We start from the raw sequence: 57,671 nt of genomic DNA on the forward strand, positions 1-57,671 counted from the left end.
ACGGGGCACACCCCTTACCATTCCGAACAGGGAAGTTAAGCCCGTCTGCGCCGATGGTACTGCTACACCAAGTGGGAGAGTAGGTAGCCGCCTTCTTCGAAAGTCCCTTACAGCAATGTAAGGGACTTTTTTTATGGCATAAAGTCTAGAGAATATGTAGCCTCTATTCGATAGTAATAGTTTCAGTATAGGTTTGTACAATGGCAAAATAGCCCAAAGGAAATGCTTCAGGCCTTGCTACATTGTCAACCACATCTATATTATCAAGGCCTGTAATATCAAAAACATTGCCACGAGCAGTGGCAACAGGTGTCTCGAAAACTCCTAGATTGTTTTCCGTTTGTTCGATAAGCAAATTCATATAGTTGTAAAAACCTCGATCTGCTCCTAAAATACTAATATCAATTACCTGACCTGGTTGCAAATCCTTATTATAGAAATAAGAAAATTCAAAAGATTTCCCTTGATAGAAAGCATCCTCAGTTACCAGAAACTCGCCAAAATCAAAATCAAAAACATAAAAATCATCGCGATCACCATTATCCGTGAAGGAAACAATCAGTTCTTTATCCTCTTCGTCAAAGAGAGTTTCGGTACCTTGTTTAACTTCATCGATGGGTACTACTGGTGCGTATCTTGCGGTCGCCGCATATTTACGACCCTTGTGTTCAAGTATCAACACGAAACGAACATTTTCTTCTTGAAGAACACTGGTTGCAATACGTTGCTCGGTCGAGAAATTTGGGTTAGGCACATAAATTCCTGAGCCTTCATCTAAATCAATTAGACTTGAGAACCCGGTACGTTCGATAATGGTGCCATCTTCATTATAAATTTCTGTGAGTATAAGAATGCTTTCAAGAGAAGTTACTGGTGTCTCTTCAAAAAAGCTATTGGTTTCTGAAACCCTAATTTCGACAGGAAGAAAAGGTTGACTCAAATCATCTACACGGATAATTCCATTAATAATCAGTCTTGGTGCTTCTTCGGGAACTTCAATATCGATAACATCTTCACATCCACAAAGAACCAATAGTAGAAGCAAATAAGAGAGCATTTTTTTCATTCGTCACCAGACTTTTCAATTCAAAAGCAAATTATTAAAATATTTAATCAAAGAATCACCTCGCTGCAAATTTTTGAAAGCAATAATTCAATTTTAGGTATATTTAACAAACCATCCGACATGACCAGAAGTATACGCTCTATTTTACTACTCTTGCTATCAATTTATACGGTAACGGCCCAAGAAAATGAAGTAAAAGCACTCGTGGGCGGAACACTAATTGATGGTTTTGGCGCAGCGCCTATTAAGAATAGTGTCATAATTATAGTTGGAGAAAAAATTAAAACTATTGGCACTGTCGAAACAATTGATATCCCAACCAATGCCGAAGTGATCTCAACGGAGGGAATGACCGTACTCCCCGGACTGTGGGATATGCATGTACACACGATGATTAACGGGCATTCTGATTATTCCTATTGGGATAAGACCTATCCACCACTCTTAAAAGATGTAATAATGCCTGCATCGGCACGTCAGTTACTAATGGCGGGAGTAACAAGTGCAAGAGATCTGGGTGCTCCCCTAGAAGAAAGTATAGCCGTTCGAGATGCTATTAACAAAGGCGAGATTCCGGGTTCAACCTTATACGTTTCTGGACCTTTTATTCAAAAGAAACCCTATCCAGGTACTGAGAATTTTCGATGGGGAGTCAATGGAGCTGAAGACGCAAGAAAGAAGATTCGTAAATTGGCCAAAGCGGGTGTGGATCTCATAAAGGTAGTTGATCAAGATCAAATGACACTAGAAGAATTCAAAGCTGTGGTTGACGAGGCACATAAGTTCAATTTAAAAGTGGTAGCCCATAGCCACCGACCCGAAGAAATACGAAGAGGCTTGCAAGTCGGTGCCGATTGTTTTGAGCATACAGGCTTATCTTCTGCACCGCAGTATCCTGATGCTATTATGGAGATGATTAAAGAGCGAACTGCTGATATGAGCCAGGGACCTCTGTTTTGGTGTCCTACCGTGGAGGGACTTTACAATTACGAATATATGCGAGACAATCCGGAGAAATTAGATGATGATTCTTGGCATTTGGGCCTTCCTGATACTGTAATCACTGATATTAGAAATAGTATAGCGCATCCTGATAGGATGCCCTACTTTCAATTGACTCCGTCTAGAAAACCCACCTTGGAAACCAAAATCAAGCAGCTTTTAGATGCTGGTGTGGTTTTGATGATCGGTACCGATAGTGGTATTCCGATGAAATTTCATAGTCAATCTACTTGGAACGAACTCGATGTTTGGGTAAACGAATTTGGTATTGATCCCATGTATGCAATACGAGCCGCCACGTATTGGCCGGCCCTTTGGATGGGAGTTGCTGATCAAGTTGGGACGATTACCCCGGGAAAGTATGCGGATATTATTGCGGTAGATGGCGACGTTCTGAGGTATATCAATCTCCTGGAAGATGTAGATTTGGTCATCAAACATGGAAAACGCTATAAGTAAATATGGCGCCGTTTGAAACCTTATGTTATGTACAACAAAACATTTGCGCCGCCGCAAGGTTCGACAAATAGCTATCTTTCAATTGTATTTTAAAGTTAAACAATGAAGAATCAACTACCCTATTATTTTTTACTACTCCTGTTAATAGCATCTTCATGCTCTGAGAAGAAGAAAAAGGTGAAAAAACCTTCTGAAAATAGGCCTACGCTTGTATTGCCTTTTCACACAATGGCCTTAAATGATCTGAGTAATTTTAAGGACGTATCAGAAAACTGGAAAATAGCGGGAGGCGTTTATGTAGATCGATCCAAAGAACAAACAATTAGTATAACTGAGGGTACTGGAATTCTAGTCAATATTCCGTCTAAGGATAATAGAGGTAATCTGGTAAGCACATTTGAGCATGGTGATATCGAATTTGAGTGTGATGTTATGATGCCGGTCAATTCAAATTCTGGCATCTATTTTCAAAGCAGATATGAGGTTCAACTTTTTGATAGCTGGGGAGAAGATCAAGCGCAACATGCTGATATGGGAGGAATCTATGAGCGCTGGGATAAAACCGCGGAAAAAGGGGAAGAAGGTTTTGAAGGAGTTGCGCCGAAAGTGAATGCGGCCAAAGCACCCGGACTCTGGCAACATTTAAGCGTAATTTTTCACGCTCCAAAATTCGATGAATCTGGAAACAAAATTGAGAATGCCTGGTTTGAAGAAGTAAGGTTAAATGGGGCAATTATTCATCAAAATATTGCCGTTTCCGGTCCAACAAGGGGTGGCTTAGATTCCAAAGAAGAAGCAAAAGCCCCTTTGTTAATTCAAGGTGACCATGGTGCGGTTGCATTTCGCAATATGAAGTACAAATTATATGAAGACAGCAAAGTGGAGTTGGTAAATGTGATGATGAAAGAGTACGAAAACGTACTACCGCAATTTCCTAATTTAGATAGTTTGGAGCCACTTCGCGAAGTACAAACAGATAGTATTGCAGCAACTATGGCGACAGGCATTCGTCCGCAGAAACTATTGAGCTATAAAGGCAAGCTTAAAATACCTGAATCGGGAGACTATATTTTTGAGTATAAATTAAACCGTGCAGGTGGTGCTTTCATGATAGGAAATGATACGATTATCTCTATGAATGGCAATTACAGTTTAGACTCATTGGGGATATCAAAAATTTCCTTAGAAAAAGGAGAGTTGCCATTTCAATTAATTTATAACAAGCACGTTCCATGGCAAATAGGATTTGGTTTGTATGTAGAAGGACCTGGGGTGCAAAGGCATCCGTTGCATGCACCAAGCTCTTTGTATTTACCCTCAGGTGAAGTCAATTCGAATTACCTAATAGCGCTTGAAGAAGAACCGATTACCCAGCGTTGCTTTTGGATGCATGAAGGAATAAAAAGAACGCATTGCATTGCGGTCGGGAACCCCCAAGGGATTCATTACACTTACGATTTAGAAACAGGTTCACTATTACAGGTTTGGAGCGGCGATTTTATTGATGCTACAAAAATGTGGCAAGGTAGGGGCGAAAAACAGTTAGGTGTACCAGCTGGTTTTACGGTTTCACTGCATGGTGATCCTGAGTTTGCAGTCTTGCAAGCCGAAGATTCACACTGGCCGACTAATGCTTATGACCTTGGCTACAAACAATTGGGTTACGAATTCGGAAGCGATAGAATACCCATCTTTTCATATACAATACATGGCAGTACCGTATCTAATAAGCTGCTTCCGTCTACGACCGATCGCGGTCTGAAACGTGAAATTGCTATAAGTGGTGCAAGCGCTATTTGGTTTAAGGTAGCTGAAGGTTCTACGATTGAAGAATTGCCTGATGGCACTTTCGTGGTTAATGATGAAAGTTATTTCATTGACTTTTCGGGCAGTAATTTACAAGCCAACATTCGAAAATTAGAGGGTGCTGATGAGCTAGTGGTAAAAATACCCTCCGGTAAACAGCAATTGAAATACAGTATTATCTGGTAATTACAAGGAAGAAATGAAGCGCATTTATAAAATAGTACTAGTTATATTTTTTTTAAGTGGAAGTCACTTTAACTACGGGCAGTCACGTTCTGCCATGGCACAAAAGGAAGCTGAATTTTACAAAATCGTTGATGTACCCATACCAGAGGATGTGCTTTTGGAGGTTGGAGGTTTAGCTTTCACCGATACAGATAAGCTAGGGGTATCTACCAGACGAGGAGAGGTTTGGTTGATTGATAAGCCGTATAGTAGTAATCCAATATATAAACGATATGCAAGTGGACTTCATGAACCTTTGGGACTCAATTTTAAAGACAATAGTTTTTACTTAGCCCAAAGAGGTGAGTTGACGCGTCTGGAGGACCAAGACGGTGATGACAAAGCAGATGTTTACAAGACGATATATTCCTGGCCACTGTCTGGCAACTATCACGACTATTCTTATGGTCCTAAATTCAAAAAAAATGGGAATATGTTGGTAACCTTAAACTTAGCTTGGATTGGCCATGGGGCGAGCTTGTCAAAATGGAGAGGATGGTTACTTGAGATCACCCCTGATGGTGAAATGACACCCATTGCAACGGGATTGCGCTCCCCATCGGGATTTGAGCTAAATGCTGATGAAGACATATTCTATACAGAAAATCAAGGAGATTGGGTTGGTTCAGGTAGAATGACCCATTTGGAAAAAGGAGATTTTGCAGGAAACCCTGAGGGTTTGGTTTGGACCGGTGAGCCTAATTCTCCTCTAAAATTGAAAATGGAAGACATCGAAGAGCAATCTGGCTTGAGTTTGTACGCTTATGCCAAAAAGGTTCCTGAACTAAAACCCCCTGCGATATGGTTTCCACATACCATTTTAGGCATTTCTACCTCCGATATTTTGTATGATACCACAGCTGGCAAATTTGGGCCATTTGAAGGACAACTGTTTGTAGGTGATCAAGGCCATAGTAAAGTCATGCGTGTTTATATGGAAAAAGTGAATGGTGTTTATCAGGGTGCGGCATTTAATTTTGTTGAGGGTTTTTCTTCTGGAATCCTTCGCATGATTTGGGGTAGTGACAATAGCATGTTCGTGGGAATGACTAGCAGAGGCTGGAGATCTACCGGAAGTGCAGAATTCGGCCTACAAAGGCTGGTATGGAATGGTAGAACTCCCTTTGAGATCAAAACCATGAAGGCTCAAGATGACGGGTTTGTTTTGGAGTTTACCAAACCTGTGAATACCTCAATTGCCAAAAATCTTTCAACCTATCAAGTAACTAGTTTCAATTATAAGTACCACAATACCTACGGCAGCCCTATAGTTGATCAGCAGAAAGCAGTGATTCGAAAAGTGGCACTTAGCGCTGATGGTCTCTCAGCGAAACTTACAATTGATGGTATGCGCTTGGGTTTTATTCATCAGATGAAAATTCCGGATTTGCGCGCCAGAACCGGAGAAAGACTTTTACATGATACCGGTTACTATACGTTGAATGAGGTTCCGGGAGGTAGTTTGAAATCTCCACCAACTGAAAAAATGGCAACTATGAAAGGAATAGTTCAGCCCAAACGAACCAATGAAATGCCACTTACTTGGGGTGACAGAGTTGACAAGAAATTGGTGATTGGTACCATACCGGGCTTGAAGTATGACGTTACTGAAGTTGTGGTGGAACGCAATAAAAAAATTGAATTGACTTTTGATAACAATGATGATATGCTTCATAATTTGGTGATTACCCAAATAGGCAAAACAGCTGTAGATAAGGTAGGTGAAATGGCGCTAGAACTCGGTCTTGATGGGGCAGATTTAAACTACGTACCCGATACCGATTTGGTGCTATATCATACAGGAATTGTAGCGCCTGGCACACAAGAGAAAATTTATTTCCAAACACCCAACAAGCCTGGAGAATATTGGATTGTTTGTACCTTCCCTGGCCATGCAACATCGATGCGAGCGAAGTTGATTGTAAAATAGGGCGGCCATGTTTTCTGGCTGATTATCTTTGCCCGTAATGAAAGACAGACGTATTCACCCAAAGGAAGAATTGCTCAACGCACTTAGTCATGGCTTTGGAGCAATCTTTGGAATCACAGGCCTGTTTCTGCTGCTTGCTAAAAATTCAGATAAGACATCATACGCCAGCCTTAGTGTAGTAATTTACAGCCTAACATTCATATCAATGTTTGTGGTTTCAAGTTTATACCACTATGTTAGAAATTCTGATCTAAAAAGAAAATTGAGAATAGTAGATCATATCAACATCTACTTCTTAATAGCCGGTACGTACACCCCCATGTGCCTCATAACGCTTATAGATGGCAAAGGCTGGTCTATTTTCTACATGGTTTGGGGAATTACAGCTGGTGGTACCTTGTTAAAACTATTTCTTACGGGAAGGTTCGAAATACTTTCATTGGCGCTATATCTTATTATGGGATGGCTGGTAGTCTATGACTTTGAGAATATTTTAGCCCATATATCACCAGAAGGTATTCAATTGCTATTTCTAGGAGGTGCTTTTTACACCCTGGGTATCATCTTCTACGCAATTGATAGGATACCGTATAATCATTTTATATGGCATCTGTTCGTGCTTGGGGGAGCTGTAAGCCATTGGTTGTTGATTTACGATCACATCATTTAAGATTGATTGTATTTGGTGCAAAGAATAGTTTTGACAAAAATTAGCGAAAAGGGCGATTTTAGTGTGGTAAACCGTTGCTTTTAAACACATGTAACTTCCCTATCGCACGGAAGTATTCGTTCCGGGTTTTAAAGATTATCGCACCACAAAATTTAAAGAAAATAGGCGATTGCGATTCCAACAGTAATCACTAACAACTTGCGGAGATTGAATTTATGACCTTCCGAACTTTCAAAGAGAATTACGGTAGAAATGTGTAAGAACACGCCTATGACTAAGGCCGTGATAGGTGCATAATATTGAGAGGCAAAATCTGAAACACTGGAAATATAGCTTCCGATCGGGGTCATTAAGGCAAACAAAACAACAAAGAAAACAGCTTTAGCCATTTTGATGTTAGAACCCAATAAAAAGATACTCAAGATTATCGCAATGGGTATTTTATGTATTAGAATTCCATAGATAATCGTGTTATGGCTTTCGATAGGAAACCCCTCTAAAAAAGCGTGAATAGATAGACTAACGAATAGAAGCCATGGAAAACTGCTCTTTTCACTATTGATATGCACATGGCCATGTTCTGCACCTTTAGAGAAAAACTCTAAAAAGACCTGCAGTAAAATTCCCAACATCAAAAAAACACCCACAGTCTTTGCATCTGAATTTTCATAAGCAGAAGGGAGCAGTTCAAAAACGGTTAATGCCAAAAGAAATGCACCACTAAAGGCCAGAAGCAATTTGAAATTTTCTTTGCTTTTTGGTTTTGCAATAAGTACGAAAACAAAGCTTAATAAGACTCCTAAAACGGGTAGGAGGTAGGTCATACAATGTGTTTTAACTGCTAAAATTCATAAGTCAAACTTCTATATGTTCTGATAAATAGAATTTGAATTATGCGATTTTCAATGCATTTGATACGGTTTATTTAATTGTACTTAGAATCTATATACTATCCTAATGTAGGTCAAAAATACTGTATTTTTGCGGCAATCAGATGTGACGATATGAACAATAATTTTAAAATGATTGCCAAAACCTTGTTTGGTTTTGAGGAGATTTTGGCAAAGGAAATTCGGAATCTCGGCGGGGGCAATGTAGTAGAGGGAGTTCGCAGTGTTTCGTTTGTTGGTGATACAGGTTTTATGTACAAGGCTAACTTGTGTCTGCGTACGGCTATAAAAATTATAAAACCCATACACTCTTTTTCAGTCCGAGATGAAAATGAATTGTACAAGAGTATATATCGTATGGACTGGAGTGAATATCTAAATATCGATACAACTTTTGCTATTGATGCGACGGTTAAATCCGATAATTTTTCACATTCGCTATACGTTGCACAAAAAGTTAAAGATGCTATTGTAGACAAGTTCAGAGATACTGAAGGTCAAAGACCAAGTGTAGATGTGAAGCATCCCGATTTACGCATTAATATTCATCTTCACAAAGATCGATGCAATGTTTCTTTAGATAGCTCGGGGAGGTCGCTACATCAAAGGGGCTATCGTATTGCAACGAACATAGCACCTATTAACGAGGTCCTGGCAGCAGGATTGTTATTATTGAGCGGCTGGGACGGTCAATGCGATTTTTTAGACCCGATGTGTGGTAGTGGCACCATGCTGACGGAGGCTGCTATGATTGCCTGCAATATTCCTGTAAATATTAATCGCAAGGAATTCGCTTTTGAAAAATGGGACGACTTTGACGAGGATTTGTTTGATAAAATTGTTGAGAGCCAACTGAAGAGGACACGGGAATTTCATCATAAAATAATAGGCTACGACAAGGCTCCTTCTGCAGTTCGCAAGGCGAAGGAAAACATTGAAAATGCAAATCTTTCGGATTATATTTCCGTTGAGCGCAAAAATTTCTTTGACACCGAAAAAGGTACGAATGGAAAATTACATATGGTGTTTAACCCCCCCTATGGAGAACGACTCGATAGAAGGGGCCTAGACTCCGATTTTGATGTAGAAGATTTCTATTCGGAAATTGGAGATACCTTGAAACAGGGATATCCGGGAACAGATGCTTGGTTTATTACTTCTAATTTGGAAGCGTTGAAGTTCGTCGGATTGAGACCATCACGAAGAATAAAGGTTTTTAATAGCCATTTGGAATCGCGATTGGTGAAGTACGTAATGTACGAGGGTAGCAAAAAAGCAAAATTTCAGAACAAAGCAGACTGATCTGTTTATTCATTGCTATCCTCTTGCGGATCTGACGCCTTTTTCTCTTTTTTTGTTTTTTTGGTCTTCTTATAAAGCGGAAGGAAATAGGAAATCGAAAAATTGTACCCGATACCAAACCTGCTGCCATCAGTAACTTTATTAAAACCTGGAATAAAAAGATCGGTGAATTCACCTTCCTCGATTTTTTTTTGGGTAATTAAGGCACCTAAACGTACACTTCCTCCCAAATAGATATTAGCAAAAAGCTCAACTTTTATGCCCAAGACGGCCTCGATCCACGAAGCGCTTCGATTTTCAATGTCAATAGGGCCGCTCCCGCTTTCCGCAAATCCATTGGGACTCCAATAGCGATTGCTGTTAAAGATTTGGTAGTTGTTTATCGTGTGGTTAAAAGAACTGAATGCATACCGTGCTCCGGCATATATCATGTTTTGTTCCCCATACCAATTTGCATAAGTGTTATAATCAAAGCCCAGTTTGACATAGCTTCCGGAAGTAGTGAAGTTGTATACATCTTCTTGACGGGTTCGTTTTTCATTACCAAGTTCGGCGGCCAAGTAATATTTCAGACTCAACCTATAGTCTCCCACAAATTCAAGTCCGGTATATTCTTCCTCAAAAAAAGAGATCGTAGGTCTACTTAGATCGACTCCGATGCGAAGACCGTAGGGTTGTTTGTAAACCACTGTGTCTTTTGGTGCGGTGTCAATGGGTTTGCTTTGGGCGTTCCCACAGAAGAGACAAAAAACAAAGCAGGCGCTAATGAAATACTTTAACATGGGCAGTTGTCTCTTCAGTTTCTAATTTTACTTGGGTTTTCACAATTTCTATGCTTTGTATCCAGTTTTCTGGGATAGCTGTAAAATCTGAGCTTAAATTTTCATAGTTGACAACAAATCCGCAGGCCCTTGAAACAAAATTCTCATCGATTTCATAAGAGAATGTTATGGTATCACTATTGCCTACTTCAGCACCATTTTCATCATCCGCTGAATCTAAAATAAAGGTAAACCCCGTCGAAGGAGCAATAGTCTTTAAGGGAATGCCGATAGAATCAAGAGTTGAAGATCGATCTGTAAAAGTATCAACCACATCATCATTACCAATCCCGATCACCCGGAGGCCAGGAACCTCCTTGAATTCGGTAGGGTTTGCCGCGTCGTAAAAACGAATAATTAATAAGGGGGTATCACCATCAACACAGATATCGTCTTTTTCACAAGCGGAAAAGGGTAATATGCATACCAAGAAGATAAAGATGATTTGAAGTCTACTCATGGGTTATAACTTTTCTAAAAGTACAATATTTTCAACATGATGTGTTTGCGGAAACATATCTACGGGTTGCACTTTGGTCACTTTATAAACTTCTTTCATCAATTCCAAATCTCTTGCCTGAGTCGCACTATTGCAACTTACATAAACCACTTTTTTCGGTGAAATATGCAATAGCTGTTGTACCACGTCTTTGTGCATGCCATCTCTAGGAGGGTCTGTAATAATGACATCTGGAGTACCATGAGTAGCTATGAATTCGCCGTTGAAAATGTTTTTCATATCCCCAACAAAAAATTCCACATTTTCAATTTTATTGTTTTTGGCATTTTCTTTGGCGTCAAGTATGGCCTCTGGCACAGATTCTATGCCTACCACTTTTTTAGCACTCTGAGCTACAAATTGGGCAATTGTGCCGGTGCCTGTATACAAGTCATAGACCAGTTCTTCACCTGTTAGGCCGGCGAAATCACGAGTTATTTTATAAAGCTCATAGGCCTGTTCGGAATTGGTTTGGTAAAATGATTTTGCGTTTATTTTGAATTTAAGACCTTCCATTTCTTCAAAAATATGGTCTCTACCAGAATGACAAATTACCTCTTGGTCATAAATCGTGTCATTTTGTTTAGTATTTATTACATAAAGCAAAGCTGTAATTTCCGGAAATGTTTCCCTCAAATGGTTTAACAACAAATCGCGCTTGTCTTTATTGTCCTCATAAATCTGAAGTAACACCATGATTTCTCCAGTAGATGAGGTGCGAATCATCAAAGTACGCAACATGCCGAATTGATTCCTAGGATTAAAAAACGGCATAGCATTCTTAAGGGCAAAATTTTTGGTTTCCAATCGAATAGCATTGGAAGGATCAGCCTGTAAATGACATTTATCGATGTCTAAAATTTTATCCCACATACCCGGAATATGAAATCCCAAGGCATTTTTATCTTCGAAAATAGTATCTGATTGCAATTCTTGCAGGCTCAACCATCTGCTATCGGAAAAAGAGAATTCCATTTTATTCCGATAGAAATACTGCTTTTTCGAACCTAAAATTGTATTGACTTCAGGTAGCTCTACGTGCCCGATGCGTCGAAGATTGTTTTCAACCTCTTTTTGTTTGAAATACAGTTGGTGCTCATACCCCATATGCTGCCATTTGCAACCTCCACAGGTACCAAAGTGCTGGCATTCTGCAGTGACTCTTTTATCTGAAAGAGCGTGAAAATGAATTGCGTTTCCTTCGAAGTAGTTTTTCCGCTTCTTGGTCGTTTGAACATCGACGACGTCACCGGGTACGGTGTTTGTCATGAAAATTACCCTCCCGTCTGGTGCCTTTCCTATGGTTTTGCCCTTAGCACCTGCGTCTATGACCTCCACATGCTCGAAAACCTGACGTCTCTTCTTTTTGCGCATTGGGCAAAAATAGGAATTGGAATGTATTTATTCCCCTAACTTTAGAAGGAATAACAATATTTTAAGGAAAATTTGAACCTTTTTAATCTTTATCCGTCTTTGTTGTAGAAACGTGTTATGACCGACCCAAGAAAAATTATTGACGGACTTTTGGTTTTGCAGTATCGCGCCGGTAGTAATAAAGCTTTGGGTGTTTTGGTGAGAAAGTACCATCCGAAATTATGTAAGCATTCTTATTGGTACACACACGATCTAAATGCGGCAAAAGATATTGTTCAAGATAGCTGGTCGATTATCATCAACAAAATGGATAGTTTAAGTAATCCTAATCTTTTTGGAAGCTGGGCGTTTCGCATCGTGACGAGAAAATCGCTTGACTATGTCAACAGGAAAAATAGAGAATTGAGAAGCTTGCAAATATATCATAATGGTCAAGTACTGGAAGAGGTTGAGGGTAACAACGATGAAGCTGTTCGTAAACTATTGAATGCCATGCGATCTTTACCGAATGACCAACAGATAGTTTTGCGTCTTTTTTACACAGAAGACTATTCGTTAAAAGAAATAAGCGAGATTCTTGAAATTGCCATAGGTACGGTAAAATCGAGATTGTTTCACGCTAGGGAAAAATTAAAAACGATTCTAAGAAATAACAAAAGATCTCCCCTCGAAGGTAATCACGAGGGCAACAATTAAAATGTATATTATGGAACAGGATGAAAAAATAGACGATTTGATCAAAGCGGCTTTGAGTGAAGAGGAAGCAAAGTTTTATGATGAATTGGGCGAACAGGGTTTAATAGAGAAGCTAGGAGAGGTGCATAAAGGAAAAACCGGATGGTTGGCCTCGATTATGACGGTAATGCATATTCTTGTATTTGTTGTTTTTATTTTTTGCACAGTACGGTTTTTTAATACCGAAGTAACCAATGAACTAATACAATGGGCCTGTGCTGGGTTTCTTTGCATGATTTTCATGGGGATGATGAAGCTCTATATTTGGATGCAAATGGATAAGAACGATATTTTGAGAGAATTGAAACGACTAGAGTTACAAATTTCTGTAGCGGCAAATAAAAATACCAAAGAGTGAACGTTAGCGTAGCAATGAACAAATCTTTAAGGGATAAATAGGTAGCGTTATCCCTTTTGACATATGTAAAATGTGGTTTTTTCCATTTCTTTCTTGTTGTAATATCTTTTTTCTTTTTTGTAATTTAGCAGCTCTACAAGGATGATTTCTCTCCTACGCTGAATTTTCGTCCCATAGTCATAGGGATTTCGAAAGGAAAAAGGTACAGAAGGAATTACTGAAGTTTTATTTAAAGTAATTTTTATCATGTCAGTTTTAGAAAAAATCACTTCTGAAGATGCGATTGCATTGGAAGACAAGCACGGCGCACACAATTATCATCCCTTACCGGTTGTTTTAAGCAAGGGCGAGGGTGTATTCGTTTGGGACGTTGAAGGAAAAAAGTATTATGATTTTCTGTCAGCTTATTCTGCAGTAAATCAAGGTCATTGCCACCCAAAGATAGTTGGGGCAATGGTGAATCAAGCCCAAACCTTAACCCTTACCTCAAGAGCATTTTACAATGACGTTCTAGGTAAGTATGAAAGGTATGCAACTGAAACTTTTAAGTTTGACAAACTTTTACCAATGAATACCGGAGCTGAAGCGGTTGAGACGGCTTTAAAGCTATGTCGTAAATGGGCTTATGAGAAAAAAGGTATACCAGAAAATCAGGCTCAGATAATTGTTTGCGAAAATAACTTTCACGGGCGTACTACGACAATTATTTCTTTTTCGAATGACCCTGTAGCACGAAAGAATTTTGGTCCGTATACCGAGGGGTTTTTGAAAATAGAATACGATAATCTTCAAGCCTTGGAAGAAGTATTGAAAAACAACCCGAACGTTGCTGGATTTTTAGTGGAACCGATTCAAGGAGAAGCAGGGGTTTATGTGCCGTCTGAAGGCTATTTGACCGGGGCGAAGGCCCTTTGTGAAAAGTATGACGTGTTGTTTATAGCAGATGAAGTTCAAACGGGAATCGCACGAACTGGTCGATTATTGGCAACTTGTGGCAACTGCTCTTGCAACGATAAGCACTGTAGCGGAATACCTGAAGTGAAACCAGATATTTTGATTTTGGGAAAAGCCCTTTCAGGAGGAGTGTATCCGGTGTCGGCCGTGTTAGCCAATGATGATATTATGGGGGTTATTAAACCGGGTAACCACGGAAGTACTTTTGGTGGTAATCCTATTGCAGGTGCTGTTGCTATGGCAGCTCTTGACGTCATTAAGGATGAAGAGCTTGCGGAGAATGCTTATGAATTGGGTGTTTTATTCCGTTCTGAACTTGATAAATTTATTGCAAGCTGTTCAATTGTCAATGGCGTGAGAGGCAAGGGGCTGCTAAATGCGATTATCATAAATGATTCAGAAGAAAGCTCTACAGCATGGGATATTTGCATGGCGTTAAAAGAAAACGGACTCCTAGCAAAACCAACGCATGGTAATATTATTCGTTTTGCGCCTCCTTTGGTTATGAATAAGGAACAATTGTTAGACTGTATTTCAATAATTACCAGAACACTTGAACAGTTCGATAAATAAGTATAAAATATTCAACCCATAAAAAAAGCCCGCAATGTTATCTTGCGGGCTTTTTTATTAGTAGTTCTCATTAGAAATCTGCACCATCGAAATTTCCTGATGATATCATAGCGATTATAAACCCAAAATAGAGGATACACAAGATGAGCATTATTAAAGAAAGGCCTATTCCTATATAAGCAAGTATTTTTCCTGTTTTGACATTATCTAAGCCGCTTGCGTAAATTTCTGGGTCTGCTTCATAGGCCCGCTCTGCTTTTTTTGCGTTTGAAAGTCCGATAAAACTGAAAATTGCTCCAAAGGGTCCGCAGCAAAACAAGGCCGCTACTATAGATATTATTCCGAATGTAAGCGCGTTGCTTGCGCCTGGTAATTGTTGATTACTCATAATTTGAAATACTAGTTACTCTTCAATTCCCCATTGTTCCATTAACTCACTTGACTTTTCCATATAAGCTTCCCAACCGCCCATTTGTGCAATGGAGAATATGGTATATGCTAAATAAAGAACACCCAAAACTAGGGCTATAATAGCCAGAATCTTAGCTGTTTTTAGCTGACTAAAATTAGAGTAACCTTCGGGGTTTTCTTTATATTTTTTTTCATCTTTAAGCGCCAATAACAAAGCAATTCCTCCAAATAAGATACCTGGTACCCCTGCGAAGCAGCAGCATAAAAAACCAAGAATTGAAAGCACGATTACTATTGTAACATTAGGTAATTTCTGTTGTTCCATAATTTGTAAGGTTATTTGTTATTTAAATAAATTTCAAAATATAATTGGTTAGTATAAGCACTACACTGGCAATCATAAGTGTAATAAGTATTTTATTGGCATATTTAATTTCAACTAGCTGATCTACCGCCAACATTCCGAAAAGTGGAATAATGGTGAAAATTGCCGGATACATCTCCCAGGCTGCCAAAAAATCTCCCCGAAACAAAAATGCAACCGACCTTTGTAAACCACACCCCAGGCAATCGAAACCGAATATTTTCTTCGTAAAACACGGAAGCATGTAATCTTCAACATTCAAAGCCAGAAGTAGAGAAAACAATTTCATAGATTGAACAAGTTAGTCCTCCGAAAAATACCATTATTTTTATGGAATCAAAACAAATTCATGACTGTTTTTCAAATTGGAGATAGCGCCGAAACCATTGATGATAACATTAAAGGGGTAGTTACTGAAATCACAGGTAAGGAAATTACGATTGAGACCGAAGAGGGTTTTGCGATGGTTTATTCAGCGTCGGAATTGGTAAAAGTCACAGAGGCTTTTAGTGTTAGCAATTATGAGGTAGCTCGAATAAAAAGTGAAAAAGAAATTCCAAAGAAAAGAAAATTGGATAAGGTAAAATCGAAGGAACGCAATGCACCGAAAATGGAAGTCGACCTTCATATACATCAAATTACCAATTCAGAGAGGGGAATGACAAGTCATGATAAGTTAAACTTACAACTGGAAACTGCAAAACGACAGTTAGAATTTGCCATTCGAAAACGTATTCAAAAAATAGTTTTTATTCACGGGGTAGGTGAGGGCGTGTTGAAGGAAGAGCTGAAATATCTTTTCGGCAGATACGAAAATATAAGGTATTACGATGCCGATTATGCTAAATACGGTTTGGGTGCCACGGAAATTTATATCTATCAGAATAGTTAGCTTGGCCTGCCATCCGATACTAGTCAGATTGGGTAGTAGTTACCGTACCAAAATTGTCAATAGCTAAGTTGGTAATTCTACTATCATTGGAAGTAACGAATGAAATTGTGTTTAATAGAATTTCATGTTGAAAGGTTACACTATCGGTACTCACAGTGGTAGTAATCAAGACTTCACCACCTTGAGCAATGATTTCCTCAACAACGGTGGGTTGTGTCAACGGAATGTCGCTGCAGAAATAGTCTGTAGAAACGTTGTCCGAGAAAGTTCTATAGGTCGCTTTGGCAGGTCCTGAAACCGTAACGGCGTATGACACTGCGCCGTCTGAAACCTGATTTTGAATTGCTCCATCTGGCAATTCTAAAATAAGAGCCTCCATAGCATTTAATTTGAATAGCACGTTGGCCGTTTCAGCTGAAACAGGGTCGCAATTTTGTATGGACGCACTGTCAAAGTCAATTGTTTCTATCTGTAAATCACCATCGTCACAGGCGAATAACAAAACCAAAAGGCATAGGAAAAGGAAATTTTTCATGTTTCAAATTTAAATCAATTTAAAAGGATTAACGTTTAAGTTTACCTTATTTTAGTATTTATTAACTCTAAAAGTTAGTTAGCTTTGTTGATCAAATTTATCGAGACTAATTAGAAAATGAAAAAGATATACCTTGATAACGCTGCCACTACTCAAGTTCGGGAAGGGGTTATTTGCAAGATGCAAGAGGCACTATCGAACTTTTATGGCAACCCTTCCTCAACTCACAGTTTTGGTAGGTCTGCTAAAACCGGAATTGAAAGCGCGAGAAAAACTATTGCAAAATATATGAATGCGCACCCTTCCGAAATTGTTTTTACATCGGGTGGAACGGAGGCTGATAATATGATTCTACGTTGTGCGGTGCGCGATTTAGACGTTCAAACTATAATTACTTCGCGGATTGAGCATCATGCAGTAACGCATACCGTTGAAGAGTTGGAGGAAAAGCAAAATGTACGGGTGCATTATGTTAATTTAGACGAATATGGATCACCAGACCTTGCGCATTTAGAACAATTACTAAAAAATGATGATAGCAAGAAATTAGTCAGTTTAATGCATATAAACAATGAGATTGGTAATAAACTTGATATCGACAAAGTTAGTGCAATGTGTAGGGAGAATGATGCGCTGTTTCATTCTGATACGGTACAATCGATAGGTCATTTTGCATGGGATATGCAGCAAACCCCTGTAGATTTTATGGCCGCCGCTGCACATAAATTTCATGGGCCCAAAGGGGTCGGTTTTGCCTATATTAAAAAGAATTCAGGATTGAAACCTATGATATCAGGAGGGGCTCAAGAACGTGGAAATAGGGCCGGAACCGAATCGTACCACAATATTGTGGGTCTTGAGGAAGCTTTTGTTAACGCATACGACAATTTGGAGGAGGAGCAGGCCTATGTAGTTGGTTTGAAAAAACATTTTGTGCATACCCTTCAAAAAGAGATTCCCGGAGTTGAGTTCAATGGTCACTCAGGTGACCTAGATAAGAGCACCTATACTTTGGTAAATATGAGATTGCCTGTTGATGAGCAAAAGGCATTAATGCTTTTATTTCATTTAGATATGCAAGGAGTCGCCTGTTCTCAAGGGAGTGCCTGCCAATCGGGAAGCAATAAAGGTTCGCATGTGCTTAACGAGATTTTAAATGTAGAAGAGCTCAAAAAACCTTCGTTGCGATTTTCTTTTTCCAAATACAACACCAAGGAAGAACTAGATTATGCCATTAGAGTATTAAAAGAATTTGCCGCGCAATAAATGGCTTATCCTTTTCCTCTTTTCCGATCTTTTCTTTTTTCCCTATCGTAAGGAAACTTACGGGAGGCCAGTTTCATCATACGGTCAATTAAATCATCTGTATTTCTGCCTGATTTCTTGTTGATTTCTTTTTCGTATTTCCAAAGGAGTTTTCCTGTTGTGCCATCGCTAATTTTAATACCAATACGACCGAAATTTGCATCTCCAAGAAAATAATCGAGAAAGCTGAAATCTTGCGGAACACCTTTGGAAAGAAGAATATTGAGATCTAAATTACCGCTGATTATTCCGTCTACCTGGAGTATTTCACTAAGTTGTTTTATGGTATATACATCAATATTTTGGTACGTAATCTCGTTTTGGGCCAATATGGCGTTGGTGTCTTCGGTATTCTGAAACTCCACAGAAAACTTCTTTTTTCTTTTTCGTTTAGAAAAATATGTCTCCAACGCATTTTGAACGGCATAACCTTCTTTTTCCTCCCGTTCAGCTAGATCTTGCTTGGAGATATCATCTTCTAAATCAAGGTTGGTGAGAAATGGAATGATTGCCAGCACTTTATGCTCACTGCTAAACACGTCAAACTTATCGCTTTCGTAAATGTTTTTTTGAGCGCTTAAAGAAACGCTGGTTAAAACGAGTACATATAAAATAATATTTCTTATCATTGGTAGTAGTCGAAGACTTTTAAAAACGAGCATTGATCTTAAGATTCAATACGCGGCTTGTTAAAAAGTTCGGGACTGCAAATTGCAGTTTGCTATCTGCATCCCTTACCCAGGTATTGGTGATGGAGTTCTGCGCATTGAAAAGGTTAAAAACCTCAAAACCAATATTTAGTGCTTTAAATTGGTGAAGCCAATGGTTTTTCGGATACCGTTTGCTCTCGTCTGCAAAAATATAGGAAATTCCCAAATCAGCACGTCTATAATCTCTTAATCTATTCTGAAAAATATACGGATCCGCATAACTCGGCGATCCACCAGGGACTCCCGTATTATAAACAAGATTTAAATACATTTTTACATCAGGAATAGTTGGTATGTAATCTTGATATAAGATAGCGAATTTCAGTCGTTGATCGGTGGGTCGGGCGATGTATCCTCTATTATTACTATTCTCTTCCGTTTTTAAATACCCAACACTCACCCAAGATTCCGTTCCAGGCACAAAGGCCCCGTTTAATCGCAGTTCTCCTCCGTATACGTATGCCTTGGCATCGTTGTTTGCAAAATAGCGAATGCGCACATCTTCTATGGTATAGGTATTAACATTGTTCAGCTTTTTATAATATGCTTCTGTAGATAATGTGAAGGGTCGGTTCCATAGGTTAAAACTATATTCATTACCCAAAACAAAGTGTATGGCTTGTTGGGCCTTGACATCGGGTTGAATGGTGCCGGTGATATCGCGTAGCTCTCTATAAAAAGGCGGCTGATGGTATACCCCAGCCGAAGCCCTAAACACCATGTCTCGATCCCAATTGGGTTTAATAGCAAATTGTGCCCTTGGGCTAACAACCAGATGAGCTACTTTTGAAACATTTCGACCACTTACCTTCCAATAATGCGCTCGTACTCCAAAATTGTAATAGATATTGTGGCCTTTCCAAAGGTTTCTATCACTAAATTGCGTAAAAGCTGAAAACCGATTTGTTTTTACAAAATTGGTAGCGATCAACGACTCGTATGCTTCCAAAGGAGCATCAAAAGGTTCTTCCGGTTGATTATTTATAAACTCCGGTAGGGGAGGACGAATCGAAAACCCGGCAGAATCGATAAACTCAGATTCACGAAGCTGATCGCGAATGTCTTCGTGTGTATACCTAACACCCCATTCAATGGCACGTTGGTTTTTAGTATTTCTTCCTTTGTGTTCCAAATTGAAAATAAGCGCGTCCAAATCATTTCTGGCTCGATTGAACTGTGAGCCAATACCTTTCGATGAGGTAATTTCTCCGACAGTATCACTTCCTAAATTAGAATCTACTTCTCCAAGTTCATACGTAGCAATGATATCAGAACGTTCTTGCTCGCTAGTATGATAGATTGATGATATTAGTTTTAAGGTAGTGTCGTCATTCAAAAAGTAGTTTGCTTTTAGAGCTGCCAGTTCGGTAGTGTATCGATTGTTTTCTCGCCCTTGGTAGTTAATCAATAAAGCTTTTGGAGCGTTTAAGGTTCCAAAATTGGTTTTTCTGTTTAAAGGCTCATTTTGATAATCGTTCAGCGAAATATTTCCTAGAAAGTTGAGGTTGAACTTTTTTGAAAAGCGATAGGTGAAATAGGTTTGTGCATCGAAAAAAACAGGATTTAAGTTCGTTCGAGTCTGTTGGCTATTGACTAACAACGCATTATTTCTGTAGCGAATACCTGTAACACTTGTAAAATTTTTGTTTTTTGAAACCGTTTCAAGTGCGGCACTAGCACCTAGTAAGCTAGCTTGCAGCTGTGCTCCGAAATTAGCGGGGTTTTTATAAGTGATATCGAGAACTGATGAAAGTTTATCACCATATTTAGCCTGAAATCCGCCCGGAGAGAATTTTACGTTGGAGACCAAATCAGTGTTTACAAAACTTAAGCCTTCCTGTTGTGCCGAACGAATCAGGAACGGACGGTAGACTTCAATTTCATTAACATACACCAAATTTTCGTCATAATTGCCTCCACGCACTGAATATTGTGTGCTGAGTTCATTATTGGAGGAGACGCCTGGCAATAGCTTTAAAATGTTTTCAACTCCTGCATTTGCTCCTGGAATTTTTCGAATAACATCCTTTGAGATCGTAGTTATGCCGTCAGTATTTTTTTCACCTGTTGGCGATACGGTTACCCCGTCGACTTGAATGGCATCCGTTTTCATTATGGGATTAAATTCAAAAGTTTCGTTGGTATTGAGTACAATTTTTTCGAGAATAACATTTTTGTGGCCCAAATGCGAAAAGGTGATTGTGGTTTCTAGATCGGCAATGAGTTCTAGAATGTAAAATCCGTTTTCATCAGAAAAAGTACCCGTATTCGCGGTAGAAATGTTAACCTGTGGCAAGGGTGCATTCTGCTCATCTAAAACCAAACCTGTAATGGTTGCAGTTTGTGCGTTTACAAACATAAAACCATACAGTACGAGAAAAGCAAAAATGTACTTAAAGCGTTTCAAACAGAATTATTTTCTAAAGAATGTGCTTGTAAAGGTAGTGCTGTTTCCTACATTGTCGGTTACGATAACAACTAGTTCACATTGTTTTTGATCTAAAATCTTATCATCAAAATTATAGGTGATTGTATTTCTTTTTGACTCGTATTCCATCAGTATCCATTCGCCGTTTAAGGTAGCAGAATAGGTATTTATGCCACTTAAATCATCGGATATCGTTAAACTCAAGTAACTATAGTTGTTTAGCCACTGCTTTTCCTTGAAGTTTTTTGCACGTATTTTAGGAGCCGTGGTATCTTTAGCCAAGGTGTAAGTGCCTAAATTTCGTGTTCTTGTAGTGAAGGTAGCTCCCCGTTTATAGGTTGACGCATATCGAGGTTTCAATTTTTTATCTAATCGGGCAATGAACAGCTTTTTACGGTCTTCTTTTGAGTATTTAGAAGTATCAAAGGTAATAGTGAAGTTTCGGTGTGCCGGCACCCTGCTATTATGAATGGTTACGGTATCATTATCTTTTTTTAAGTCGATATAAAAATCTTTGTAAAAGGTATTGGCTGGAAAATATACCTTTGCTGCACCGAGATCATAGTTGTTGGGCTTTTTGGCAATTACATAGGTGTCAGTCTTAGAGATTTCCTTCTTTATTTTTACTTCTTCCTTTTTTCCCTCTATTGGAATTATTGCTTTGGTCAAATTGCCCTCCAAATCTTTTAGTAGCAGTTCAATTGAATAGCTTAATCCTTCCGTTATGGTAATTTTACCATCGTTTTTTAAGACATTGTAAATGCTAAGCCGATTACCAGGAGTAAGGAAACACTGTTGAATTTTTTGTCTGTACTTTCCATAGTGATCATAATCGACCATGGTATTGATGTATCTCGATTCCCCAAAAGAAAAGGTTTCAAAATCATATTCGGTATAGGTTTGTCCGTTTACTTTTAATTCAACAGAATAAATTCCATTCTTATTAGCGGCCATGTCTTGTCGGTCAAACCCTTTAAAACCAACACCTATAGTACCTAAAGCTGTAGCCTTGTCTGCTAGAAAAGTTCCGTCTTTCTGTTTCGAAAAGTTGAGCTCCACTTTCGCGTTGCTCTTATTAACTTGAGCACCATTAGATAGCGGGTATACGTACAACTTCTCTAGAACCGGGTTGGTGGCATCTCGAACTTCTAGACCGTACAACAAAGGATTTGTAGGTTTTTCAGTGATGCTACTTCTGATTTCGAAATGAAGATGAGGACCTGAAGACCCACCAGTATTACCCGTATATGCTATTACTTGCCCTTTTTCTAATTTAAGTTCTCCGTAGTCTGGAAAAACTTCGATCTCATACGCTTTTTTCTCATATTGTATTTTTTTTACAAACTCCTCAATTTCGGGCCCGAATTTTTGTAGGTGTCCGTAAACAGAAGTATAGCCATTTGGATGCGCTACATAAAGCACTTTCCCGTATCCGTAGAGTGAAACCTTTATTCTTGTAATAGTGCCATCTCCAATAGCATAAACAGGAAGCCCTTGTCTTTGCTGGGTTTTGATATCAATACCTGCATGAAAGTGGTTGGATCGCAATTCGCCAAAAGTACCTGCTAAAATCAGTGGAATATCTAAAGGAGGTCGGAAGGCATCTTTAGGATATCTCTCCTGTGCAGAAGCATTAAGGGAAACCAGTAAAATCCACACTAAAAGGGCTCTTTTTGTCATAGAAAAATTAGGTTGGTACAAATGGGGTAAATCACTTTAATTCTTGCGGCTAAACCCATAAAAACAGGTCTATGTCATGCTAAAATGCCTAAAATTAAGCAGATGAATACAAATAGCAGCATTCATTCTGAAAAAAATATGCCATTTAATTTGACCCATAATATCTAACTAACGATTTATTAGGCATTAAAGTATTACTTCAAGAATAATTGAAAAAAGTATTGCTAAGTCCTTTGAGGTATGTTAACTTTGTGTAAAACGCATTGAGTTTTACGCATGAGTGAATTGGTTAAAATAGTTGATTCTCTTGAGAACAAAGTCAGTAAGTTGCTACATAAATTAGAGCTCTTACAACAGACGAATAAGAAATTAGAGAATGAACTGATGGTCACCAGAAATACCAAAGACAGTTCACAAAAACTGGTTTCTGACTGGGAAGAGAAGTACAATTCACTAAAGCTTGCAAATTCGATGCTGGGCAGTAGTACTAATAAAACAGAAGCGAAGCTAAAGATAAACACATTGATTAGAGAGTTGGATCATTGTATTACCCAACTGGCTGAATAATGTCTGAAATAAGATGTCAGAAAAACTCAAGATAAAGCTTTCTATCGCTGATAGAATATATCCATTGACGATTGACCCTGCACAGGAAGAGGGGTTGCGGAAGGCGGCAAAAAATATTGAGCAACTGGCCAAAAAGTTTGAACAGAGTTATGCCGTTCGAGACAAGCAAGATGTATTGGCCATGTGTGCTTTACAATTTGCCTCTAAAATTGAACAAAAAGGTATAGATCAATCAGAAGGTACTTCCGAGTCTATCGAACGCTTAAAGGCGTTAGATGCCTTGGTGAATACCAAGCTTAGCATAAAATAAGTTCTTTAAAATAGCATAAAGTTACTGCCCACATTGGTAATAATTTTTGACAAACTCAACATTAATTTAATTAAAAAGGGTGAGTTTAGATTATAAAAGAATGCCTTGCTCGTACAAGGAACCTTGAGTAGTCTGTTAGCCCTAAACCTGTTTACTGGAGTTTGTACAAAACTTCTCCAATGTGGGCTTTTTTTATAATTAAACTATACTATGATGGATATAACGAGCATACTAATAGGTGCAGTAATAGGGCTTTTAATAGGATTTGTAATTGCCAAGTTCATGGAGAAGGGAAAAGCCTCCAAGACCACGGCTAACGCTAAACGTGAAGCAGAATCTATACTAAAAGCTGCTAAAACTGATGGAGAGAATATTAAAAAGGATAAAATATTTCAAGCAAAGGAGAAGTTTTTAGAGCTAAAGGCGGAGCATGAAAAGGTAATTATCGGAAAGGAAAAAAAAATGGCCGAGGCCGAGAAGCGAACGAGAGATAAAGAATCTCAAATTAGCAGCGAATTGGCCAAAAGCAAGAATTTAAACCAGCAGTTAGAAAGTAAACTGAAAGATGTTGAAAAGAAATCTGAGTTCTACGAAAAGAAACAATCGGAATTAGAGAAACTTCATAAAAGCCAAGTACAGCAACTGGAAGTTATTTCTGGGCTTTCTGCCGATGAAGCCAAGGGTCAGCTGATGGAATCCTTAAAGGAAACTGCAAAGTCAGACGCAATGGCTTATTTGCAAACCACAATGGAGGAAGCTAAACTTACTGCCCAACAAGAAGCTCGTAAAATCGTAATCAATACCATACAGCGTATTGGAACTGAAGAGGCAGTTGAAAACTGTGTTTCTGTTTTTAACTTAGAGTCTGACGATGTTAAAGGGCGAATTATTGGTCGAGAAGGACGAAATATCCGTGCTTTGGAGTCGGCAACGGGTGTTGAGATTATTGTAGATGATACGCCAGACGCTATTATTTTATCTTGTTTTGATTCGGTACGAAGAGAGATTGCGCGCTTGTCTTTGCATAAATTGGTTACAGACGGAAGAATACATCCTGCGCGAATTGAGGAAATCGTTAAAAAGACAGAAAAACAAATTGAAAGTGAAATTGTTGAAATCGGTAAACGTACCATTATCGATTTAGGTATTCATGGTTTACATCCAGAGTTGATCAAGGCGGTGGGTCGCATGAAATACCGTTCGTCATATGGGCAAAACTTGCTTCAGCACTCTCGTGAGGTAGCAAAGCTTTGTGGTGTGATGGCGTCTGAAATGGGCTTGAATGCCAAAGTTGCGAAAAGAGCTGGATTGTTACATGACATTGGCAAAGTGCCGAATACGGAAGCTGAGGTGGAGACGCCACATGCTATTCTGGGAATGCAGTGGGCAGAGAAATACGGTGAGAAACCAGATGTGTGCAATGCCATTGGAGCACACCATGACGAGATTGAAATGAAAACACTGATTTCACCCATTGTTCAGGTTTGTGATGCAATAAGTGGAGCCAGACCAGGGGCAAGGAGACAAGTGATGGATTCGTATATTCAGCGTTTGAAAGACCTTGAAGAGATCGCATTCAATTTTAGCGGTGTTCAAAAGGCATATGCAATTCAAGCTGGTAGAGAGCTACGTGTGATTGTTGAAAGTGAGAAGGTAAGCGATGACAAGGCAGCTGAGCTTTCCTTTGAAATTTCTCAAAAAATTCAGACAGATATGACCTATCCGGGGCAAGTAAAAGTTACGGTAATCCGTGAAACCAGGGCAGTAAACGTGGCGAAGTAGAACCATTCATACGGTTACTTAAAAAAGAGCGCATATGTTGCGCTCTTTTTTATTTTACGACCAACCAAGGTTTTATTCTTCCTCTGAATTGGCCGTTTCCGCGTTGTTTTCTTCAGCTTCTTTATTTAAGCTATTCTCCATAATATTAAGCTTTTTTAACTTGGATTTCCAAGTTTCCAAAGACTGCTTATGGGTTTCGACTCTTTTGATGACATCTTGAACTAACGGATTGTCTTCAGATGCATTTGAGAAAAATTGAAGGTTGTTTTCTAACTGGCGGATCTCATTATCACTTTCAGCTATTTTTCTTCGTATAAAAGTCCGCTCGTTTGAAATCGCCCTATTGTTGTCAGCTTTTGCAAGTTGTTGGATCTTGTTACCATATTTTAGCAATTCAGATTCTTGTCGGCCTACGTCGAGTTTCTTGAAAATCGCATCGAGTATTTTGTTGAACTTCTGGGTGATGTTCTTTTTGTTGAAAGGCACTCTTCCAATGCCCTTCCATTCTTCGATAAAACCTTTGATAGTCGATAGATCCTCTTCTCGCTTACCAGAAAGCTGAAACGCCTTCAAGCGTTCAAGACATGCTTCTTTTTGTGCCAAATTTTCCGTTTCAGCTGCATGAGCCTGATTTTTCAGCGCGTGCAAACGGTCAAAATAATGGTTACAAGCACTTTTGAATTCCTTCCAGATTTTATCCGAATATTTACGAGGCACATGACCTATTTTCTTCCATTCACTCTGTATGCGTTTCATTTCTTGGGTAGTAGTATCCCAATCCTCACTATCTTTCAAGCTTACGGCCAGCTTAAGGAGTTCTCTTTTCTTGTCGAGGTTATCTTGTTGATCCTTCTTTAGATTTTTGTAGAACGCATTCTTATTGCGATTGAATTTGCGAACTGCTTCTTTAAATTCCGCCCAGGTCTTCTCATTTACTTTTTGAGGTACCTTACCGGCTTTGAAGAAGGAATTTCGCAGTTCTTCAATTTGTTTCATTTGAAGCTGCAAAGCTCTATGATTGTCAGCAACATGCTCTGAAATATTAAGAATTGCCGCAATTATTTCATGCTTTTTTACTAGGTTCTGCTCATGAATCTTATCGAGATCTTTATAGTATTCCTGTCGACGTTGGTGCAAAACTTTGGTAGCGTTGCTAAAAAGTTCCCAAATCTGCTCGCGGTGTTCTTTGCCTACAGGCCCCACATCTTCTTTCCAGATTTTGTGCAGTGTTTGCAACTCGCGAAAGGCTTTGCCCAAATCGGGCTCCTGGGCAAGCGCTTCAGCACGTACTACTAACTTCTGCTTTTCTTCAAGATTGTGCTTGAAATCAAGATCGCGTAGCTCTCTATTTATATGAAGAAAATCATAGAATATTTCAATGTGGTGGTGATAAGTGCGCCAAACATTGTTGTAGTCTGTTCTTGGAATTGGCCCGGCATTACGCCATTGTTCCTGTAAATCTTTGAAATTCTTATAGGTAGTATTAATGTCTTCCTCGACGTTGATTAAGCCTTTCAGTTGCTCAATCAATGCAAGCCTATTGGCCAAGTTTTCTTTGAGATTCCTTTCTAGATTTTTATAATACTGATTTCGTTTTTCACGATATTCTGTATAGACTTCGTTGAATTGTCTCTTGGTAACGGAGTTGTATCTAAAATCGATCTCATTACCCCCATTGGCGATAAAGTCTTCCTTTTTATGATCTATGAATTCTTGAAACTTTAAATCAAATTCATATTTAATGCCTTCAACATGTTTCTTTATTGCCTGAACCTTCTCATTCTTAACCAGTTTCTGCAGTTCACCAGTCAAATTTTCAATAGACATCGAATGGTAATCGAGTATTGGAATGCGATGTCGGTGATGATTATCGGTATCCTCCGCATCTTCGGCATTGTTTTCTTCAATCTCTTCTATAGCCTTGTCCTCTTTGGCAGTATCATTTTTCAGGTTACCATCTTCTTTTGGACTTTCAGGGTTTTCCGTAATCTCATCTTTTGGCGTATCAGTAACCTCTCCGCTCTCCGAAAGGTTTTTTTCGGTTGCTTCCATTTCGGCATTTTCTACTACTTGTTCCTGTAGTTCTTGTTCTTTCTCCTTCGGCATTCGAAATATTTTGGTTGCGCATGAGATTGCTATTGTAAGATAGTAACAACATCGCGAATGGCAAAAATAATAGGGCACTTCTTTCCTATTCGAGACACGGGAGATAGCATGTTATCGAGCACAAAGATGAATTCCAAAAGTATGTCTTTGTAATTACAGCTAAAGGCGATTAGCTATTCCATATTACCCAAGCTTCTTCTGCTTGTAATTCTAACATACGTTGACCATTACATATGGTAGCTCCTCGGCCTTCTCCTTCTAATAGAAAAGCTGTTTTTTCAGGATTGTAAATTAAATCGAAAAGTAGATGTTTTTCATTCAGGTAGGTATATGGTATATCGGGTTTTTGGTCAACATTTGGATGCGTGCCGAGGGGAGTACAATTTACCAAAATTGTATACTTTTCTAAAATAGCCTTGTCCAATTCATCATAGGAGAATTGACCTTTGTCAGCATTCCGTGATACGAATTTATACGGAATGTTTAGTTCTTCAAAGACGAAGGCTACGGCCTTTGATGCGCCTCCAGTACCTAAGATTAGGGCCCTGGTATGATGCTCTTTTAGAAAAAATTCTATTGATTTTTGAAAACCATAGCAATCCGTATTGTACCCCAAGAGTCCCCCTTTTTCCACTTTAATGGTGTTTACCGCACCAATTCTTTCCGCTGTGACATCTAATCTGGTCAAGTACGGAATAATAGCTTGCTTATAAGGAATAGTAACGTTAAGTCCTTTTATTTCAGGATGATCAGGAAGGAGTGTTTCAAACTTTTCAATTTCAGATAAATCAAAATTCACATAGGAATGATTTTCAAGTCCGAGTTGCTTAAATTTTTCAGCAAAGTAACGCTTGGAGAAGGAATAGGAAATATCCCTACCTACCAATCCGAATTTATATTGTCGCATTCCTTTTTTTTCCATACCAATCCAATCCCAATAATACGGCTATTCCTAAGACCACAAAGAACAATGCCCACCAAGTTTCTAAAATTTCAAAATCGGGGAGGTATCTTTTGTAATTGCTCACGACCGCTTTGCCGTTAGAGGCAAAAAGTACTTCACCAGAAATGTCCAATTTGTAAATTGTTTTTTTCCAAGGCCATACCACCCCAAGAGAGCCCGAAATAAAACCAATTATAACTGCTGTTGTAATGTGCTTATAACGTTTCAGAACGTAGCTTAAAAGATGCGAAAGACTAACCAAACCCACCGCTGATCCCGACGTGAATACGGCAAGTATTTTAAGCGTGTTTAAACGTTCTTCATTTTTTACAAAGCTAAAATCGCCTCGCAACAATTCGGCACCGGTGTCGTAAAGTGCGTTTACAGAATCGACCAGAAGTAGTACGTAATTTCCAAGAAGAATCAGAATAAAAGAGCCTGATAAACCGGGTAGTGTCATACCAGAAACACTGATGATGCCGCAGAGAAAGATAAACAGTAAATTGTCATTCTCTTTTGCGGGGCTCAGAAAACTAATAGAAACCCCTACGATCAAACCGATGATGCCAGCCGTGATTGTGCGTTTGTTCCAGTGGTTAAAATCTTTAGAAATGTAATATATAGAGCCCAAGATCATTCCGAAAAAAGCCGCCCAGACAAAGAGTTCATTGCGTTCCAAAAAATAGTCAAGCACTTTAGAAACGCTAAAATAGCTTACCAGCATTCCGAAAATTAAAAGCGATAAAAACCCACCGTTTATATAACGATAAAAGCTGTTAAACCTACCACTAAAAAGGAGTTTAAAAGCCTTTCCGTTTATCTTTTGAAGGGAATAGATGAATTCTTCATAGAAACCTCCCACGAAGGCTACGATACCTCCAGAGACCCCTGGTACTTTGTTCGCAGCACCCATACACAGTCCTTTTACGACCAAAAAAAACTTGTCTACAAGTGATCGTGTTTTGTTCATGAGGAAGTACGCTTATTCTTTTGAGGCTACTTTTTCAAGTATAAAAATAAGGGAAAAACCTAGGATGGCTAGTAGTGCAGCATATAATACTTGGTTATCACCCTCAAAGGCGAATGGCGATATGTTTTTTTCCGCTATTGGAATTACTTTCTCACCAAAAGTTTTGGTTTCAAGTACTTTTTTCCAAGGCCAAATCTTTGGCAAAGAACCTAGAATAAAACCGGTTAAGATGGCCAAGGTTAAATTTTTATAATTTTTAAACATCCATTTTAATAGACGTGCAAAACTCAGTAAGCCAAAAATTGCGCCCAATGCAACCGTCATCACGATCTTGACATCTCTTTCGTGAACCGCATCTAAAATAGTCTTGTAAGAGCCTAAAAGTACGAGAATAAAAGCACCAGAGATGCCGGGAAGAATCATGGCACAAACTGCAATAGCCCCCGAAAGGAACAAATAAGGTAAACTGCCTACATTTTCGTTTGGAGGTAGGGTGGTAATAAAATACGCAATTGCTGCCCCAGCAAGAAGCATTGCTACTGTTGCTACGTTCCACTTTTCCAATGCTTTTCCGATAAAAAATATGCTAGCGGCAACCAGGCCGAAAAAGAAAGACCACAACAAAATAGGTTGATTTTCTAAAAGCCAGCTTACCGCTGTGGCAAGCGAAAATAGGCTGATAAAAATTCCGACAAAAAGTGCAAAAAGAAAATTGCCGTTCAATTGAGTCCATGCCGCTTTTAACCCGTCTTTTTTCAAGGTTTTAAATAGCGAAATATCAATGTTATTGATAGAGCTGACCAGTTCCTCGTATATTCCTGAGATAAAAGCTATAGTTCCGCCAGATACACCGGGAACTACATCTGCAGCGCCCATGGCCATTCCCTTAAGAGTAATAATAATATAGTGAAGAAGATTTCTGTTTTCCATAAGGCAAAAGGCAAAAATACTTCTTTTATCTGGAAGCCTTTTTGATATCAGCAACAATGTTCAGTGTCCATTCTGTATTTGCAAACTGGGGGAATTCTTCTTCGAACAAGAACAGCTTTTCAATATCGTTTTTAAGTGCATCAATAAGTGTTATACGCGCATTTATAGTATCATTGGCCAACAACTGTAATCCCGCCATTTTGTATTGCAATCGAGCACTTTCGGGATAAAACTCTCGTCCTTGAGCCAAGATCTGAACCGCCGAATCGATATCATTGTTGAGTTGAGATACCTCAGCCCACTTCAACCAAGTGGTAAGCTCATAATTGCCTAAATCTACGGCTTGCTTGTATGCATAATCTGCCTGGTCGTACTTTTTAAGTGCTGTATTTATTTTTGCACATTTTTTCCAATAATTTGGGTTTTCACCATCAATATTCAGGGCCTTGTTAATGTAGTAAAAGGCTTTTTCGTAATTTCTTCTTTTATAATAGAAATCTGTAATGGCCAACCAACCTTTGTCTAGAAGCGGATCTTCGTGAACCGTTTGGTAGTAATAAAACTTTGCCATGTCATTATTTTGCAACATCTCATGACATTTGCCTATGCGCAGGTATGCATGTGAAGTCGGATCTTCTATTTCTATGGTCGTCTCATAGTTCTCAATCGCTTTGAGATATTGACCCATTTTTTCCAATACTTTACCTTTTTCAAAGTAGGCACCCATGAATGTATCATCGGAAATGATTGCGAAATCGTAGGCAGCGAGTGCTTCAGGATACATACCCTTTTCGAAATACTGCTTTCCCAATTGATGCCAAGCGACCTCGCAGTATGGGTTGCGATCTAAGTACGTATTTAGATAATAAATTGCTCCGTCAAAATCCTCTAAAAATTCAAAGCAATAAATAACGTTGTAAAGAGAAGAGTAGTCGTGGTCGTCAATGTCGACACACTTCATAAAACTTTTCTGAGCCATTTTGAAATCGTCCATAAACAAATATTCCATGCCCAATAGCGAGTGAATATCGTATCCATTATTGGAAAGTTCTAAGGCTTTGTATAAAAGGTTAATGGCGGCTTCATGATTATCTTTTTTGGAGTAGATATTGGCACGTTGAATATAAATTTCTTCGTTACTGCTGTCAAGAAGCTGAAGTTTATCTAATAGTTCCTCAGCTAAATCAAGATTGTTCTCAAATACCAATACCTCCACATCCAACAATTTGAGTTGTATGGAATCAGGGTGCTGTTGAAGCCCAATTTTAATGGCTTTTTTAGCCAATGCTATTTTTCCGTTATTTAAATAATGGTGAATAATATCCTCAAAATCTTCTGCGTCAAAGAAGTAGACATCGTCTGTCTTGAGCATAGATTCAAATTTGGCTATGGGCCTGCCGGGTCTTTCGTTAGATTCTAACGCCATGAACGATTTGGTTATTCTATGGACTTAAAAGTAAGGTTTTGATGTTACGTTTAAATCCAGACTAGGGCTTTATTATTAACAAATTAGTTAACATCTTATTGTCGGTATCTGTCAAGTATTTGAAGAATAAGGCGACATCCCGTTTCGATTTCGGCACTTGATATTGTTAATGGTGGTGATATACGCACCGCTTTCGGTTCAAACAACAACCAAAAAAGAATAAGCTTGTTTTTGGCACTTTCAAGAACCAGGTAGTCAGCCATTTTTTCATCTTTTAATATCAGAGCCAACATGAGACCCTTGCCTCTAATTTCAGAAATAAGGCTGTGTTGCAGTAGCTTTCTAAAGTGCTTTTCCTTTTCAAGTGTTTGTGGAATCAAATCACTTTTAGTCAATTCTTTTAGGGTAGCTAAACAAGCCGCCGCGATTACCGGATTTCCTCCAAATGTAGTTATATGACCTAATTTGGGACTATCCTGCAAGCTGGCCATAAGATCTTTGGAAGTGGTAAAAGCACCAACCGGAAGCCCCGAAGCCATTCCTTTTCCCATAACTAAAATATCGGGAATGCAATTGTAGTGTTCGAAAGCGAACAGTTTTCCTGTTCGGCCGAAGCCGGGTTGAATTTCATCCAAAATTAACAAGGCTCCGACATCATCGCATCGTTTTCTAAGTTTTTCCAAATAGGTATTCTTTGGAACAATAAAGCCCGCACCACCTTGAATGGTTTCCAAGACCACAGCTGCGGTCTTTTTTGTTATTCTTTCGATATCGCTTTCGGCATTAAACTGAATAAAGGAAACACCGGGCAACAGAGGCCTAAATGCACTCTTTCGTTCTTCATAGCCCATAATACTCAAACTACCCATGGTGTTGCCGTGGTAGGCGCCATAAGCCGATATGATTTCACTTCTGCCTGTATAGCGTCTTGCCAGCTTTAGAGCGCCCTCTATCGCTTCTGTTCCCGAATTTACAAGGTAAGTTGTCTCTAACGGGGCGGGTAGGTGAGCAGCTAAGAGCTTCGTGTAATCTACTGCTGCTTGCTGAATATACTCTCCATATACCATAACGTGCATATAGGTTTCTGACTGCTGCTGAATGGCTTTGACCACTTTCGGATGACAATGCCCCAAACTACAAGCAGATACGCCTGCAACAAAATCTAAATGAGCGTTTCCAGAAGTGTCATAAATATAGCTCCCCTTGGCATAGGCAACTTCCATTCCTAACGGATGAGGTGTTGTTTGAGCTTGGTATTTTAGGAAGTCATTTTTCATAATTCCAAAATCCTTTGACGGGTTTTACTGGCTAGCTTTCACTTTCTTGACCTGCGGACGTTTTTTTGGTTCGGTAGATTCTTCGTTAGGTATAGGGATATTATTTACCGGATCACTCGGGTTCAGACTCCGTTCTTCTTCCTCGGCGTCAATATCTATGGGGTTTTCGATACCTCGAATTACCACAAGCTCGATAGTGTTGTCATCTTCATCAAAAATATCGTCCTTGGTCATGATGCGTTCATCACCACGCCAAATAAAGCCTTTTAGTTTTCTGCTTTCTAGGGGGAGGTCTTTGTCAGGGAAAATATCGCCATCAGGGTCTCGTCTAAAAGTCAAATCTTCCACATCATTGTTGGCCATGGTAATACGTATGGAACTGCAAATGGTTTTGTTGATACCAATAAGCTCCTCATCGTCATTGTACATGTAATAGATGACTTCGGTGTTTTTTACCAAGTCGATAATTTTCAGTTCGTTCTCTTTGAATTTGCCGAATAGGTCTTTCCCTTTCGCTTGATTGTAGCCTGTTTTGCTAATACTGTCAAGAGATACTATAAAAGCATTTTCCAGCACTTTTAAGGAGTCTAACTGCTCGGTTTTTACGTTCGATATAATATGGATACTATCTCCTGTCATTTGGTTTTCACCATTCCATAAAACGGGATTTCTAACCAGTTGAATGAGACCTGTTTTTTCTGCGGAGTGGATAGAATCACATTTTCCGCTCATATCGGTTTTAAAGAATTTTGCATTTCTAAAAGCCCTAACAATACGGCTCTCGGGTGGCCCAGTAACCATTAAAGTATCGCCATGAACATATAGCGAATCTTGTTCGACTAAGCTTATGGTCACGGCTCTCTTTGTGGCAAAAACAGAATCTTTAGCTTTAAAAACTTCTGCATAATGCGCTCTGGTAATGGCTTTATTAATGGTATCGGTAACGGTTATGTTATTGGTGGCCGATGCAAATTCAGAAGCCTTATCAAAATACACACTATCACCTTCGATAATTCTATTGTTATAATCGATACGTGTATTTTTGATGCCATAACCACTTTCTATTTTGGTGTCGTAAAACCCACGCTCGCAATAAATTTTATACGCTTCTCCGGTAATAGTGGAAGGCCCATACATGTACGCGTTCTTTGAATTGGTATAGTAATCCAGCTGCTCCGAATCTAAAATGTATTGTGGATTATCGATATGAACGCTATCTAAAAATTGGTACTTTTTGATATCCATAAAGTACCTTCCAATCTCACTAGTCAAGGTATTTGCCGAATCTACTACGGTGCCGAAATCTTGATAATAAGCTTGTTGATTTTCACGGTCAAAGCGCAGCGTGTCGGTAGTTAATGTCATGTCTCCACCTTCAGAAGTTGCACTTTGCAATACCACATTTTCGTAGGCTTTTGCCAATTTAGAATTTCCATCGTAATCGATTTTGCCGCTGGTCATATTTACCGAATCACCTTGTTGCATACGAATGTTTCCGATGGCTTTCAGCTTATTATCTTTTTGATAAAATATGGCTATATCACACCATAGGTCGGCCCCTTGATGTTCGAATTGTACCTGTCTAGCATCCTTACTAAAAATAAAGGCTCCTGGATATTGGACTTCGTCTTTGGTTAAATTGGCACCGTAAACTATATTGATTTGTTTGCTTTCTGTAGTGTCTTTTTCTGTTTGCTGTTGGGTTATTTGAGCAAATCCTGCGAAAGTGCAAAAAGCAAGTATGAACAGTAAAAACGTCTTTTTCAACAGTTTTGAATTTTGCCCAAAAATAGGATTTTTTAACTCAGGGTAATTCGAATTAGGATAGATTTAATAAAGAAAGCCGCCCAAAGGCAGCTTTGCGTTTTAATTAATTATGGGCCATCAAGATATAATCTGCAATGGTGCGGTCTCTTTCCACTTGCCTCTGGTAAAGTCAGGAAATGCTTGTGGCATACCACCTTGGGCTACTGACGCCTCACTCAGTGGACTAACAGCGCTCCAATAACAACCTTCATAAACGTTTTGATCTAAGGGGAGTCCGTTCTGTAGACATTCTACAATGCGATACATCATAAGGCCGTCCATACCGCCATGACCACTGCCTTTAGCGGCTTCGTTCAATCGTTTATAAAGCGGATGGTCATATTTTTCGTATAAAGAGGCCAATTGCTCTCCCTCGGCCCATTGGTGATGGTTTTTGGTAGCTCCATCAATGCCGCCCTCCAAGGCAACACGAGTGGGGAATCCTGCGAGTATTCCCTTTGAGCCTTGAATTAGGTTATGACGGGTATATGGCCTAGGGCTTGTTTCGTCCCATTGTACCATTATGGTTCTTCCTAGGGCCGTTTTAATGATGGTCGTATTCATATCTCCTCCCTTATAATCTAATTTGTTCCATTTATGGTCGGCAGCATAGTTCTTTTCGGCATACAGTTTTCTACCCACAGCCGGGGTAGAAAAGGAGACGAGACTGGCAAAATTGTCTTCTGTTCTGGCAAGGTTCATATACTGCGCCACTGGCCCTAAGCCATGTGTGGGATACAAATTGCCATTTCTATTGGCGTAATGATGGGTTCGCCAAGATCCTGTTCCTCTTTCTTGTTCTTCCATTTGACCTCGCAATTCATGCACGTAGGCTGCTTCAGCGTGCAAAGGCTCTCCAATGACCCCAAGGCGACACATATTGAGATACATCAGTTCTTCTCTGGCATAATTGACGTTTTCCATCATCATACAGTGCTTTCCGGTGGCCTCAGAAGTATCGACGATATCCCACATTTCCTTTAAGGTCAATGCAATAGGCACCTCGCAGAAGGCATGAGCTCCTTTTTTCATGGCTTCAATGCACATGGGCGCATGATTTTTCCAATTGGTAACGACAAATACGACGTCGGGTTTCACCTCGTCGAGCATAGTTTTCCATTTGTTTTCATCACCGTAATACAAAGCAACCTTTTTGTGTCGCTTACCGCCGCCTATTTTTTCGGCCTCAGCTCCCCATTTTTTCGCTAAGTCCTCGTACAAATCGCAAACAGCAACTACTTCAGTACCTGGTAATTCAGCAAAGAACTTTAAATGCCCAGGTCCTCGAGCGCCCACACCGATGAAGGCTGCTCGAACCGTTTCTAGTTTAGGAGCCGCGAAATCACCCATATAGGAATGCGATAAAGGTCTTTCGGCACCCAAAGGACTATTTGCAAGTATCGGACTCACAGATATTGCTGCACCGGCGAGGGATGTTTTTCTGAGGAAATTCCTTCTGTTAATGTTCTTCATGATATTTCAATTTATTCGGTTGTGAATGAGGATGCAGGCAATCCCTCCTTGTTATATAATGTACCTGCAATATAATCTTTCCAAGCATATCGTACATATTTGGGTTCCGATATTTCGAGTGTTGTTACTTCAATGGCATTGCCTATCTGGGTTGCTTTTGCGGGAATAAATTCTTTATTGGACCCAGCAATTTCAAATCCAAGTAAACCAGAACTTTTCGACATTAGGCCAGTACCAATATGATCAAATTCAATGAAAATCTTATTTCCTGAAATAGAATGTGTTTTATACAAGGGTCCTGAAGCGACGATTTCTTTATCATAATCATTTGCCAGTGCAAGCTTAGCCAAGCGATCGCCCACATCTTGTTTATTGCCAGGGTGTATGCTATTTGGAAGTCCGATATCCATTGTAATGGCCATACCGGTTTTGGGCGTTATTAGGCTTTTTCGCTGGGCATCTCGCAGCGCGGGAGAAAGCTCATTTCCATAAGAAAAGGGAGCAATTTGAACAAAATAGAATGAAAAATCAGTCCCCCATCTTTCGCGCCAATCTTCAATCATTCCAGGAAAGAGTTTTAGGTATTGCTCATGGCGTCCTACATTGCTTTCACCCTGATACCAAATAGCACCCTGAATATTGTAAGGTAGCAAGGGTTGAATCATTCCATTGAACAATACCGTGGGCGTATGCGAATCCAAGCTATAGGAATCAATTCCTACAGGAGGATTTTTTAGTGCCTCCTCGTTTTTATGAAATAATAAAAAGTTAGCGCCTCGAAAACCGGCAGTTTGACTATAAAGCCAATTTTCTGAAATGGATATTGGCGCTTTTGTCTTGTTGTTTGTCAGCCAGGGCTCGCTCATAAATCCACCTCCACCGCCAGTGTCGACTATGCGAATCGCAATGCTATTTTCTCCTTTTACGAGTACAGATTTAGGAATTGAATACGATCTGGGAGTATTCCATCCAATGGTGCTTCCTACTTTAATTCCATTGACAAAAGTCTCATCCATATCATCAATACCCTCAGCTATATCGAGGGTGTAATCTGAGGAAATATCATCTAGCATTATTTTTTTTCGAAACCAAAATGCACCATCTGTACTGGTAACAGCCAAGTCTTCAACAGCCACTAATTTTTGGGTACTCTTCCAATTTGAGTCATCGAAATCCACTTGGGCAAAGGCCTCATCATCAAGGTTTAAGTCAGACCAAGCCTCTGGAGTGCTGGGTATTTCACTTGTAGGGAATTTTGCAAACCAGTCGTTAAAGACAGAAATCTTTTCCTCGTCAAGGGCTTCTAGTTCTTGAGAAAATTCACTCAAATTTGCTATTTTTTCCTTGCTCATCCAAGATTCAACAGGGGTGCCTCCCCAAGTACTTGTAATTATGCCAATAGGCACGCCCAATTCTTGATACAGCTTACGGGCAAAAAAGTAAGCAGTTGCACTAAACCTATTTGCGTTTTGTGGATTAGTTACTTGCCATTGGCCGGCGAAGCTGCTTGCAGGCGACGATTCGATCGCCCGAGCGACATCGATATATCGGATGTTAGTATAGTTAGCTGCCGCGATTTCTTCTTTATAATTATCAATGGGCTCATTGGGCAAAAAACCTTCCAAAGGCATCTCCATGTTAGATTGACCTGAGGCCAGCCATACTTCACCTATTAAGACGTCTTTTAACGTAATAGTTTTGTCTTGGGTGGTAATGCGTACTTCAAATGGGCCACCTGCTTTTGGAGTTTTGAGCTTCAAACTCCATTGCCCGTTGCTATCAGAGTTTGTGACCTCTTCCTCTCCCCAACTCCCAATAACCGTAACTTTTTCCATGCGGTTATATACTCCCCAAAAAGCAACTTCATCTTGCTGTTGCAACACCATATGATCTGAAAAAAGAGCGTTTAAAGCAAGTTCTTTTTTTATAGTATCCTTACAGGAAAGAAATACCAGTAGTGCACTTAGCATAAGTATGCTGCCTTTGGTTGAATTTTTCATACTACAATTTAGCGAAAAAAGCCAATCTGTGCACGTGCACACTGTATTAAATTTGTTTTTTGAAACGTACTTTTCGCAACCCGTGCTCAGTATTCCATTGTTTGGTTTCTATAAATCCGCACTTCGTATAGAGTGCCTTGGCGGGAAGGTTATCAAGTCCGGTTTCAACCGAAAAGGTGGTAGTCTTATAGGTGCGTAAAACAAAGGATATGAGTGATTTACCAATTCCTTGACGAAAATAATAAGGGTCAACCACCAAACTTTGAATATGGGTGTTGTTATTTTCAGTTTTTATCTCGGTAACCGCGGCCAGTTCATTGTCTTGAAAATACCCATAAAAATCTGTTTTACTTTTTAGGAAGTTGGCCAGACTTCGTTTTAGGGGCGGAAAGTCGATTGCCTTTAACAAGTCTGCCTCTACGGCATAAGACACCTGAAAAACACTTCGTATTTTGCGAGCAATATCAACATGGGTATGGTTCAATTTTTGAATCATCATCCGCTTGGTGAAGGTGAAAAGTTAATAATAACGTTTCCGGTTTTCTGGCCAGATGCTACGTATTTGTAAGCTTCAACAATTTGTTCTGGTTGATACACCTTATCAATAACCGGCCTAAATTTACCTTCTGTCAACAGCTTGGAAAGAAATACGATACTTTTTTTGCAATTCAAGGGCAAGGGAAAAATCACACGTTTTCCACCTTTAATTTTCGTAGTCAACGGGAGGTAGAGATTTTGGACTCCCGGTCCTAATTCCGATGAAATATATACCCCCTTTGGCAGTAATAAATGTTTACACTGTGGAAATGAACTTTTACCCACCGCATCGAAAATAAAATGATACTTTCCATCTCCTTTGGTAAAATCTTCTTTTTGATAATCAATTGTCTGATCCGCACCTAACGACTTCAACAGCTCCATATTTTTCGTATTACCAACAGCGGTAACAGTTGCACCATAATATTTCAAAAGCTGCACAGCCGCAGAACCAATAGCTCCTGTAGCCCCATTAACCAATACTTTAGTGCTAGTATCGACCTTGACCTTATTGATGAAATTATTAGCATAGTGGGCACCTTCTGCACAAGCCACTACTTCTTGATATGAAAAATTTTCTGGCATCCGCACCACAGCTTTGTTTTCTCGAATGGTCATGTATTCTGCTTGAGATGATAAGCCTTCATCATGTAACCCCCAAACCCGATCTCCAATTTGAAAAGAATTCACCTTCTTACCGATCGCTACCACCTGACCGGCAAAGTCAGTTCCAGGAACTAGGTGCCTTGGTTTTGTTAGGCCGACAAAGGCGCGAATTAAATAGGGCTTGCCTGTTAGTATACCGCAGTCGGTTCTATTTACAGTGGTGGCATATACCCGAATTAATAGTTCATGGTCTTTGGGAATGGGTTTTGCTATTTCCTTAAGCTCTAAAACTTCAGGCGGGCCATATGCTGTTCGGGTGATTGCTTTCATAATTGACAACTTAAAATACAAAATTAACTAGTGTTGGTCTCAAAAGAATTGACTTTAGTCAATAAATGAAATTCAAGTTACAATTTCAAAATGAAGCATTTCTATTTCAGAAAAATACGCTTGCGAATCCTACTTAATGACTCAGGAGTTACACCAAGGTAGCTTGCAAGTTGGTACTGCGGGACCCGATGCAAGAGTTCAGGCCTATGTTTCAATAAGTTTAAGTAACGTTCCTCAGGATTTGTGGTGATGTAGGTAGCCAGCATTTCCTGATAGTTATTCAATTCCTCCTGCAATGACATCCTACTCATCGACTCTAGCATGGGGAATCTTTGGTACAATTCCTTCTGATTTTGCAGAGTGATAATTGAAAGCGTAGTATGCTCTACGCAAGATAAATAGTATTTCGCCGGAATTCTTTCAGATGAACTATTGGGTGAAAATATAGATTGACCCTCGGTGTAGAAAAAGGTAGTTTTCTCCTCGCCATCTACAATATAATACTGTCGTACACAACCAGATACTATAGCACAACTTTTGGCTGATATATCTCCTTCGCGAAGCAGGTGCTCTCCCTTTTTGTAGGTTTTGATAGCAATGAGTTCTAGCGCCGCCTCCACCTCTTCTGCCTTGAAAGATCCAAGTGCAATAAAGCACTTACGAATATCATTTTTCACCGAATTAATATATGCTATTTTATCCGGCGTGTTTGCCATTAGGAAGCTATTTTGAATGCTATATGTGAATTGTTTGGGTTCTGTCAGGACCCACTGAAACGATCTTGATTGGCACTTCCAACTCTTTTTCCAAAAAGTCGATATAAGCATTTAATTCTTTAGGGAATTGGTCAGCTGAAGTCATTTTCGTCAAATCTTCAGACCAGCCGTCCATTTCCGTGTAAATCGGACTAACATTTTCTTTTTCTATGGCATAGGGTAAATGGGTAATGGTTTCTCCTTTGTAGGTATAGGCTGTACAAACTTTTAATTTTTTGAACCCACTGAGCACATCGCCCTTCATCATGTTCAACTCTGTAACACCATTTACCTGAACGGCGTATTTCAACGCTACTAAGTCTAACCAACCGCATCTTCTTGGGCGACCGGTTGTTGCTCCAAATTCGTTACCTACACGACCCATGGTTTCACCATCTTCATCAAAAAGCTCAGTAGGGAAGGGGCCGCTACCTACTCTCGTGGCATAGGCTTTAAAAATTCCTTTCACTTGACCAATTTGATTTGGGGCAACACCCAAACCGGTGCATGCTCCGGCTGCCGTGGTATTTGACGAAGTTACGTAAGGATAGGTTCCAAAATCAATATCCAACAAGGAACCTTGAGCCCCTTCGGCCAATATTTTTTTTCCTTGTTTTTGTGCTTGAAAAAGATATTCTTCACTATCAATGAACCTCAGCTTTTTCAATTCATCGATAGCTGCAAAAAACTCAGATTCCAAATCGTTTAGGTCATATTGAATATCAACATTGTAGTAGTCAATCATCGCCTCGTGCTTATCGGCCAAAGCTCTGTATTTTTCTTTCCAATTCTCTAATTCTAAATCACCAATGCGCATTCCGTTTCTGCCGGTTTTGTCCATATATGTTGGGCCAATTCCTTTCAAAGTAGAACCGATTTTTGCCTTTCCTTTTGAAGCTTCCGAGGCGGCGTCTAACAAACGATGCGTAGGAAGTATTAAATGCGCCTTTCTTGAAATTAAGAGGATCGCATTGATATCTAAATCGAACTTCTGAAGTGCATCTAGTTCTTTCTTAAATATTACGGGATCTATAACAACTCCGTTTCCAACCACATTCATCGCATTTTTATGGAAAATTCCTGAAGGTATGGTATGTAGAACGTGTTTTATACCATCAAATTCTAAGGTATGTCCTGCGTTTGGGCCTCCTTGAAATCGCGCAATGATATCATAGTTTTTGGTTAGTACATCAACAATTTTTCCTTTTCCTTCGTCGCCCCATTGTAGGCCTAACAATAAATCTACTGCCATTAATATCTTTGGTTAGTGGTTTGCTATTTGTCTTGTTTGTTTTTTGTTCCGTAAAAATAGAGTGAGTGGTTGTTGATCTTGATGTCAAAAACCTCCTCAATGGTTTTTTTAATAGATTGAATTCTAGGGTCGCAAAATTCCATCACTTCTCCGGTGTCTGTAAGAATGACGTGGTCGTGCTGGCGATCAAAATACGATTTCTCATATTGCGCCTGGTTTTTACCGAATTGATGTTTTCGTACCAATTTGCAATCGAGTAAGAGTTCAATGGTATTGTACAAGGTGGCACGGCTTACCCTGTAATTTTTGTTTTTCATGTTGATATAAAGTGATTCGATATCAAAATGATCATCACTATCATAAATTTCCTGAAGTATGGCGTAGCGTTCGGGTGTTTTTCGGTGTCCGTTTTCTTCTAAAAAAGTAGTGAAAACGTTCTTTACAATCTCCTGATCTTTGTTGGCAGCCATATCGAAAGTGTGCTAGTCAATTCACAAATGTACAGCTAAATTTGCAGTAGTGGAAGGGTGTTTTATCAACATGAAGTGAACAAAAAAATTGCGTCCTACAATTTTTGGTACCTAAGCAAGATTATGCGAGTTTTTGCGGGTGTTTGAATTTGGGAATGCAATCAGTAAATGCAGCTACTGGCCTACAGCATATTTGATATTCTTGTACTGTGAATGGCTTGGTCAAACTATAAAAAGGGGTCAATCTTGGAACGTCTATTAATTTTTCAAATCAGGCTGGAAACTTATAACTATTAAATTCTAGTCACTTTATCAATACCTTCAATTTGCTTAAGATTGTTTATCAACTTCTTGAGGATAGACTTGTTTTTGACAACCACAATTATGTTTCCGGTAAAGGTACCGCCGTCAGTACTGAAATTGATATTGCGCATATTTACATGCATATTTCCAGATATCATTTCGGTAATTTTGCTAACTAACCCAAGGTTATCAATACCGGTAAGCTTGATTTCAGATCGGAATTCTTCTTGAGAAGAATCAATCCACTTCGCGGGCATTATGCGATAGGCGTAGTGAGCCTGCAACGAAATTGCATTGGGACAGTTCTTTTTGTGCACTTTAATTCCCTCGTTGACGCTGACGAACCCAAAAACTTCATCCCCCGGTATGGGATTACAACACTTCGATAATTTGTAGTCAAGTTTTTCTTCCTCCTTGCCAAAAACCAGAAGATCGTATTTAGAAGTTATCTCGTCTTTGTCAATATCTTCTGGAATTGGATTCCTCCTGATTTTATTCTTAAAGAAGCTTATAAATGCATTGCTATATGACGATGCAAAATCTTTAATCATTTGATTGTCAATAGCACCAATACCCACCCTATAAAAAAGATCTAAGCTAGTTTTCAATTTGAAGTAAACAACCATTTTGTTAACGGCATCTTCATTGAGATTTATCTTTTGCGATTTTAGTTTTCTTCGAAGTATTTCTTTGCCGTCAAGAGCAACTGATTTTTTTTCTTCACGAAGCGATGACTTGATTTTGGCCCTTGCCCGGGCTGTGGTAGCATAGTCTAACCAATTTTGATTGGGCTTTGCCTGTTCAGAGGTAATGATTTCTACCTGATCACCACTATTTAGGGTGGTGTTCAAAGGCACCAACTTCCCATTAACTTTGGCACCCCGTGTACGCATACCTACTTCAGTATGAATATTAAAAGCAAAATCTAAGGGCGTCGATCCCTTAGGCAGAGATTTTAATTCACCTCTTGGGGTAAAGACAAAGATTTCTTTGGAGTAAAGATTTAGCTTAAATTCTTCAACAAAGTCAACTGCGCTGGTAGTCGAATTCTCTAGGGCCTCTTGCAATTTGTTGAGCCAAATATCAATGCCTTGCTCTTTTTGATCTCCGTGTTTGTATTTGAAATGCGCCGCATAGCCTTTCTCGGCAATCTCGTGCATTCGCTCACTGCGTATCTGAACTTCAACCCACCTACCTTTTGGTCCCATCACCGTAATGTGTAAGGCCTCATAACCAGTAGATTTAGGTGAAGAAATCCAATCGCGTAACCTTACCGGATTTGGCGTAAAATGGTCGGTAACTATAGAATAAATTTTCCAAGCTAGAAACTTCTCATTTTTCTCATCCGATTTATATATGATGCGGATAGCGAATTTGTCGTAGATTTCATTGAAGGACACATTTTGAGCCTTCATTTTTTTACGAATGGAAAAGATGCTCTTCATCCTTCCCTTAATTGTATAATTGAGTTTCTCTTTTTTGAGTGATTTATCTATTATCCCTGAAAAAGATTCAATATATTCTTGTTGCTCTTCCTTGGAGTCTTCAATTTTATCATATATATCTTTGTATACCTCAGGTTCGGTATACTTGAGGCTCAGGTCTTCTAATTCGGTTTTGATATTATAAAGCCCAATTCTATGTGCTAGAGGGGCATAAATGTATAATGTTTCAGAGGCTATTTTTACCTGTTTATGCTCTGGCATTGAATCCATGGTAAGCATATTGTGGTAGCGATCTGCAATCTTGATAATGATCACCCGAACATCATCATGCAGGGTAAGTAACATTTTTCTAAAGTTCTCCGCCTGCTGCGAAGTACTCATGTCTTTTTTTAGACCTGCAATTTTCGTGAGTCCGTCAACTATGCGCGCAATAGTTTCACCAAACATTCTATCGATATCATCTAGATTGTAGTCGGTATCCTCTACTACATCATGCAAAAGAGCGGAGGCGATTGAGGTGGCGTCAAGTCCGATTTCGGATGCCACTATTTTAGCAACCGCAATCGGGTGAAAAACATAGGCTTCTCCAGATTTTCTACGTTGGTCTTTATGCGCGTCAACAGCAACTTCAAAAGCAGAACGTATCAATACCTTGTCATCGTCTGACAATGTTTGATAGCTAATGCGCAGCAACTCTTTGTATTGCTTCGCAATTTCCTTGTTTTCTTTTTCTATGGCAACTTGCGTCATTGTATATTAAAAGTAGGATAATCTCAACTACTATACAACAAAAATTAGGCCATAAGGTTCTTTATTCGTTGAATTAATGGAGGATGTGAATAGTGCATGAAAACATAGGCAGGATGGGGGGTCAGGTTGCTCAGGCTATTTTTTGAAAGTTTTTTTAGGGAGGCTATTAATGGCTTGGCCGCAAAGGTATTTTTGGCATAATCATCTGCCTGATATTCGAATTTTCTAGAAAGAAAATTCATTACCAAAGAAGTCAATTCAGATATGGGGCTGTACAGTATCCCGAAGCCAATCAAAGCTGCATGAAAACTCGGCTGTGAAACCCCAATCGCCCGAGAGACTTCTGGGTTATTAATGAATATCGACAAAATAAATAGCGTAAATCCAAGGGTAAGAACCGAAGCGACTAGATTAAAAATAATGTGTTTGCGTTTGTAATGGCCGACTTCATGGGCCAGTACGGCAATAATTTCATCCTCTTCCAAGTCCTTGATGAGGGTATCGTAAAGAGTAACTCTTTTTTCCCTTCCAAATCCTGAAAAATAAGCATTTGCCTTGGTAGAACGTTTTGAGCCATCGATAACAAAAATGTTTTTCAGTTCGAAACCTACCCTTGATGCATAGTTCTCAATGTTACTTTTGAGACTTCCTTCTTCCAATGGTGTTTGTTTATTAAAGAGTGGAACTATCAACTTGCTGTAAAACAGATTCATAAAAACAATAATGATGGTAAGTAAGCCCCAAACATATAACCAAAAATTTGGGCCTGCCCATTGATAGAACCACATGGCTAGGGTAATTACCCCTCCTCCAAGAATAGCCATCATAAACCATCCTTTAAGTTTATCTGTAAAAAAAAGGGTTTTGGTAGAGGTATTAAAACCAAAGCGTTCTTCAATGACAAAGGTTTGGTAATACGAAAATGGAGTTGTTAAAATATCACTTCCTATGGTTAGGATTCCGAAGAAAATCAAGGTAATGAGCACTTCGTTAGAGGTGAAACTACGTGCGAATTGGTCTGCCCATTCGAACCCTCCAAATAGTAGAAATGTTAGTGTTAAGACAATGGAGAAAAGCGAACTTAATAGTCCAAAACGATAATTAGTTTTTTGATATTCTTGTGACTTTTGATACTCCTCCGCATCAAAAACGTCTTCTAAGCCTTTGGGTATAGGGTCTCCATAGCGTTTTGAGTTTAAGTAATCTAACACGGTTTCAACTAGAAATTGGAGCACGAGAATAGCAACAATGGTATAGAATAAAATATTCAATTTGATAGGTGTTTACAGTTTGGTGGTGTGGCTTGCTCAAAAGATTTTAGCTATAAGCTTCTTTGTCGCAAGGCTTCAAAGATAACAATTGCTGCAGATACTGATACGTTCATAGAGTCTATTTCTCCTTGCATAGGAATAACTATGTTTTGGGTTGAATTTTTAAGCCATTCTTCTGTAAGTCCCGTTGATTCTGTGCCTACCACGATTGCCGCAGCCTTATTGTAATCTACTTGAATGTAGGAGGTTGTTGTTGAGAGTGTCGCACAGTACAAGTTAATGCCTTGGTCTTTTAAAAAATCAATAACTTCTAGCGTACTTCCAAGAGCGACTTGATTGGTGAAGACACAACCAACGCTTGACCGAATGACATTAGGGTTGTACAGATCTCCTTTCGGGTTTGCAATGATGACAGCATCCAAATTTGCTGCATCAGCGGTACGCAATAACGCCCCAATATTTCCTGGTTTTTCGGGGGCTTCGGCTACTAAAATTAAAGGGTTATCTTTTAATAGGAGGGCATCTAATTCATGTGTTTTTGATAGTACAATAGCAACCAAACCTTCGGTAGTTTCACGGTAAGCTATTTTTTGATACACTTCTTTAGAAACTGCAATCAAATCAGGAGAATAAGCTAATGGTTTAATACGCTTTAAGACATCAGCTTCAGAAATAATAGCTGCACAAAAAAACAAAGTTTGCAATTCATAACCTCCTTTCAAAGCCAATTGTAGTTCTCTTTGCCCCTCTAAAACAAATAATCCTGACTTTTTCCGTTCGCGAGACTTTTCCTTAAGTATCAAAACCTTTTTCACCAAAGAATTTTGGAGACTACTTATTTCCTTAATTTCGTTCATCGACACAAAAGTAATTCATTCTCATCACCCCTATACTAATAGGGATGAAATCTGTAAATATTGGAATATACTTCCGACCAAGGATGAAACTTAAAAAAGCAAACATGAAATTAGTACTTGCCTCTCTTTTTTGCATTGCGATGATATCTTGTAAAGAAGCACCAAAAGAAACCCAAGCTCAATCGGAAACAGCTGAAACAAACCCCACGCTTGATGATTCAAATTATCCTGAAGCGATGCGCAAAGTGTTTGCGGCACATGGTGGGCTCGCAACATGGAAAGACCATAGGATGCTCTCTTTTGAAATTGCCAAGCCCGATAAACGAGAGAAACATAGCATTGATTTGTATTCTAGAAATGAGAAAATAGAAATGCCTGGTATTGTTATGGGCTCAAACGGAAAAGACATTTGGTTGCTTGATGAAAATGTTGCCTATAAGGGAGATGCTGTTTTTTATCACAACTTAATGTTTTATTTCTATGCCATGCCATTTGTGCTATCAGATGAGGGAATTAATTATTCTAGGGCGGAAGACTTGGAATTTGAAGGAACTTCTTATCCCGGTATTCGAATTAGCTATAATGAGGGTGTGGGCCTATCTTCAAAGGATGAGTATTTTATGCATTATAATCCCAAAACTTTTCAAATGGAATGGTTGGGCTATACCGTAACCTATAGAAGTGGTGAGAAATCGGATAACATCAAATGGATACGCTACAACGACTGGGTGGATGTCGAAGGGTTAATCTTGCCTAAATCGCTTACGTGGCATGACTATGAAGGTAGAACTATCAAAGCACCTAGAGAACCATTGTTATTTGAAAATGTTTCTTTGAGTAAGGTTCCTATGGCAGATGAATTCTTCGCCAAACCTGTGAACGCTAAAATCGTTAATCGGAAAAAGGAATAACCTTTAACTTAAAAAAAGGTTAAAAAAAGCACCCCTAAAAATTGGGAGCATATATTTTTCCGTAAATTAGAAGCTCTTGCTATTGCAAGGGCTTTTGTTTTAATAGCACTTTTTTCTTGCTTATAACCGCCTAGGGATAGCATTAACAAAATTACGAACCCAACACATAAAAAGATGCCAACGTACAATTTAAAAATTAATGGCAGTTCTCAATCTATTGAGGCTGCTGAAGACACACCATTACTTTGGGCACTACGAGACCAATTGGATATGGTAGGTACCAAATATGGTTGCGGAATAGGACAATGTGGAGCATGTACAGTTCATATCGACGGTAATGCTACACGTAGTTGTCAACTGCAAATTTCACAATTGGATGGTAAGGAAATTACTACCATAGAAGGCTTATCAGAAGATGGCTCCCATCCTGTTCAAGAGGCTTGGAAGGCAATCGACGTTCCACAATGTGGGTATTGTCAGGCCGGTCAGATAATGACCGCCTCGGCCTTTTTGGAAAAAAACCCAAACCCTTCAAGGGAAGAAATTCGAAATGCGATGCATGGCAATATATGTCGTTGTGCTTCCTATAATCGTATTGAAAATGCCGTAGCGATGGCGGCTGAGAAAAAAATGGCCTAGTCTAAAATCGAAAGGAGTCACCTGAATGTTTAAGTGAACGTTACGGTTTGATGGTGCATGCTATCTGACCGATGTAAAACATTAAAATTTAACAGATTAAAATCATGTCAACTACTATATCAACTAAATTTAGCAGAAGGTCTTTTTTAAGAACTTCTTCACTTGCGAGTGGCGGAATGCTTATCGGTTTCAATTTTTTCACGGCCTGTAAAGACAATGTGAAAATGCCGGTCGATATTGCGAAACTCAATTATAACGACTTTAATGCGTTCATCAAGATCTCTGATGAAGGTATGGTAACCTTATTCTCGCCAAACCCTGAAATTGGTCAAGGGGTAAAAACCTCAATGCCCATGATCATTGCTGAGGAGCTTGATGTACCCTGGGAAAATGTAAACGTAGTACAGGGTATTTTAGATACTCAAAATTATGTACGTCAAGTAGCAGGGGGTAGTCAGTCTATTCGGTTTGGATGGGACGCATTGCGGCAAACAGGTGCTACAGCAAGACAAATGTTAGTGAATGCTGCTGCGGCAAGATGGGGCGTAGATGCTTCGGAATGTACGGCCAAGCAGGGCGTAATTACCAATGCTAGCGGAGAATCTCTTGGATATGGTGAAGTGGTCAATGAAGCAGCCATTTTGGAAAGTGAGCGGGCGGCAAAGAGAGCTGCTATGATGGCGGAGTTGGATGAAGGCGAAGAACCACCTGCTGAGAATATTGTATTAAAAGACCCAAAGGAGTATACTTTGATTGGCACTGACGTCGGCAATGTAGATATTGATAAGATTATTACCGGAAAGCCACTTTTTGGATTGGATTACAAAGCCGAAGGAATGGTTTACGCATCGGTGCTTCGGCCACCCGCCTTTGGGCAAGTTTTGGAATCTTATGATGATACAGCTGCCAAAGCAGTTCCTGGAGTGATCGATGTTGTCAAAATAGGGGAGAAGGCGATCAAGATGTTAGGAATGGAGCAAGTTGATTGGTCTGTACGTCTGGCCCCGAGTGAAAAAGTAGTGGTTATTGCTGAAAATACTTGGGCGGCCATTCAAGGGAAAAAGGCTTTAATCGCGCAATGGAGCGAGGGCTCACCACTTGAGAATACGAAGGCGCACGATAAGATACTGTCAGATTTACTTGATGGCAAAGATTTTACCAATTTGAGAAAAGATGGTGATGTGACAAAGGCCTTCCGTCAGGCGGATAAAGTGGTTGAGAAAACGTATGAATCTCCCTTCTTGCCACATAATTGTATGGAACCTATGAACTTCTATGCCAATGTAACCGATTCAAAGATACATTTGGTAGGACCAGTGCAGACCCCTGCTTCCGCAGCAAGTACAGTTGCAACTTTATTGGGTAGGGATGAAAAAGACATTCGATTGGAAATGACCCGAATGGGGGGTGGTTTCGGAAGACGCCTCTATGGAGATTTTGTTTACGAGGCAGCAGAGATATCAGATAAGATTCGCAAACCAGTAAAAATGGTTTCTTCTCGAGAAGATGATATGATGACTGGCGTGTATCGTCCTGCCATTAAATATCGTATTGCGGCATCAATTAAAGATGGTGAGGTTACCGGTTATCATTTGAAAGAAGCTGCTGTAAATAGTAATATGTATGGCTTAATTCCGAATTTCTTTCCAGCAGGTGCTATTGCAAATTACCAGGTAGATGTGGCCAAGTATGACAGTAATATCTCTACCGGTGCTTGGAGAGCTCCTTATACCAATTTCCTTTCTTTTGCCGAGCAGAGCTTTTTAGATGAATTGGCCGAGGTTCTTGAAAAAGACCCAGTTCAAATGCGCTTAGATATGCTTGAAAAGGTAAAAGGAACAACTGATGATAGAATTCAATATTCTGCAGAACGTCTGCAGGATGTTTTAAAATTGGCAGTTGAAAAGTCAGGATATAACAATCCCAAAGACGGGGTGTTCCAAGGGGTTTGTGCTTATTACTGCCACAATACCCATGTCGCTGAGGTTGCCGATGTAGTTATGGAAAACAATCAACCCGTAGTTAAAAAGATTACGGTAGCGGTTGATTGTGGAATTGTGATCAATCCTCTAGGGGCCAAAAATCAAATTGAAGGAGGTGCGATAGATGGTGTAGGTCACTCGATGTATGGTGATTTTGCTTTTGAAAACGGAATGCCAACTAGCAACAACTACGATAAATATCGCTTGATTCGTATGAACGAAACACCTGTTGTTGAAACCCATTTCGTAAAAAATACCTTAAGCCCTACAGGTCTTGGAGAACCAACTTTGCCACCAGCTGGGGCTGCCGTTGCTATCGCGATGAAAAAAGCTACCGGTAACCGAATTTATAAGCAGCCGTTTGTGAGCGCCATGGCCTCTAAACCAATTTTGGGTTAGCCTATGGAAGTATTGCTTTTTGGAATTGCAAAGGACATTGTTGGCGAGTCGCAAATTCAGTTTACGGAACCAGATAAGATGCCAAGTTCTGTTTCGGAACTAAAGCAAATGATATCAAGTACTTATCCTGACTTTGCTAAGCTATCTTCTTTGGCAGTAGCCGTAAATAGTGAGTATGCCCAAGATGATGTACCTTTGAATGGGAATGATGAAATAGCTATCATTCCTCCGGTAAGTGGTGGCTAATGAATGATAAGATTGTAGAAATAGTAGATAATATTAATACCTCCCAAGTGTTCACGGAATTATCCGATGCGCAAAGCGGAGGTATTTGTGTTTTTGTGGGTACCGTACGAGAGTTTACAAAAAATGAAAGAGTGATGTCATTAGAATTTGAGGCTTACGAAAAAATGGCCTTAAAAGAAATGGATAAGATTGCTTCAGATGCCAAAGAAAAATGGAAGCTCAATAAAGTAATCATTCGTCATGCTGTGGGACTCAAGACCGTAGAAGCCCCTGTAGTTGTGGTAGGAGCATCATCTGCTCATCGCGATGCTTGTTTTGAAGCCTGCCGGTATTTGATAGACACACTTAAAGAGACCGTTCCTATTTGGAAAAAGGAACTATTTGAAAATAAAACGGTTTGGGTTTCTGCTCATCCATAAAACCAAGAAGTATAGCTCGAAACTAACAATACCGTTACTTTGAGCGCAGTCTAGCACTTAGGAACAGTAATAGTGAATAAAGGTAAATGGCGAAAGAACTCTCACATATTGATGAAGCAGGCAAAGCCTCGATGGTAGATGTCTCTAGCAAGCAGGCGACGGTACGAACAGCTGTTGCCTCAGGGCAAGTTGTATTTCCATCAGATGTCTTCGAAACGCTTGCTGCGCAAGATTTTTTAGGACATAAGGGAAGCATTATCCAAACAGCAGTGATTGCAGGAATTCAAGCGGTGAAAAAGACAGCAGAACTGATTCCACTTTGTCACCAACTCAATCTTTCTAAAATACAGATTGACATCAACCCCGTTAGCAATGCCTTGCAGATTGTCTGTAAAGTAAAGTGTAATGAACAAACCGGAGTTGAGATGGAAGCCCTGACAGGAGTATCAGTCAGTGCGTTAACCATTTATGACATGTGTAAGGCACTTTCGCACGACATTACCATTTCTAAAATACAATTGGAACAAAAAACAGGAGGCAAAAATGACTTCAACCGCTAAGCTATACGGACTTGTGTTATCAGGAGGTAAAAGTACCCGTATGGGAACTGACAAAGGGTTGATAACATATCACGGCGTTCCACAACGCGACTATTTGTATGACTTGTTGAATCAAGTCTGTCAAAAAACTTTTGTTAGTTTACGAGAAGAACAGAAAGCAGAAATGCCTTCTAACATGAAGACCATTGTTGACTTAAATGAATATAGAGGTCCATATAACGGCTTGTTATCTGCACATAAAAAATACCCTGAGGCTGCTTGGCTTGTCTTAGCATGTGACCTTCCCTTAATGGATTTAAATGCTTTAAAGGAATTGATAGCTCAAAGAGATAGTGGTAAACAAGCGACCGCTTTCGCTCTCAAAGAAAACCCTTTGCCAGAACCCTTATGTGCTATTTGGGAGCCACAAGCTTTTGCAGATTCCCTTTCCTATTTGGAAAGCGGTGTGGGTACTTGCCCTAGAAAATTTTTAATCAATCATGACACGAAGTTGGTGTTTCCCAAGAATGAAAACGTATTGCTGAATGCCAATTCAGAGGAAGAGTACAAGCAAGCACTTGAAAAATTAGCTATAGGCTTATAACTCAAAAATCAAAAATTTCATAGGTGCGAGTCCATTCCATAGATTTGTTTGGCGCTACAAAAATATCAAAGAATAACTCTGGGCTTATTACATGCTTCGAGCCCCAGAGATTTATTTTATTTGTTTGAAAACTTGCTTTTTCTCGAATCCCAATTTTGCTTTTTAGGTGTAAAAGCTCCCATGAAGCGGGAACATTTTTTCCTCCTGATAGGTTACTAAAGAAGAATGGCTCATTTGGTGAGCTATTAAATCTAATTCCCTTTTCACGAATACGAACAGCCAATGCTGGGTTGACATGCTCTCCAAAAAGCTCCGGCTTGAGCTCGAAAGGAAAATTCAGCGTATAGTTTTTACCCAAAGAGTCGCCATTAATAGTCGTAAAATTATGAACGTACTCATCTGTACGAATGGCCTTTTTGCCTGTGTTCTTCAAATAATATGAAATGGTAAAACCAGTTTCTTGTAATTCGATCGTTTTATGCAGTTCATAAGAATAGTTATTAACCAACGATGCTATGCAACTAATAAGAACCCGATTTGTACTCGTACTGGTTTGAAATTCTGCAGGTTTAATCTTGTATGACGTATTGAATTCATAGTGCTTGCCTACCTTTTTGAGCAATCCTACCCCTATTTTATGAAACCAATCCGCCGTTTCAGTCTCATCAAAGCCTAATGCTGAATCAATTCCGAATTCATTGAAAAACCCTCTACCCAATAAGTTTTTCTTTGTACAATTGAGGTCTTCAACACCGGCAAGTTGCACGTTTTTATATAGTACTGACACAATTTTTCCGGTCCAGTCAAATCTTGAAAAATTATAGTTTTCATGCGGAAGATCAATCTGAATCTCAAGATTTGCGTTTTTGAGAATATGCCCCATAGCACGAAGTTATCAAATTGTAGTCGATTTTTGTTTAAGACTTTCTAGGCTAAAGACCACCTGCCTTTTTACTATATTAGACAAATGAACCAAGAACGATATACCAGACAAACTATATTAAAAGGGTTTGGTCATGAAGGTCAGCGTAAGCTGGCAAAAGCTAGGGTTTTGGTCATTGGTGCCGGTGGACTTGGAGTTCCTGTTTTGACGTATTTGAACGCTATGGGAGTGGGTAAAATTGGCATAGTAGACCAAGATGTAGTTTCAATTACCAATTTACATCGCCAAGTGCTCTATGGAGAAGGCGATGTGGGTAAATCTAAAGTAACTGTTGCTTTGAATAAATTAAAAGCACAAAACCCAGAAAACGAACTTTTAGTTTACCATACGTTTTTGACTCCTAAAAATGCGCTTGAAATTATAGCAGATTACGATGTGGTTGTTGATACGTCAGATAACTTTCCAACAAGGTATTTGGTCAATGACGCCTGTGTTATTTTAAAAAAACCCTTTGTTTACGGTGCACTGCATGGTTATGAAGGGCAGGTCAGTGTATTTAATTTTGAGGGCGGACCCACTTACCGTTGTCTCTTCCCGATGATGCCAAAGGAAAATGAAGTGCCCAATTGCAATGAACATGGGGTCTTGGGCATAATTCCGGGAATCATTGGAAACCTACAAGCCTTAGAAGCTATAAAAGTTATTACAGGGGTAGGGGAAGTACTGTCAGCTAAACTATTAATCTTTGACGGACTCCATCAATCGTATCAAAAAATCAAGTTCAAACTGCAACCTGCAAATCTTGACATCAAAAAGTTACAGGACTTTTATGAATGGAACGACCCTTGTGAAATTGTTCCCATAGTCGCGGCGGAAGAAATTCAAAAATTATTGGCCGAAGATGCTCAGATCGTAGATGTGCGTACCAGAGCGGAGTTTGAAAACTATCATCTTCCCGATTCATTGCATATTCCTTTAGACGAATTGGAGGCGAATGTTACTAAAATCAACTTTTTGATTCCGGTGTATTTGCTATGTCAATCTGGACAGCGGAGCGAAACCGCTTTGCGTCAGTTGCAGAAAAAATACCCAGAGAGTTCGCTTTTTAGTATTTTAGGAGGCCTAAACCAGTATCTGGCTACATGCTCCTAACCCTTCCCGAACTCTTGTTGTTAATGCTTGGCTTTTTGGTCATTGCGACCTTGTATTCATCAGTTGGTTTTGGAGGTGGTTCAAGTTATTTGGCTGTATTGGCATTGGTTTTTACGAGTTTCTTCGCCATTCGAAGCATAGCGCTTGTTTGCAACCTCGTAGTAGTTTTTGGCAGTAGTTACCTATACTGGAGAAAGGGCCATCTAGATTTTGCAAAGTTCCTTCCCTTCATACTTACCAGTATTCCCTTAGCATTTATTGGAGCACGATTTCGCCTTTCTGAAAAAACGTTTTTTGTCATTTTGGGAGCGGCTCTGATAATATCTGCATTGGCATTGATTTATCAAACGCTACGTCTTCAAAAATCGGATGCCGTAAATCCAAATTATCCGGCCTATGTAACCTACTTGTTGGGTGCAGGTATCGGCCTCTTATCAGGCTTGGTAGGTATTGGCGGTGGTATTTTTTTAGCTCCGATTCTCAATCATATGAAGTGGGACAAGTCGATCAAAATTGCAGCCCTAGCCAGCTTTTTTATTTTGGTAAATTCAGTTTCGGGTATTGGTGGCTTGCTGACCAATGGTACTTTTGAACTCCCCTGGGTAGAAGCTGTAGGTTTGATAGTTGCCGTATTTATTGGCGGACAAATAGGAATTCGATTGAGTCTAAGCACGCTCACAGGCAGTGGAATAAAAGTGGTGACGGCTATTTTGGTTTTGATCGTTGGTATCCGTGTTTTGCTTGTGAATGGTTTACATTTGGAATTTTGAAAGCAAGTACGATCCTTAGAAATCAGATTGGTAAACGACCTTCTCTTTTCTCTTAAAGACTACATTCTTTACAGAACCCGCCCCCTCGAAATGAATGGTAATTCCTTTGATCTTTGAAGCTGGTTCTGGAACTTGCATTTGATAGACTGACTTGTTATTGATGAGGATGTCAAGTTTTTGATCTTTTGAAATGCATTTTAGGTCTACATAGTTGTTAAAATCTACCCCAAAATCGGAGAGGTCATTTTTTTTACCATCAACGAATTTTTTAAAAGTCATCAAACTTATATCTGAAGCACATCCTTTTTTAGCCAACGGAATTCCGATTGCCCCGCCATCATAAAGTAAATAGATCCATACATTTTGACAGGTACTTATTCCTTGGTCAAAATCGTTCTTTAACCTAGTTGACATTTCAAAATCGTTCGTGTACAATTCTCCGAAATCTCGCACTTGATAGAGGCTCACTATTATCGTCGCGGTCCTGGCGTCTAAATTATAGGAGGATACCGTATTATGATCAATGCGCAATAGGCTGTCAGCGTAAATCTCCTCTTTTTTAAGATATATAGGTATGGAATCGCGATTAATAATACCCAACCAATCATTAGTGGTAATAAAAACATCCTCTTCCTTAATGATGGTATCATCAACCACCAATTTCGATTTAAAGAACCCAGGGTAATAATAAATACTAGTTGCAACGCTATCGTCTTTGTCTACACGCATGCGTTTATTCCTGTCCCAATCTTGTTGTATTTCTACTTTTGCACCCTCTTTCGCTGCCGTTGCTTCATATTCGAATACCACAGAATTCGGAATTCCCTCACTAACTGGTCGGCTAGCAAAAGCAAAATCTTCAGCTTGGTGAACAGTGCCAACCGTAATATTGTTAGAATTGCTCTTCCAAAAGAATCCGAAAAGAGAAACGACAATTGCCAAAATCAAGACCATGAGCCAAATCTTAGACGGTCGTTTCTTTTTTAGCACATGCTGTTCTGACGATTCTTGTTTTTTGGTGCGAACGTAGGCACGCCAATTTTCAAACCCCACAAATTCAGATAAAATATCTAAAGTAGCCCGACTGGGGTTGGCCACCCACTCGGCCCGCCCCCATATACGCTTTAAGGTGGTTACGCTCAATCGCTTGTTGGTACTCTGAAAAATTCGCTCACTGAGCTCCTCAAAGTCCTTATTGCCCCAGGTATCTCCTTTTCCCCACCCGAGTTTGTTTTCTATAAGCGCCACCAAGTGGTCTTTCATGTATAAAGTCGATTTATCCATAAATGTAAAGCGTATCTATAAAGTGTTGGCTTTTGAACAAAATTAAACAAGATTGAACAAGCTCACACATGTTAAATACCTTTTCTCCTGAGTAATTTTATTCATAATCAAATTTAGTTTTTAAAGTATTAACAAGATCAAAAGCGAATATCATGATGAAAAAAGTGTTTCTAGGGCTGACCCTATTATCCATGGTCAATGTGACCAACGGACAAAGAAAAAAACAAAAGAACGAGGTCATCGAGTTCCCGATGACTGAAAAGCATTGGGCGGCGGTAACTGACAATGTAGAATTTCTGAATTACAAAACGCAAGCTGCAGTACGGAGCAATAACGAAAATGGATTCGGAATAATGCTTAAAGATTTTGAATTTACGAATGGTACCATTGAATTTGATGTAGAGCTAAAGGGAATGGGCTTTCCGGGGATTGACTTTAGAGTAGACAAGGATACCCTGAATTCGGAAAAATTTTACATCCGCTATTTCGGAACTCCAGATGATTTGAAGCGAACTACCCTACAATATGCCGCTGTTTTAGATGGAGTGAATATGTGGGATGTTACAGATGAATATCAAGCGGCGGCAACCATTTACGAAGGTAAATGGAACCATGTGAAACTGGTAATCAATGGAAAGCAAATGAAGGTCTACGTAAACGACACTCAACGTGAAGCCTTGCATGTTCC

Annotated in this window: 54 protein-coding genes, 1 rRNA gene and 1 other RNA gene (1 of these 56 running past the window's edge); 25 read left to right on the top strand and 31 right to left on the bottom strand. The window is 39.4% G+C overall.

Features of this window, described 5'->3' with window-relative positions; all coding sequences use genetic code 11:
* Positions 1-96 (top strand): 5S ribosomal RNA (rrf, locus tag ABJN95_RS09125); the annotation flags it as partial.
* Between the two features lie 67 nt (positions 97-163).
* On the opposite strand, the gene ABJN95_RS09130 is transcribed toward rrf, so the two are convergent.
* Positions 164-1,066, bottom strand: a complete 903-nt coding sequence (locus ABJN95_RS09130; protein ID WP_348370086.1) for a DUF4249 family protein — start codon at positions 1,064-1,066, stop codon at positions 164-166.
* 120 nt (positions 1,067-1,186) lie between these two features.
* Here ABJN95_RS09130 and ABJN95_RS09135 point away from each other — a divergent pair, with 120 nt between their 5' ends.
* From ABJN95_RS09135 to ABJN95_RS09150, 4 genes are all read left to right on the top strand, one after another.
* Positions 1,187-2,527: an amidohydrolase family protein gene (locus tag ABJN95_RS09135; protein ID WP_348370087.1), complete on the top strand. Its 1,341-nt coding sequence runs from the start codon at positions 1,187-1,189 to the stop codon at positions 2,525-2,527.
* Positions 2,528-2,629: 102 nt separating this feature from the next.
* A complete protein-coding gene (locus tag ABJN95_RS09140) occupies positions 2,630-4,519 on the top strand; it encodes a DUF1080 domain-containing protein (RefSeq protein ID WP_348370088.1) in 1,890 nt (629 codons plus the stop codon).
* 13 nt (positions 4,520-4,532) lie between these two features.
* Positions 4,533-6,488: a plastocyanin/azurin family copper-binding protein gene (locus ABJN95_RS09145; RefSeq protein WP_348370089.1), complete on the top strand. Its 1,956-nt coding sequence runs from the start codon at positions 4,533-4,535 to the stop codon at positions 6,486-6,488.
* Between the two features lie 37 nt (positions 6,489-6,525).
* On the top strand, positions 6,526-7,158 hold the full coding sequence (locus tag ABJN95_RS09150; RefSeq protein ID WP_348370090.1) for a hemolysin III family protein: 633 nt from the start codon (positions 6,526-6,528) through the stop codon (positions 7,156-7,158).
* 152 nt (positions 7,159-7,310) lie between these two features.
* Here the strand turns inward: ABJN95_RS09150 and ABJN95_RS09155 are convergent, their stop codons facing one another.
* Entirely contained in the window at positions 7,311-7,982 is a 672-nt protein-coding gene (locus tag ABJN95_RS09155; RefSeq protein ID WP_348370091.1) for a ZIP family metal transporter, read from the bottom strand.
* Positions 7,983-8,162: 180 nt separating this feature from the next.
* Between ABJN95_RS09155 and ABJN95_RS09160 the strand changes: the two genes are divergently transcribed.
* The gene (locus tag ABJN95_RS09160) at positions 8,163-9,350 is read left to right on the top strand and encodes a THUMP domain-containing protein (protein WP_348370092.1); all 1,188 of its coding nucleotides are present in this window, start codon (positions 8,163-8,165) and stop codon (positions 9,348-9,350) included.
* A 5-nt stretch (positions 9,351-9,355) separates the two neighbouring features.
* Here the strand turns inward: ABJN95_RS09160 and ABJN95_RS09165 are convergent, their stop codons facing one another.
* The 3 genes from ABJN95_RS09165 to rlmD are packed head-to-tail and all read right to left on the bottom strand — an operon-like array spanning position 9,356 to position 12,044.
* Positions 9,356-10,132, bottom strand: a complete 777-nt coding sequence (locus ABJN95_RS09165; RefSeq protein WP_348370093.1) for a DUF6048 family protein — start codon at positions 10,130-10,132, stop codon at positions 9,356-9,358.
* Positions 10,113-10,631 (bottom strand): DUF6452 family protein, encoded by a 519-nt coding sequence (locus ABJN95_RS09170; RefSeq protein WP_348370094.1) that lies wholly within the window; start codon positions 10,629-10,631, stop codon positions 10,113-10,115. Before ABJN95_RS09170 ends, ABJN95_RS09165 begins: the two co-directional genes overlap by 20 nt.
* 3 nt (positions 10,632-10,634) lie before the next feature.
* The gene (rlmD, locus tag ABJN95_RS09175; protein ID WP_348370095.1) at positions 10,635-12,044 is read right to left on the bottom strand and encodes a 23S rRNA (uracil(1939)-C(5))-methyltransferase RlmD; all 1,410 of its coding nucleotides are present in this window, start codon (positions 12,042-12,044) and stop codon (positions 10,635-10,637) included.
* Positions 12,045-12,161: 117 nt separating this feature from the next.
* Here rlmD and ABJN95_RS09180 point away from each other — a divergent pair, with 117 nt between their 5' ends.
* From ABJN95_RS09180 to rocD, 3 genes are all read left to right on the top strand, one after another.
* Positions 12,162-12,740: an RNA polymerase sigma factor gene (locus tag ABJN95_RS09180; RefSeq protein ID WP_348370096.1), complete on the top strand. Its 579-nt coding sequence runs from the start codon at positions 12,162-12,164 to the stop codon at positions 12,738-12,740.
* 10 nt (positions 12,741-12,750) lie between these two features.
* On the top strand, positions 12,751-13,137 hold the full coding sequence (locus ABJN95_RS09185; RefSeq protein ID WP_348370097.1) for a DUF6768 family protein: 387 nt from the start codon (positions 12,751-12,753) through the stop codon (positions 13,135-13,137).
* A gap of 246 nt (positions 13,138-13,383) precedes the next feature.
* Positions 13,384-14,664: an ornithine--oxo-acid transaminase gene (gene rocD / locus ABJN95_RS09190; protein WP_348370098.1), complete on the top strand. Its 1,281-nt coding sequence runs from the start codon at positions 13,384-13,386 to the stop codon at positions 14,662-14,664.
* Between the two features lie 70 nt (positions 14,665-14,734).
* Here rocD and ABJN95_RS09195 read toward each other — a convergent pair whose 3' ends face one another.
* The 3 genes from ABJN95_RS09195 to ABJN95_RS09205 are packed head-to-tail and all read right to left on the bottom strand — an operon-like array spanning position 14,735 to position 15,728.
* A complete protein-coding gene (locus ABJN95_RS09195) occupies positions 14,735-15,052 on the bottom strand; it encodes a CCC motif membrane protein (RefSeq protein WP_348370099.1) in 318 nt (105 codons plus the stop codon).
* A gap of 15 nt (positions 15,053-15,067) precedes the next feature.
* Entirely contained in the window at positions 15,068-15,400 is a 333-nt protein-coding gene (locus ABJN95_RS09200; protein ID WP_348370100.1) for a CCC motif membrane protein, read from the bottom strand.
* A 22-nt stretch (positions 15,401-15,422) separates the two neighbouring features.
* Entirely contained in the window at positions 15,423-15,728 is a 306-nt protein-coding gene (locus ABJN95_RS09205) for a DUF2752 domain-containing protein (protein ID WP_348370101.1), read from the bottom strand.
* Positions 15,729-15,788: 60 nt separating this feature from the next.
* On the opposite strand from ABJN95_RS09205, the gene ABJN95_RS09210 reads away from it, so the two are divergent.
* A complete protein-coding gene (locus tag ABJN95_RS09210) occupies positions 15,789-16,331 on the top strand; it encodes a DNA mismatch repair protein MutS (protein ID WP_348370102.1) in 543 nt (180 codons plus the stop codon).
* A gap of 19 nt (positions 16,332-16,350) precedes the next feature.
* On the opposite strand, the gene ABJN95_RS09215 is transcribed toward ABJN95_RS09210, so the two are convergent.
* Complete coding sequence (locus ABJN95_RS09215) at positions 16,351-16,866, bottom strand: hypothetical protein (protein ID WP_348370103.1); 516 nt, start codon at positions 16,864-16,866, stop codon at positions 16,351-16,353.
* Between the two features lie 117 nt (positions 16,867-16,983).
* Between ABJN95_RS09215 and ABJN95_RS09220 the strand changes: the two genes are divergently transcribed.
* Positions 16,984-18,132: a cysteine desulfurase family protein gene (locus ABJN95_RS09220; RefSeq protein WP_348370104.1), complete on the top strand. Its 1,149-nt coding sequence runs from the start codon at positions 16,984-16,986 to the stop codon at positions 18,130-18,132.
* A gap of 5 nt (positions 18,133-18,137) precedes the next feature.
* On the opposite strand, the gene ABJN95_RS09225 is transcribed toward ABJN95_RS09220, so the two are convergent.
* From ABJN95_RS09225 to ABJN95_RS09235, 3 genes are read right to left on the bottom strand one after another with little or no spacing between them, the layout of a single operon-like run.
* Complete coding sequence (locus ABJN95_RS09225; protein ID WP_348370105.1) at positions 18,138-18,800, bottom strand: hypothetical protein; 663 nt, start codon at positions 18,798-18,800, stop codon at positions 18,138-18,140.
* Positions 18,801-18,819: 19 nt separating this feature from the next.
* Positions 18,820-21,240, bottom strand: a complete 2,421-nt coding sequence (locus ABJN95_RS09230) for a TonB-dependent receptor (RefSeq protein ID WP_348371706.1) — start codon at positions 21,238-21,240, stop codon at positions 18,820-18,822.
* A gap of 54 nt (positions 21,241-21,294) precedes the next feature.
* Positions 21,295-22,989 carry a M23 family metallopeptidase gene (locus ABJN95_RS09235; protein WP_348370106.1) on the bottom strand — a complete coding sequence of 565 codons (1,695 nt, stop codon included), beginning with the start codon at positions 22,987-22,989 and terminating at the stop codon, positions 21,295-21,297.
* Positions 22,990-23,265: 276 nt separating this feature from the next.
* Here ABJN95_RS09235 and ABJN95_RS09240 point away from each other — a divergent pair, with 276 nt between their 5' ends.
* The 4 genes from ABJN95_RS09240 to rny all read left to right on the top strand — a co-directional run bounded on the left by ABJN95_RS09240 (position 23,266) and on the right by rny (position 25,648).
* Positions 23,266-23,556 carry a hypothetical protein gene (locus tag ABJN95_RS09240; protein WP_348370107.1) on the top strand — a complete coding sequence of 97 codons (291 nt, stop codon included), beginning with the start codon at positions 23,266-23,268 and terminating at the stop codon, positions 23,554-23,556.
* A gap of 13 nt (positions 23,557-23,569) precedes the next feature.
* A complete protein-coding gene (locus ABJN95_RS09245) occupies positions 23,570-23,866 on the top strand; it encodes a cell division protein ZapA (RefSeq protein WP_348370108.1) in 297 nt (98 codons plus the stop codon).
* A gap of 53 nt (positions 23,867-23,919) precedes the next feature.
* Positions 23,920-24,029: non-coding RNA, 6S RNA (ssrS, locus tag ABJN95_RS09250), on the top strand.
* Between the two features lie 50 nt (positions 24,030-24,079).
* The gene (gene rny / locus ABJN95_RS09255) at positions 24,080-25,648 is read left to right on the top strand and encodes a ribonuclease Y (protein ID WP_348371708.1); all 1,569 of its coding nucleotides are present in this window, start codon (positions 24,080-24,082) and stop codon (positions 25,646-25,648) included.
* A 72-nt stretch (positions 25,649-25,720) separates the two neighbouring features.
* Here the strand turns inward: rny and ABJN95_RS09260 are convergent, their stop codons facing one another.
* The 17 genes from ABJN95_RS09260 to ABJN95_RS09340 all read right to left on the bottom strand — a co-directional run bounded on the left by ABJN95_RS09260 (position 25,721) and on the right by ABJN95_RS09340 (position 47,155).
* Entirely contained in the window at positions 25,721-27,754 is a 2,034-nt protein-coding gene (locus ABJN95_RS09260) for a DUF349 domain-containing protein (protein WP_348370109.1), read from the bottom strand.
* Between the two features lie 169 nt (positions 27,755-27,923).
* Positions 27,924-28,661 carry a shikimate dehydrogenase gene (locus ABJN95_RS09265; RefSeq protein ID WP_348370110.1) on the bottom strand — a complete coding sequence of 246 codons (738 nt, stop codon included), beginning with the start codon at positions 28,659-28,661 and terminating at the stop codon, positions 27,924-27,926.
* Positions 28,648-29,667, bottom strand: coding sequence for a DUF368 domain-containing protein (locus tag ABJN95_RS09270; protein ID WP_348370111.1), 1,020 nt, complete (start codon positions 29,665-29,667; stop codon positions 28,648-28,650). The genes ABJN95_RS09265 and ABJN95_RS09270 overlap by 14 nt, the downstream gene beginning before the upstream one ends.
* A 12-nt stretch (positions 29,668-29,679) precedes the next feature.
* Positions 29,680-30,597 (bottom strand): DUF368 domain-containing protein, encoded by a 918-nt coding sequence (locus ABJN95_RS09275; RefSeq protein WP_348370112.1) that lies wholly within the window; start codon positions 30,595-30,597, stop codon positions 29,680-29,682.
* Positions 30,598-30,622: 25 nt separating this feature from the next.
* Positions 30,623-32,023 carry a hypothetical protein gene (locus ABJN95_RS09280; protein WP_348370113.1) on the bottom strand — a complete coding sequence of 467 codons (1,401 nt, stop codon included), beginning with the start codon at positions 32,021-32,023 and terminating at the stop codon, positions 30,623-30,625.
* A gap of 95 nt (positions 32,024-32,118) precedes the next feature.
* Positions 32,119-33,300, bottom strand: a complete 1,182-nt coding sequence (locus tag ABJN95_RS09285) for an aspartate aminotransferase family protein (protein WP_348370114.1) — start codon at positions 33,298-33,300, stop codon at positions 32,119-32,121.
* 24 nt (positions 33,301-33,324) lie between these two features.
* Positions 33,325-35,007 carry an OstA-like protein gene (locus ABJN95_RS09290; RefSeq protein WP_348371709.1) on the bottom strand — a complete coding sequence of 561 codons (1,683 nt, stop codon included), beginning with the start codon at positions 35,005-35,007 and terminating at the stop codon, positions 33,325-33,327.
* A gap of 177 nt (positions 35,008-35,184) precedes the next feature.
* Positions 35,185-36,579 (bottom strand): Gfo/Idh/MocA family oxidoreductase, encoded by a 1,395-nt coding sequence (locus ABJN95_RS09295; RefSeq protein ID WP_348370115.1) that lies wholly within the window; start codon positions 36,577-36,579, stop codon positions 35,185-35,187.
* A gap of 11 nt (positions 36,580-36,590) precedes the next feature.
* On the bottom strand, positions 36,591-38,579 hold the full coding sequence (locus ABJN95_RS09300) for a sialate O-acetylesterase (protein ID WP_348370116.1): 1,989 nt from the start codon (positions 38,577-38,579) through the stop codon (positions 36,591-36,593).
* Between the two features lie 46 nt (positions 38,580-38,625).
* Entirely contained in the window at positions 38,626-39,078 is a 453-nt protein-coding gene (locus tag ABJN95_RS09305; RefSeq protein ID WP_348370117.1) for a GNAT family N-acetyltransferase, read from the bottom strand.
* On the bottom strand, positions 39,075-40,052 hold the full coding sequence (locus ABJN95_RS09310) for an NAD(P)-dependent alcohol dehydrogenase (RefSeq protein ID WP_348370118.1): 978 nt from the start codon (positions 40,050-40,052) through the stop codon (positions 39,075-39,077). The genes ABJN95_RS09305 and ABJN95_RS09310 overlap by 4 nt, the downstream gene beginning before the upstream one ends.
* Positions 40,053-40,153: 101 nt before the next feature.
* Positions 40,154-40,768: a Crp/Fnr family transcriptional regulator gene (locus ABJN95_RS09315; protein WP_348370119.1), complete on the bottom strand. Its 615-nt coding sequence runs from the start codon at positions 40,766-40,768 to the stop codon at positions 40,154-40,156.
* A 19-nt stretch (positions 40,769-40,787) separates the two neighbouring features.
* Entirely contained in the window at positions 40,788-42,059 is a 1,272-nt protein-coding gene (locus ABJN95_RS09320) for an adenylosuccinate synthase (protein ID WP_348370120.1), read from the bottom strand.
* Positions 42,060-42,082: 23 nt separating this feature from the next.
* Positions 42,083-42,529, bottom strand: coding sequence for a transcriptional repressor (locus tag ABJN95_RS09325; protein WP_348370121.1), 447 nt, complete (start codon positions 42,527-42,529; stop codon positions 42,083-42,085).
* A gap of 293 nt (positions 42,530-42,822) precedes the next feature.
* On the bottom strand, positions 42,823-45,027 hold the full coding sequence (locus ABJN95_RS09330) for a RelA/SpoT family protein (RefSeq protein WP_348370122.1): 2,205 nt from the start codon (positions 45,025-45,027) through the stop codon (positions 42,823-42,825).
* Positions 45,028-45,071: 44 nt separating this feature from the next.
* Positions 45,072-46,304, bottom strand: a complete 1,233-nt coding sequence (locus ABJN95_RS09335) for a M48 family metallopeptidase (RefSeq protein WP_348371711.1) — start codon at positions 46,302-46,304, stop codon at positions 45,072-45,074.
* Positions 46,305-46,348: 44 nt separating this feature from the next.
* A complete protein-coding gene (locus tag ABJN95_RS09340; protein WP_348370123.1) occupies positions 46,349-47,155 on the bottom strand; it encodes an RNA methyltransferase in 807 nt (268 codons plus the stop codon).
* 104 nt (positions 47,156-47,259) lie between these two features.
* Here ABJN95_RS09340 and ABJN95_RS09345 point away from each other — a divergent pair, with 104 nt between their 5' ends.
* The 7 genes from ABJN95_RS09345 (at position 47,260) to ABJN95_RS09375 (ending at position 52,894) form a co-directional block, all read left to right on the top strand.
* Positions 47,260-48,066, top strand: coding sequence for a DUF6503 family protein (locus tag ABJN95_RS09345; RefSeq protein ID WP_348370124.1), 807 nt, complete (start codon positions 47,260-47,262; stop codon positions 48,064-48,066).
* Positions 48,067-48,240: 174 nt separating this feature from the next.
* Positions 48,241-48,705: a (2Fe-2S)-binding protein gene (locus ABJN95_RS09350; RefSeq protein ID WP_348370125.1), complete on the top strand. Its 465-nt coding sequence runs from the start codon at positions 48,241-48,243 to the stop codon at positions 48,703-48,705.
* 104 nt (positions 48,706-48,809) lie between these two features.
* Positions 48,810-51,086 (top strand): molybdopterin cofactor-binding domain-containing protein, encoded by a 2,277-nt coding sequence (locus tag ABJN95_RS09355; RefSeq protein WP_348370126.1) that lies wholly within the window; start codon positions 48,810-48,812, stop codon positions 51,084-51,086.
* A gap of 3 nt (positions 51,087-51,089) precedes the next feature.
* Positions 51,090-51,332, top strand: coding sequence for a MoaD/ThiS family protein (locus ABJN95_RS09360; RefSeq protein WP_348370127.1), 243 nt, complete (start codon positions 51,090-51,092; stop codon positions 51,330-51,332).
* Positions 51,332-51,751: a molybdenum cofactor biosynthesis protein MoaE gene (locus tag ABJN95_RS09365; protein ID WP_348370128.1), complete on the top strand. Its 420-nt coding sequence runs from the start codon at positions 51,332-51,334 to the stop codon at positions 51,749-51,751. The genes ABJN95_RS09360 and ABJN95_RS09365 overlap by 1 nt, the downstream gene beginning before the upstream one ends.
* Positions 51,752-51,837: 86 nt before the next feature.
* Positions 51,838-52,311: a cyclic pyranopterin monophosphate synthase MoaC gene (gene moaC, locus ABJN95_RS09370; RefSeq protein ID WP_348370129.1), complete on the top strand. Its 474-nt coding sequence runs from the start codon at positions 51,838-51,840 to the stop codon at positions 52,309-52,311.
* On the top strand, positions 52,295-52,894 hold the full coding sequence (locus ABJN95_RS09375) for an NTP transferase domain-containing protein (RefSeq protein ID WP_348370130.1): 600 nt from the start codon (positions 52,295-52,297) through the stop codon (positions 52,892-52,894). Before moaC ends, ABJN95_RS09375 begins: the two co-directional genes overlap by 17 nt.
* Before the next feature lies 1 nt (position 52,895).
* Here the strand turns inward: ABJN95_RS09375 and ABJN95_RS09380 are convergent, their stop codons facing one another.
* The gene (locus ABJN95_RS09380) at positions 52,896-53,777 is read right to left on the bottom strand and encodes a hypothetical protein (protein ID WP_348370131.1); all 882 of its coding nucleotides are present in this window, start codon (positions 53,775-53,777) and stop codon (positions 52,896-52,898) included.
* A gap of 84 nt (positions 53,778-53,861) precedes the next feature.
* Between ABJN95_RS09380 and ABJN95_RS09385 the strand changes: the two genes are divergently transcribed.
* Positions 53,862-54,929, top strand: coding sequence for a HesA/MoeB/ThiF family protein (locus ABJN95_RS09385; RefSeq protein WP_348370132.1), 1,068 nt, complete (start codon positions 53,862-53,864; stop codon positions 54,927-54,929).
* Positions 54,920-55,699 carry a sulfite exporter TauE/SafE family protein gene (locus ABJN95_RS09390; protein WP_348370133.1) on the top strand — a complete coding sequence of 260 codons (780 nt, stop codon included), beginning with the start codon at positions 54,920-54,922 and terminating at the stop codon, positions 55,697-55,699. The genes ABJN95_RS09385 and ABJN95_RS09390 overlap by 10 nt, the downstream gene beginning before the upstream one ends.
* A 15-nt stretch (positions 55,700-55,714) precedes the next feature.
* On the opposite strand, the gene ABJN95_RS09395 is transcribed toward ABJN95_RS09390, so the two are convergent.
* A complete protein-coding gene (locus ABJN95_RS09395) occupies positions 55,715-56,962 on the bottom strand; it encodes a hypothetical protein (protein ID WP_348370134.1) in 1,248 nt (415 codons plus the stop codon).
* Between the two features lie 173 nt (positions 56,963-57,135).
* Here ABJN95_RS09395 and ABJN95_RS09400 point away from each other — a divergent pair, with 173 nt between their 5' ends.
* Positions 57,136-57,671, top strand: the 5' end (the start) of a protein-coding gene (locus tag ABJN95_RS09400; RefSeq protein ID WP_348370135.1) for a hypothetical protein. 640 nt of this gene lie beyond the right edge of the window; the window shows 536 of its 1,176 coding nt (coding positions 1-536); it begins with the start codon at positions 57,136-57,138; its stop codon lies beyond the right edge, outside the window.

This window comes from Maribacter sp., from assembly GCF_039974175.1.
Lineage (GTDB): Bacteria > Bacteroidota > Bacteroidia > Flavobacteriales > Flavobacteriaceae > Maribacter_C.

Excerpts from the sequence above, each read along its gene's own strand:
- ABJN95_RS09130 (WP_348370086.1), bottom strand. The coding sequence starts at position 1,066 with ATGAAAAAAATGCTCTCTTATTTGCTTCTACTATTGGTTCTTTGTGGA.
- ABJN95_RS09135 (WP_348370087.1), top strand. The coding sequence starts at position 1,187 with ATGACCAGAAGTATACGCTCTATTTTACTACTCTTGCTATCAATTTAT.
- ABJN95_RS09140 (WP_348370088.1), top strand. The coding sequence starts at position 2,630 with ATGAAGAATCAACTACCCTATTATTTTTTACTACTCCTGTTAATAGCA.
- ABJN95_RS09145 (WP_348370089.1), top strand. The coding sequence starts at position 4,533 with ATGAAGCGCATTTATAAAATAGTACTAGTTATATTTTTTTTAAGTGGA.
- ABJN95_RS09150 (WP_348370090.1), top strand. The coding sequence starts at position 6,526 with ATGAAAGACAGACGTATTCACCCAAAGGAAGAATTGCTCAACGCACTT.
- ABJN95_RS09155 (WP_348370091.1), bottom strand. The coding sequence starts at position 7,982 with ATGACCTACCTCCTACCCGTTTTAGGAGTCTTATTAAGCTTTGTTTTC.
- ABJN95_RS09160 (WP_348370092.1), top strand. The coding sequence starts at position 8,163 with ATGAACAATAATTTTAAAATGATTGCCAAAACCTTGTTTGGTTTTGAG.
- ABJN95_RS09165 (WP_348370093.1), bottom strand. The coding sequence starts at position 10,132 with ATGTTAAAGTATTTCATTAGCGCCTGCTTTGTTTTTTGTCTCTTCTGT.
- ABJN95_RS09170 (WP_348370094.1), bottom strand. The coding sequence starts at position 10,631 with ATGAGTAGACTTCAAATCATCTTTATCTTCTTGGTATGCATATTACCC.
- rlmD (WP_348370095.1), bottom strand. The coding sequence starts at position 12,044 with ATGCGCAAAAAGAAGAGACGTCAGGTTTTCGAGCATGTGGAGGTCATA.
- ABJN95_RS09180 (WP_348370096.1), top strand. The coding sequence starts at position 12,162 with ATGACCGACCCAAGAAAAATTATTGACGGACTTTTGGTTTTGCAGTAT.
- ABJN95_RS09185 (WP_348370097.1), top strand. The coding sequence starts at position 12,751 with ATGGAACAGGATGAAAAAATAGACGATTTGATCAAAGCGGCTTTGAGT.
- rocD (WP_348370098.1), top strand. The coding sequence starts at position 13,384 with ATGTCAGTTTTAGAAAAAATCACTTCTGAAGATGCGATTGCATTGGAA.
- ABJN95_RS09195 (WP_348370099.1), bottom strand. The coding sequence starts at position 15,052 with ATGAGTAATCAACAATTACCAGGCGCAAGCAACGCGCTTACATTCGGA.
- ABJN95_RS09200 (WP_348370100.1), bottom strand. The coding sequence starts at position 15,400 with ATGGAACAACAGAAATTACCTAATGTTACAATAGTAATCGTGCTTTCA.
- ABJN95_RS09205 (WP_348370101.1), bottom strand. The coding sequence starts at position 15,728 with ATGAAATTGTTTTCTCTACTTCTGGCTTTGAATGTTGAAGATTACATG.
- ABJN95_RS09210 (WP_348370102.1), top strand. The coding sequence starts at position 15,789 with ATGACTGTTTTTCAAATTGGAGATAGCGCCGAAACCATTGATGATAAC.
- ABJN95_RS09215 (WP_348370103.1), bottom strand. The coding sequence starts at position 16,866 with ATGAAAAATTTCCTTTTCCTATGCCTTTTGGTTTTGTTATTCGCCTGT.
- ABJN95_RS09220 (WP_348370104.1), top strand. The coding sequence starts at position 16,984 with ATGAAAAAGATATACCTTGATAACGCTGCCACTACTCAAGTTCGGGAA.
- ABJN95_RS09225 (WP_348370105.1), bottom strand. The coding sequence starts at position 18,800 with ATGATAAGAAATATTATTTTATATGTACTCGTTTTAACCAGCGTTTCT.
- ABJN95_RS09230 (WP_348371706.1), bottom strand. The coding sequence starts at position 21,240 with ATGTTTGTAAACGCACAAACTGCAACCATTACAGGTTTGGTTTTAGAT.
- ABJN95_RS09235 (WP_348370106.1), bottom strand. The coding sequence starts at position 22,989 with ATGACAAAAAGAGCCCTTTTAGTGTGGATTTTACTGGTTTCCCTTAAT.
- ABJN95_RS09240 (WP_348370107.1), top strand. The coding sequence starts at position 23,266 with ATGAGTGAATTGGTTAAAATAGTTGATTCTCTTGAGAACAAAGTCAGT.
- ABJN95_RS09245 (WP_348370108.1), top strand. The coding sequence starts at position 23,570 with ATGTCAGAAAAACTCAAGATAAAGCTTTCTATCGCTGATAGAATATAT.
- rny (WP_348371708.1), top strand. The coding sequence starts at position 24,080 with ATGGATATAACGAGCATACTAATAGGTGCAGTAATAGGGCTTTTAATA.
- ABJN95_RS09260 (WP_348370109.1), bottom strand. The coding sequence starts at position 27,754 with ATGCCGAAGGAGAAAGAACAAGAACTACAGGAACAAGTAGTAGAAAAT.
- ABJN95_RS09265 (WP_348370110.1), bottom strand. The coding sequence starts at position 28,661 with ATGCGACAATATAAATTCGGATTGGTAGGTAGGGATATTTCCTATTCC.
- ABJN95_RS09270 (WP_348370111.1), bottom strand. The coding sequence starts at position 29,667 with ATGAACAAAACACGATCACTTGTAGACAAGTTTTTTTTGGTCGTAAAA.
- ABJN95_RS09275 (WP_348370112.1), bottom strand. The coding sequence starts at position 30,597 with ATGGAAAACAGAAATCTTCTTCACTATATTATTATTACTCTTAAGGGA.
- ABJN95_RS09280 (WP_348370113.1), bottom strand. The coding sequence starts at position 32,023 with ATGGCGTTAGAATCTAACGAAAGACCCGGCAGGCCCATAGCCAAATTT.
- ABJN95_RS09285 (WP_348370114.1), bottom strand. The coding sequence starts at position 33,300 with ATGAAAAATGACTTCCTAAAATACCAAGCTCAAACAACACCTCATCCG.
- ABJN95_RS09295 (WP_348370115.1), bottom strand. The coding sequence starts at position 36,579 with ATGAAGAACATTAACAGAAGGAATTTCCTCAGAAAAACATCCCTCGCC.
- ABJN95_RS09300 (WP_348370116.1), bottom strand. The coding sequence starts at position 38,579 with ATGAAAAATTCAACCAAAGGCAGCATACTTATGCTAAGTGCACTACTG.
- ABJN95_RS09305 (WP_348370117.1), bottom strand. The coding sequence starts at position 39,078 with ATGATGATTCAAAAATTGAACCATACCCATGTTGATATTGCTCGCAAA.
- ABJN95_RS09310 (WP_348370118.1), bottom strand. The coding sequence starts at position 40,052 with ATGAAAGCAATCACCCGAACAGCATATGGCCCGCCTGAAGTTTTAGAG.
- ABJN95_RS09315 (WP_348370119.1), bottom strand. The coding sequence starts at position 40,768 with ATGGCAAACACGCCGGATAAAATAGCATATATTAATTCGGTGAAAAAT.
- ABJN95_RS09320 (WP_348370120.1), bottom strand. The coding sequence starts at position 42,059 with ATGGCAGTAGATTTATTGTTAGGCCTACAATGGGGCGACGAAGGAAAA.
- ABJN95_RS09325 (WP_348370121.1), bottom strand. The coding sequence starts at position 42,529 with ATGGCTGCCAACAAAGATCAGGAGATTGTAAAGAACGTTTTCACTACT.
- ABJN95_RS09330 (WP_348370122.1), bottom strand. The coding sequence starts at position 45,027 with ATGACGCAAGTTGCCATAGAAAAAGAAAACAAGGAAATTGCGAAGCAA.
- ABJN95_RS09340 (WP_348370123.1), bottom strand. The coding sequence starts at position 47,155 with ATGAACGAAATTAAGGAAATAAGTAGTCTCCAAAATTCTTTGGTGAAA.
- ABJN95_RS09345 (WP_348370124.1), top strand. The coding sequence starts at position 47,260 with ATGAAATTAGTACTTGCCTCTCTTTTTTGCATTGCGATGATATCTTGT.
- ABJN95_RS09350 (WP_348370125.1), top strand. The coding sequence starts at position 48,241 with ATGCCAACGTACAATTTAAAAATTAATGGCAGTTCTCAATCTATTGAG.
- ABJN95_RS09355 (WP_348370126.1), top strand. The coding sequence starts at position 48,810 with ATGTCAACTACTATATCAACTAAATTTAGCAGAAGGTCTTTTTTAAGA.
- ABJN95_RS09360 (WP_348370127.1), top strand. The coding sequence starts at position 51,090 with ATGGAAGTATTGCTTTTTGGAATTGCAAAGGACATTGTTGGCGAGTCG.
- ABJN95_RS09365 (WP_348370128.1), top strand. The coding sequence starts at position 51,332 with ATGAATGATAAGATTGTAGAAATAGTAGATAATATTAATACCTCCCAA.
- moaC (WP_348370129.1), top strand. The coding sequence starts at position 51,838 with ATGGCGAAAGAACTCTCACATATTGATGAAGCAGGCAAAGCCTCGATG.
- ABJN95_RS09375 (WP_348370130.1), top strand. The coding sequence starts at position 52,295 with ATGACTTCAACCGCTAAGCTATACGGACTTGTGTTATCAGGAGGTAAA.
- ABJN95_RS09380 (WP_348370131.1), bottom strand. The coding sequence starts at position 53,777 with ATGGGGCATATTCTCAAAAACGCAAATCTTGAGATTCAGATTGATCTT.
- ABJN95_RS09385 (WP_348370132.1), top strand. The coding sequence starts at position 53,862 with ATGAACCAAGAACGATATACCAGACAAACTATATTAAAAGGGTTTGGT.
- ABJN95_RS09390 (WP_348370133.1), top strand. The coding sequence starts at position 54,920 with ATGCTCCTAACCCTTCCCGAACTCTTGTTGTTAATGCTTGGCTTTTTG.
- ABJN95_RS09395 (WP_348370134.1), bottom strand. The coding sequence starts at position 56,962 with ATGAAAGACCACTTGGTGGCGCTTATAGAAAACAAACTCGGGTGGGGA.